The sequence below is a fragment of the Kitasatospora sp. NPDC090091 genome, from assembly GCF_044747365.1.
In the GTDB taxonomy this organism is placed as follows: Bacteria; Actinomycetota; Actinomycetes; order Streptomycetales; family Streptomycetaceae; genus Kitasatospora.
Genome location: NZ_JBIVDY010000006.1, coordinates 278,830 through 336,500 on the forward strand (window position 1 = coordinate 278,830; position 57,671 = coordinate 336,500).

42 protein-coding genes (2 of these 42 only partly in view) are annotated in these 57,671 nt (G+C 72.8%); 26 read left to right on the top strand and 16 right to left on the bottom strand.

Features of this window, described 5'->3' with window-relative positions; all coding sequences use genetic code 11:
• Both ACIPSC_RS13040 and ACIPSC_RS13045 read left to right on the top strand, forming a co-directional pair.
• A protein-coding gene (locus ACIPSC_RS13040; RefSeq protein ID WP_400825329.1) for a discoidin domain-containing protein crosses the window boundary here: on the top strand, positions 1 to 1,949 show its 3' portion. 502 nt of this gene lie to the left of the window's left edge; only the last 1,949 of its 2,451 coding nucleotides appear in the window; its start codon lies beyond the left edge, outside the window; its stop codon occupies positions 1,947 to 1,949.
• Positions 1,950 to 1,974: 25 nt separating this feature from the next.
• Entirely contained in the window at positions 1,975 to 6,186 is a 4,212-nt protein-coding gene (locus ACIPSC_RS13045; RefSeq protein ID WP_400825331.1) for an NEW3 domain-containing protein, read from the top strand.
• A gap of 144 nt (positions 6,187 to 6,330) precedes the next feature.
• Here ACIPSC_RS13045 and ACIPSC_RS13050 read toward each other — a convergent pair whose 3' ends face one another.
• A complete protein-coding gene (locus ACIPSC_RS13050) occupies positions 6,331 to 10,389 on the bottom strand; it encodes an FG-GAP-like repeat-containing protein (protein ID WP_400825333.1) in 4,059 nt (1,352 codons plus the stop codon).
• 673 nt (positions 10,390 to 11,062) lie between these two features.
• Between ACIPSC_RS13050 and ACIPSC_RS13055 the strand changes: the two genes are divergently transcribed.
• Both ACIPSC_RS13055 and ACIPSC_RS13060 read left to right on the top strand, forming a co-directional pair.
• Positions 11,063 to 16,876 (top strand): RHS repeat domain-containing protein, encoded by a 5,814-nt coding sequence (locus tag ACIPSC_RS13055; protein WP_400825334.1) that lies wholly within the window; start codon positions 11,063 to 11,065, stop codon positions 16,874 to 16,876.
• A 108-nt stretch (positions 16,877 to 16,984) separates the two neighbouring features.
• Positions 16,985 to 17,437, top strand: coding sequence for a hypothetical protein (locus ACIPSC_RS13060; protein WP_400825336.1), 453 nt, complete (start codon positions 16,985 to 16,987; stop codon positions 17,435 to 17,437).
• A 17-nt stretch (positions 17,438 to 17,454) separates the two neighbouring features.
• Here ACIPSC_RS13060 and ACIPSC_RS13065 read toward each other — a convergent pair whose 3' ends face one another.
• The 4 genes from ACIPSC_RS13065 to ACIPSC_RS13080 form a co-directional block, all read right to left on the bottom strand.
• Positions 17,455 to 18,804 carry a GH1 family beta-glucosidase gene (locus tag ACIPSC_RS13065; RefSeq protein ID WP_400825337.1) on the bottom strand — a complete coding sequence of 450 codons (1,350 nt, stop codon included), beginning with the start codon at positions 18,802 to 18,804 and terminating at the stop codon, positions 17,455 to 17,457.
• Between the two features lie 98 nt (positions 18,805 to 18,902).
• Complete coding sequence (locus tag ACIPSC_RS13070) at positions 18,903 to 19,745, bottom strand: carbohydrate ABC transporter permease (protein ID WP_400825338.1); 843 nt, start codon at positions 19,743 to 19,745, stop codon at positions 18,903 to 18,905.
• On the bottom strand, positions 19,742 to 20,686 hold the full coding sequence (locus ACIPSC_RS13075) for a carbohydrate ABC transporter permease (protein WP_400825339.1): 945 nt from the start codon (positions 20,684 to 20,686) through the stop codon (positions 19,742 to 19,744). The genes ACIPSC_RS13070 and ACIPSC_RS13075 overlap by 4 nt, the downstream gene beginning before the upstream one ends.
• A gap of 1 nt (position 20,687) precedes the next feature.
• Positions 20,688 to 22,001, bottom strand: a complete 1,314-nt coding sequence (locus tag ACIPSC_RS13080; protein WP_400825340.1) for an ABC transporter substrate-binding protein — start codon at positions 21,999 to 22,001, stop codon at positions 20,688 to 20,690.
• Between the two features lie 319 nt (positions 22,002 to 22,320).
• Here ACIPSC_RS13080 and ACIPSC_RS13085 point away from each other — a divergent pair, with 319 nt between their 5' ends.
• On the top strand, positions 22,321 to 23,574 hold the full coding sequence (locus tag ACIPSC_RS13085; protein ID WP_400825342.1) for an ROK family protein: 1,254 nt from the start codon (positions 22,321 to 22,323) through the stop codon (positions 23,572 to 23,574).
• A gap of 404 nt (positions 23,575 to 23,978) precedes the next feature.
• Positions 23,979 to 26,168, top strand: a complete 2,190-nt coding sequence (locus ACIPSC_RS13090; protein ID WP_400825343.1) for a discoidin domain-containing protein — start codon at positions 23,979 to 23,981, stop codon at positions 26,166 to 26,168.
• An 88-nt stretch (positions 26,169 to 26,256) separates the two neighbouring features.
• Here ACIPSC_RS13090 and ACIPSC_RS13095 read toward each other — a convergent pair whose 3' ends face one another.
• Positions 26,257 to 27,588: a cytochrome P450 gene (locus ACIPSC_RS13095; RefSeq protein WP_400825344.1), complete on the bottom strand. Its 1,332-nt coding sequence runs from the start codon at positions 27,586 to 27,588 to the stop codon at positions 26,257 to 26,259.
• A gap of 233 nt (positions 27,589 to 27,821) precedes the next feature.
• Between ACIPSC_RS13095 and ACIPSC_RS13100 the strand changes: the two genes are divergently transcribed.
• The 3 genes from ACIPSC_RS13100 (at position 27,822) to ACIPSC_RS13110 (ending at position 29,391) form a co-directional block, all read left to right on the top strand.
• Entirely contained in the window at positions 27,822 to 28,220 is a 399-nt protein-coding gene (locus ACIPSC_RS13100) for a hypothetical protein (protein WP_400825345.1), read from the top strand.
• A complete protein-coding gene (locus tag ACIPSC_RS13105; protein WP_400825347.1) occupies positions 28,217 to 28,474 on the top strand; it encodes a hypothetical protein in 258 nt (85 codons plus the stop codon). The genes ACIPSC_RS13100 and ACIPSC_RS13105 overlap by 4 nt, the downstream gene beginning before the upstream one ends.
• 272 nt (positions 28,475 to 28,746) lie before the next feature.
• Positions 28,747 to 29,391, top strand: coding sequence for a hypothetical protein (locus ACIPSC_RS13110; RefSeq protein WP_400825348.1), 645 nt, complete (start codon positions 28,747 to 28,749; stop codon positions 29,389 to 29,391).
• A gap of 99 nt (positions 29,392 to 29,490) precedes the next feature.
• Here ACIPSC_RS13110 and ACIPSC_RS13115 read toward each other — a convergent pair whose 3' ends face one another.
• Complete coding sequence (locus ACIPSC_RS13115; RefSeq protein ID WP_400825350.1) at positions 29,491 to 32,676, bottom strand: M28 family peptidase; 3,186 nt, start codon at positions 32,674 to 32,676, stop codon at positions 29,491 to 29,493.
• Between the two features lie 361 nt (positions 32,677 to 33,037).
• Here ACIPSC_RS13115 and ACIPSC_RS13120 point away from each other — a divergent pair, with 361 nt between their 5' ends.
• From ACIPSC_RS13120 to ACIPSC_RS13140, 5 genes are all read left to right on the top strand, one after another.
• Positions 33,038 to 34,516: a helix-turn-helix domain-containing protein gene (locus ACIPSC_RS13120; RefSeq protein WP_400825351.1), complete on the top strand. Its 1,479-nt coding sequence runs from the start codon at positions 33,038 to 33,040 to the stop codon at positions 34,514 to 34,516.
• Between the two features lie 105 nt (positions 34,517 to 34,621).
• A complete protein-coding gene (locus tag ACIPSC_RS13125) occupies positions 34,622 to 35,173 on the top strand; it encodes a rhodanese-like domain-containing protein (protein WP_400825352.1) in 552 nt (183 codons plus the stop codon).
• Between the two features lie 117 nt (positions 35,174 to 35,290).
• On the top strand, positions 35,291 to 36,154 hold the full coding sequence (locus ACIPSC_RS13130; protein ID WP_400825354.1) for a CPBP family intramembrane glutamic endopeptidase: 864 nt from the start codon (positions 35,291 to 35,293) through the stop codon (positions 36,152 to 36,154).
• A 22-nt stretch (positions 36,155 to 36,176) separates the two neighbouring features.
• Complete coding sequence (locus ACIPSC_RS13135; protein ID WP_400825355.1) at positions 36,177 to 37,535, top strand: sensor histidine kinase; 1,359 nt, start codon at positions 36,177 to 36,179, stop codon at positions 37,533 to 37,535.
• Positions 37,487 to 38,131 (top strand): response regulator, encoded by a 645-nt coding sequence (locus tag ACIPSC_RS13140; RefSeq protein ID WP_400825357.1) that lies wholly within the window; start codon positions 37,487 to 37,489, stop codon positions 38,129 to 38,131. The genes ACIPSC_RS13135 and ACIPSC_RS13140 overlap by 49 nt, the downstream gene beginning before the upstream one ends.
• A gap of 39 nt (positions 38,132 to 38,170) precedes the next feature.
• Here ACIPSC_RS13140 and ACIPSC_RS13145 read toward each other — a convergent pair whose 3' ends face one another.
• Both ACIPSC_RS13145 and ACIPSC_RS13150 read right to left on the bottom strand, forming a co-directional pair.
• Entirely contained in the window at positions 38,171 to 38,665 is a 495-nt protein-coding gene (locus ACIPSC_RS13145) for a GNAT family N-acetyltransferase (protein WP_400825359.1), read from the bottom strand.
• Complete coding sequence (locus ACIPSC_RS13150; RefSeq protein ID WP_400825360.1) at positions 38,662 to 39,999, bottom strand: DUF6271 family protein; 1,338 nt, start codon at positions 39,997 to 39,999, stop codon at positions 38,662 to 38,664. The genes ACIPSC_RS13145 and ACIPSC_RS13150 overlap by 4 nt, the downstream gene beginning before the upstream one ends.
• Positions 40,000 to 40,409: 410 nt before the next feature.
• On the opposite strand from ACIPSC_RS13150, the gene ACIPSC_RS13155 reads away from it, so the two are divergent.
• Positions 40,410 to 40,928 (top strand): hypothetical protein, encoded by a 519-nt coding sequence (locus tag ACIPSC_RS13155; protein WP_400825361.1) that lies wholly within the window; start codon positions 40,410 to 40,412, stop codon positions 40,926 to 40,928.
• Between the two features lie 157 nt (positions 40,929 to 41,085).
• On the opposite strand, the gene ACIPSC_RS13160 is transcribed toward ACIPSC_RS13155, so the two are convergent.
• Positions 41,086 to 41,235 carry a hypothetical protein gene (locus ACIPSC_RS13160; RefSeq protein WP_400825362.1) on the bottom strand — a complete coding sequence of 50 codons (150 nt, stop codon included), beginning with the start codon at positions 41,233 to 41,235 and terminating at the stop codon, positions 41,086 to 41,088.
• 434 nt (positions 41,236 to 41,669) lie between these two features.
• Positions 41,670 to 42,320 (bottom strand): NADPH-dependent FMN reductase, encoded by a 651-nt coding sequence (locus ACIPSC_RS13165; RefSeq protein WP_400825364.1) that lies wholly within the window; start codon positions 42,318 to 42,320, stop codon positions 41,670 to 41,672.
• Positions 42,321 to 42,488: 168 nt separating this feature from the next.
• On the opposite strand from ACIPSC_RS13165, the gene ACIPSC_RS13170 reads away from it, so the two are divergent.
• The 3 genes from ACIPSC_RS13170 to ACIPSC_RS13180 all read left to right on the top strand — a co-directional run bounded on the left by ACIPSC_RS13170 (position 42,489) and on the right by ACIPSC_RS13180 (position 45,987).
• Positions 42,489 to 43,337 (top strand): helix-turn-helix transcriptional regulator, encoded by an 849-nt coding sequence (locus ACIPSC_RS13170; RefSeq protein WP_400825365.1) that lies wholly within the window; start codon positions 42,489 to 42,491, stop codon positions 43,335 to 43,337.
• A 345-nt stretch (positions 43,338 to 43,682) separates the two neighbouring features.
• A complete protein-coding gene (locus ACIPSC_RS13175) occupies positions 43,683 to 44,129 on the top strand; it encodes a hypothetical protein (protein WP_400825366.1) in 447 nt (148 codons plus the stop codon).
• Positions 44,130 to 44,292: 163 nt separating this feature from the next.
• Positions 44,293 to 45,987, top strand: coding sequence for a GMC family oxidoreductase (locus ACIPSC_RS13180; RefSeq protein ID WP_400825367.1), 1,695 nt, complete (start codon positions 44,293 to 44,295; stop codon positions 45,985 to 45,987).
• A gap of 62 nt (positions 45,988 to 46,049) precedes the next feature.
• Here ACIPSC_RS13180 and ACIPSC_RS13185 read toward each other — a convergent pair whose 3' ends face one another.
• Together ACIPSC_RS13185 and ACIPSC_RS13190 are read right to left on the bottom strand one after the other, a co-directional pair.
• On the bottom strand, positions 46,050 to 46,721 hold the full coding sequence (locus ACIPSC_RS13185; RefSeq protein ID WP_400825369.1) for a response regulator: 672 nt from the start codon (positions 46,719 to 46,721) through the stop codon (positions 46,050 to 46,052).
• Positions 46,718 to 48,052: a sensor histidine kinase gene (locus tag ACIPSC_RS13190; RefSeq protein WP_400825370.1), complete on the bottom strand. Its 1,335-nt coding sequence runs from the start codon at positions 48,050 to 48,052 to the stop codon at positions 46,718 to 46,720. The genes ACIPSC_RS13185 and ACIPSC_RS13190 overlap by 4 nt, the downstream gene beginning before the upstream one ends.
• Positions 48,053 to 48,184: 132 nt before the next feature.
• Between ACIPSC_RS13190 and ACIPSC_RS13195 the strand changes: the two genes are divergently transcribed.
• Together ACIPSC_RS13195 and ACIPSC_RS13200 are read left to right on the top strand one after the other, a co-directional pair.
• The gene (locus ACIPSC_RS13195) at positions 48,185 to 49,108 is read left to right on the top strand and encodes an ABC transporter ATP-binding protein (RefSeq protein ID WP_400825371.1); all 924 of its coding nucleotides are present in this window, start codon (positions 48,185 to 48,187) and stop codon (positions 49,106 to 49,108) included.
• The gene (locus ACIPSC_RS13200; protein WP_400825372.1) at positions 49,105 to 49,926 is read left to right on the top strand and encodes an ABC transporter permease; all 822 of its coding nucleotides are present in this window, start codon (positions 49,105 to 49,107) and stop codon (positions 49,924 to 49,926) included. The genes ACIPSC_RS13195 and ACIPSC_RS13200 overlap by 4 nt, the downstream gene beginning before the upstream one ends.
• A 69-nt stretch (positions 49,927 to 49,995) precedes the next feature.
• Here ACIPSC_RS13200 and ACIPSC_RS13205 read toward each other — a convergent pair whose 3' ends face one another.
• Complete coding sequence (locus ACIPSC_RS13205) at positions 49,996 to 50,196, bottom strand: DUF397 domain-containing protein (RefSeq protein WP_400825374.1); 201 nt, start codon at positions 50,194 to 50,196, stop codon at positions 49,996 to 49,998.
• Positions 50,193 to 51,023, bottom strand: a complete 831-nt coding sequence (locus ACIPSC_RS13210) for a helix-turn-helix domain-containing protein (RefSeq protein ID WP_400825375.1) — start codon at positions 51,021 to 51,023, stop codon at positions 50,193 to 50,195. The genes ACIPSC_RS13205 and ACIPSC_RS13210 overlap by 4 nt, the downstream gene beginning before the upstream one ends.
• Positions 51,024 to 51,344: 321 nt before the next feature.
• Here ACIPSC_RS13210 and ACIPSC_RS13215 point away from each other — a divergent pair, with 321 nt between their 5' ends.
• The 6 genes from ACIPSC_RS13215 to ACIPSC_RS13240 all read left to right on the top strand — a co-directional run bounded on the left by ACIPSC_RS13215 (position 51,345) and on the right by ACIPSC_RS13240 (position 54,606).
• Entirely contained in the window at positions 51,345 to 51,584 is a 240-nt protein-coding gene (locus ACIPSC_RS13215; protein WP_400825376.1) for a hypothetical protein, read from the top strand.
• A complete protein-coding gene (locus ACIPSC_RS13220) occupies positions 51,581 to 51,739 on the top strand; it encodes a hypothetical protein (RefSeq protein ID WP_400825377.1) in 159 nt (52 codons plus the stop codon). Before ACIPSC_RS13215 ends, ACIPSC_RS13220 begins: the two co-directional genes overlap by 4 nt.
• Positions 51,723 to 52,211 carry an NUDIX domain-containing protein gene (locus ACIPSC_RS13225; protein ID WP_400825378.1) on the top strand — a complete coding sequence of 163 codons (489 nt, stop codon included), beginning with the start codon at positions 51,723 to 51,725 and terminating at the stop codon, positions 52,209 to 52,211. The genes ACIPSC_RS13220 and ACIPSC_RS13225 overlap by 17 nt, the downstream gene beginning before the upstream one ends.
• A 54-nt stretch (positions 52,212 to 52,265) precedes the next feature.
• Complete coding sequence (locus ACIPSC_RS13230; RefSeq protein ID WP_400825380.1) at positions 52,266 to 52,895, top strand: DUF899 domain-containing protein; 630 nt, start codon at positions 52,266 to 52,268, stop codon at positions 52,893 to 52,895.
• 157 nt (positions 52,896 to 53,052) lie between these two features.
• Entirely contained in the window at positions 53,053 to 53,796 is a 744-nt protein-coding gene (locus ACIPSC_RS13235; protein ID WP_400825382.1) for a hypothetical protein, read from the top strand.
• 378 nt (positions 53,797 to 54,174) lie between these two features.
• Positions 54,175 to 54,606 carry a hypothetical protein gene (locus ACIPSC_RS13240; protein ID WP_400825383.1) on the top strand — a complete coding sequence of 144 codons (432 nt, stop codon included), beginning with the start codon at positions 54,175 to 54,177 and terminating at the stop codon, positions 54,604 to 54,606.
• A 94-nt stretch (positions 54,607 to 54,700) separates the two neighbouring features.
• Here the strand turns inward: ACIPSC_RS13240 and ACIPSC_RS13245 are convergent, their stop codons facing one another.
• On the bottom strand, positions 54,701 to 57,671 hold the 3' portion of the coding sequence (locus ACIPSC_RS13245) for an RHS repeat-associated core domain-containing protein (protein ID WP_400825384.1). The gene runs 1,889 nt beyond the window's last position; 2,971 of the gene's 4,860 nt are visible here — the last part of the coding sequence; the start codon falls outside the window, past its right edge — the gene reads right to left on this strand; it ends in the stop codon at positions 54,701 to 54,703.

A 57,671-nucleotide genomic window follows, 5' to 3' on the forward strand; every position in this document is an offset into this window, starting at 1 on the left:
CGCCCGCCGCCTACGGCGGCCAGCTCCAGTGGGTCCGCGACTTCGTCCAGAAGTCCGGCAGCCGTTACCCCGTCGCCGACAAGCTCGTCCAGGCGGCCCAGTACTACGGCTTCGACGGCTGGTTCATCAACCAGGAGACCGGCGGCGGCGATTCGGCCCTCGCCACCGAAGTGCGCAACCTGATGCAGTACACCAAGGCGCAGAGCGGCACCGAGTTCATGTGGTACGACGCCATGACCGAGTCGGGATCGGTGAGTTGGCAGAACGAGCTGACCTCCGCCAACGACTCCTTCCTCCAGGACGGCGCAAAGCGGACCGCCGATTCGATGTTCCTGAACTTCAACTGGAGCTCCGGCGGCCTCGACTCCTCCCGCAGCCTGGCCCGCGGCCTCGGCCGCAACGAGTACGAGCTCTACTCCGGCATCGACACCGAGGCCAACGGCTACAACACCGGCGTGGACTGGAACGCGCTCTTCCCCGCCGGCAAGCCGCACACCACCTCGCTCGGCCTCTACCGCCCCGAGTGGACGTGGAAGTCCGCCACCGACCGCGCCGACTTCTACGCCAAGGACGCCCGCTACTGGGTCGGCGCCAACAACGACCCGTCCAACACCACGACGTCCTCCGCCTGGAAGGGCCTGTCGACCTACATCGCCGAGTCCTCGCCGATCACCGCCAAGCCCTTCGTCACCAACTTCTCCACCGGGCAGGGCGACTTCCACAACGCGGCCGGCACCCGGGTCGCCACCGGGGGCTGGAACAACCTCTCGCTCCAGGACGTCCCGCCCACCTACCGCTGGCTGGTCAGCTCCACCGGCAGCAGGCTCACCCCGTCCGTCGACTTCACCGACGCCTACGAGGGCGGTTCCTCGCTGCGCCTCAGCGGCAGACTCGACGCCGCCAACACGATCCGGCTCTACCAGACCAGGCTGCCGGTGGCCGCCGACTCCAAGCTCTCGGTGGTGCTCAAGACCCCGGCCGCCGGGCCGACCTCGCTCAAGGCCGCGATCTCCTTCACCGACGCGCCGACCGCCTTCACCACCCTCGACCTGGGCGCCAACTCAGGGACGGGCTGGGAGCGGCACACCCTCGACCTCTCCGCCTACGCGGGCCGGACCATCGCCCAGATCGGGCTGCAGGCCGAGGGTTCGAACCCCGCCTACGATCTGCGGGTCGGCCAACTCGCCGTCTACGACGGCGCCGTGGACGCCCCCGCCGTGCCGAGCGGCCTCACCGTGCTCGGCGCGAGCGACGTGGTGGCGGGCAGCAGCCAGTCCCTGCGGCTCGCCTGGACGGCCCCGGCGGGCGGCGCCCCCGTCCACCACTACGAGGTGTACCGGCGCAACGCGGACGGCACCCGGACCTACCTCGGGGCCACGCCCTCCGACGCATACTTCGTGAACAAGCTGGACCGGGCGGGCGGCGAGAGCAGCACGACGGTCGAGGTCGAGGCGGTCTCCACCGAGTACGGCCGCTCCGCCGCGGCCGCCACCACGGTCTCCTGGACCGGCACCCCGCCCACCGCCACCAACCTGGCGCTCGGCCGGCCGGCCACCGCGTCCGGCCAGTGCAACGCCAACGAGACGGCCGCCAAGGCGGTCAACGGCAGCGTCAACGGTGGCAACAGCGACAAGTGGTGCACCCTGACGTCGGGCAAGTGGCTGGAGGTCGACCTGGGTTCGGCCCGGTCGCTGTCCAAGTTCGTGGTCAAGCACGCCTCGGCGGGCGGCGAGAGCTCCTCCTACAACACCCGCGACTTCACCGTCCAGGTCCGTTCGGCGAGCACCGACCCGTGGACCACGGTCGCGACCGTGACCGGCAACACCGCCGGAACCACCACCCACCCGGTGAACACCACCGCCCGCTATGTGCGCCTGGTCGTCACCAGGCCCACCCAGACCACCGATCCCGCCGCCCGCATCTACGAGTTCGAGGCCTGGGGCGCGTAGCCCCGTCGGAGGAAGGACCACCCCCGTGTCGGTCACCATCACCGCCGTCGACAGCACGGACCTCTTCACCGGCCCCGAGGACGCGCCGCGCCAGCTGCTGCGCGTGACCCTCGACGGCCCGTCCACCCGGATCACCGTCACCGGCCCCGGGGTGTACGGCGAGGCGGTCGGCACGGGGCCGGTCGAAGTCCCCCTGGAGATCAGTGCGGCCGCCGCACCCGGGCAGCGGCTCCCGGTCGAGGTGCGGGCGGGCGGCGCCCGCGCCGAGGCCGAGGTCGAGGTCGCCGAGCCCGGCTGGACGATGTACCTCGTCCCGCACTTCCACTACGACCCGGTCTGGTGGAACACCCAGGCCGCCTACACCGCGCCGTGGGAGCTGCTCTCCGGCGACGCCACCACCCGGCCGCTCTGGGAGCACAACGGCTTCGCCCTGGTCGACGCCCACCTGGACCTCGCGCTGCGCGACCCGGTGTACCGCTTCGTCCTCGCCGAAGTCGACTACCTGAAGCCCTACTTCGATCAGCACCCGGAACGCCGCGCGACGCTGCGGCGACTGCTGGAGCGCGGGCAGGTGGAGCTCGTCGGCGGCACCTACAACGAGCCCAGCACCAACCTCACCGGGGCCGAGAGCACCATCCGCAACATCGTCCTCGGCATCGGCTACCAGCGCGACATCCTCGGCGGCGACCCGCGGACCGCCTGGCAGCTCGACGTGTTCGGCCACGACCCGCAGTTCCCCGGCCTGCTGGCCGCCGCCGGGCTCACCGGCAGCGCCTGGGCGCGCGGGCCGTTCCACCAATGGGGTCCGATCCAGAAGAACTTCCGTGCCGCCAAGGACGACGCGCGGGTGATGCAGTTCCCCAGCGAGTTCGAGTGGATCTCGCCCTCCGGCGAGGGCGTGCTCACCCACTACATGCCCCACCACTACTCGGCCGGCTGGTGGATGGACTCCTCTCCCGACCTGGCCACCGCCGAGCAGGCGGTCTACGAGCTGTACCGCAAGCTCAAGCCGGTCGGCGCGACGAAGAACCTGCTGCTGCCGGTGGGTACCGACTACACCCCGCCGAACCGCTGGGTCACCGCGATCCACCGCTCCTGGGCCGCGAAGTACCTCTGGCCGCGGTTCGTCTGCGGCACCCCGCGCGACTTCCTGGACGCCGTCCGCGCCGAGCAGGCGGCGCACGGGCGGCGGCCGAGCCCGCAGACCCGGGACATGAACCCGGTCTACACCGGCAAGGACGTCTCCTACATCGACACCAAGCAGGCGCAGCGGGCCGTCGAGGTGGCGGCCGTCGACGCCGAGAAGCTGGCGACCCTGGCCATGGTGCACGGGCTCGGGCGGTACCCCTCGGCCGCGCTGGACAAGGTCTGGCGGCACCTGGCGAGCGGCGCCCACCACGACGCGATCACCGGCTCGGAGTCCGACCAGGTCTACCTCGACCTGCTCGGCGGCTGGCGGGAGGCGTACGACCTGGCCGTCGACGTCCGGGACCGGGCGCTGGCGGCGCTCACGGCACGGATCGACACGACGGGCGAGGGCGAGGCGGTGGTCGTTGCCAACACGCTGTCGTTCGACCGCACCGACGTGGCCGCCGTCCGGCTGCCGGCGGAGCTCCGGTCGGTGCGGGTTCTCGACGACACCGGCTCCACCGTGCCGAGTTCGGTCGACCGGGGCACCCTGCGGTTCCTGGCCGCCGACGTGCCGGCGCTGGGGTGGCGGACGTGGCGGCTGGTGGCCGGCCCGGCCGGAGGCACCGCCGGCGCGGACGGGGACACCACCGGCGCGGGCCGGGACACCGGCTGGTCGGCGGCCGACGGCCACACCATCGCCAACGCCCGGTACCGGGTCACCGCGGATCCGGCCCGCGGCGGTGGTCTGACGTCCATTCAAGACTGCTTGAACGGGCGAGAGTTGATCCAGCGCGGCCGGGTCGGCAACGAGCTGCGGGTCCACGAGGAGTACCCGCAGCACCCCGACTTCGGTGAAGGTCCGTGGCACCTCGTCCCCAAGGGGCCGGTCCGGGGCTCGGCCGAACACCCGGCGAGCGTCCGGCGGGAGACCGGCCCGCTGGGGGAGCGGCTGGTGGTCGCGGGGACGGTGGACGGCATCCGCTACGAGCAGACGGTGACCCTCTGGCGCGGCCTCGACCGGGTCGACTGCCGGACCAGGGTGGCCGACCACACCGGAGCCGACCGCCTGCTGCGGCTGTGCTTCCCGGTCGACCTGCCCGGTGCGCGCCCGGTCAGCGAGGTGGCCGGGGCGGTGGTCGCTCGCGGCTTCGCACGGCCCGAGGTCGACTCCGCCGAGGAGCCGTGGACGCTGGACAACCCCGCCCACACCTGGTTCGGGCTCGGCGCCACCGCCCGGGCGGTGCTCACCGACCCGGCCGGCGCGGTGATCGGCGAACGGGCGCTGGGCGTGGCCGAGGTGGTCGTCCCCGGGCTGGACGACGCCGCCGACGCCCGCGCGCTGGTGGTGGCACTCGCCCGGGTCGGCGTGACCGCGACCACCTCCGCCGCCGACTGGGCCCGGTACGGGTGGCTGGACGTCGACTCCAACCTGCCGGACTTCCGGATCGTCCTGGGCGGGCCGGACGTCAACGACGCGGCCCGCGAGCTGATCGAGCGCGCGGGCGAGGAGTATGCGGCCGCGCTCAAGGCGCACGGCGCCGTCTGGATTCCGGCCGAGCCCGGCCACGGAACCGGTACGGACCTGCGCGACCTGCGGGCGCTCCCGGCGCTGGTCGTCACCGACCCGGACGCACTGGCCGCGGACCTCGCGGACGCCCGGATCACCGCCGTCTGCCCGGGCCCGATCGCGGAGCAACTCACCGACCACACCGTGGCGTTGCTCACCTTCGGCCTGCCCGGCTTCGCGGTCGACGCCACCGGCGCCCTCCACCTGTCGCTGCTGCGCTCCTGCACCGGCTGGCCCTCCGGCGTCTGGATCGACCCGCCCCGGCGCACCGTGCCAGACGGCTCCTCCTTCCAACTCCAGCACTGGACGCACGAGTTCGAGTACGCGCTGGTGGGCGGCGCGGGCGACTGGCGGGCCGCGGCCCTGCCCGCCCGGGGCCAGGAGTTCAACCATCCGCTGTACGCCCGGCTCGCCCCGGCCCAGGACGGACCGCTGCCGCCCGCCCTCTCCTGGCTGCGGGTCGAACCGGCGCGCGAGGTGCTGCTCGGCGCCCTGAAGCCGGCCGGTAACCCCGTCGCGCACGGCTCGACTGCGGCCGTGGGGGAGCGGCTCACGGTCCGGCTGGTGGAGGCCACCGGCCTGGGCCGAACGGCCTCCCTCGGCGGCGCGCTCGGCCTGTCCGACCTGCACCGGGCCGACCTGCTGGAGCGGGCGACCGGCCCGGAGGACCTGAACCTGGCGGGCTCGCAGATCGTCACCGTGCTGGCCCGGCCGGGCGTCACCGCCGGTCCGGGCGGCCCGGTCCTCGGCGCGGTCGCCGAGGCCGCCCAGCCGGTGCATGCCCGGTACTGGCTGCACAACCGGGGCCCGGCGCCGCTCGGCCACCTGCCGGTGTCGGTCGGCGTCTCGCCGGGACTGCTGCGGACGGCGGGCGAGCCCGTCGAGCTCTCGGTGGTCCTCGCCTCCCAGCTGCGGGACGCCGCCGTCGAGGGCACCGCCAGGGTGCTGCCGCCCGAGGGCTGGACGGCGAGCCAGGAGGCCCGGCTCTACCGGCTGGAGGCCGACGGCCACCTGCGCTTCCCGGTCGAGCTCACCCCGCCTACCGGGGTCGAGCCGGGCCTCTACTTCGCCGCCGTCCGGATCACGCACGACGGGCAGGAGATCGAGGACGTCGCCACCGTGGCGGTCGGCGACCTGCCGGAGCTGCTCCCCGCGCCCGGCGCGGCGCCCGAGGACTGGACCGCCGCCCAGGGCACCACCTCCCCGGTGGGCCGCGACACCGGCCTCACCGCGACCGTCCTGACCGAGTCCGTCCGTCTCGCCCCCGGCGGCCGGGCCGTCCTCGACCTCCGCCTCGTCAACCGCACCCGCGGTGAGATCCGCGGCGAGCTGCAGCTGGTCTCGCCCTGGGGCACCTGGGAGGCGGTCGGCGCCCCCGTCCGCGGTTTCACGGTCCCCGCCGGGGCCGTGCGCACCGCGTCCTTCGACCTCGCCGCCCCCGAGGACGCCGACCCGGGCACGTACTGGGCACTCGCCAAGGTGATGTGGTTCGGCCGCTGCCAGTACACGCCGGCGGTCGACGTGGTGGTGGCGTCGTGACCGCCGGCCGCCGCCACTGACTGCGCCGGGTTCCCGGACGCGGGCCGAGCGGAAACGGCCTTCCCCCGGGCGCTCGGTGCGCCCGGGGGAAGGCCGTTGGGTGTGGGTGTACGGCTATCGCGCCGTGGTCAGACGATCACCTCGTCAGAGGATCACGTCGAAGAACGACGTCCAGCCCGTGCCGACCAGGGTGCGCCCGCCGGGGAGGAAGTCGAACAGTTCGCCGTTGCGGGTCACGCCGACCTGCTCGGGCGTGCCATCGCTGTTGAGGTCGGTGACGAACGGCTCCCACTCGCCGTTCCACCAGCCGTTCCCGTAGAAGTACCGCGAGCCGAAGCTCAGGTTCCCGGGGGTGCTGGTGTTGGGGTAGACGTACTGGTCGCCCTGGTCGGTGCGGCCGATGATGTCCGCCTTGAAGTCACCGTTGACGTCGGCGATCCGGATGGTCGTCCAGGCCGCCGGCCACCAGCCGTTCCCGGCGAAGATCCGGTCGCCCAGCGTCGAGGTGCCGGTGCCGCCGGTGCCCGGGTAGACCCAGAGGTCGCCGCCGCCGTCGCGGGCGATGACGTCGGTGCGGCCGTCCCCGGTGACGTCGCCGAACGCGAGCCGCTCGTACTGCCAGCCGGTGCCGATCAGGACCGGGCTGCCGAACGGGTACTGGCCCTTGCCGCCGGTGCCCGGGTAGAGCACCAGCTCGCCGTTGGTGGTGCGCCCGACGATGTCGCTCTGGCCGTCGTTGTTGAGGTCGGCGGTGTACGGCGTCCAGTACTCGCGCCACCAGCCGTTGCCGGCGAAGTAGCGCTGGCCGAGGGTCGAGGTGCCGGTGCCGCCGGTGCCCTGGTAGACCCACATGTCGCCGTTGGCGTCGCGGGCGAGCACGTCGGTGAAGCCGTCGGCGTTGTAGTCCGGCCGGCTCTGGGTGCCGCTGGTCCAGATGCCCTGGCCGACGGCGTTGTAGATCACCAGGACCCCGTGCTCCAGGACCATGGCGTAGGCGTTCGCCTTGCCCTCGGTGCCGGCGCTCCACAGGGTCCGGGAGCCGTCGGCGCTGTACACCACGAGGTTGCCGTCGGCCTGCATCCGGGCCACCGCGCCGGCGTTGCCCGCGGTGTTGGAGGCCCAGAGCGTCTTGCCCGCGCGGGTCAGGACGAGGTTGCCGTCGGTCTGCATGACCAGCTTCGACGCGCCGGTGCTGAACTCCTGCCCGGAGGCGAGCTCCGTGCCGGAGGGGATCCGGGCGCCCACGACGCCGTCGACGGTCCAGCCGGCGGAGAAGGAGTTGACGCTCCCGTCCCAGGCCTGGCCGGTCCAGGCGAAGAGGGTGTTGTCGGTCTGCCGGGCCCACAGGTCGGTGACGCCGTCGCCGCTGATGTCGCCGACCGAGCCGACGGTCGGGTAGAGCGCCTTGGTGACGCCGACGCCGACACGGGTGCGGTCCTGCGTGCCCCAGGTGGCGAGGTCGATCAGGCCGTTGGCGTCCTTGCTGCCGTAGGCCCGAAGGATGTCGCCGTTCTCCTCGTTCCGCAGCCAGAGGTCGGGCACGCCGTCGCCGTTGAGGTCGCCGGGGGCGATCACGGTGTACTTGTCCCAGTCGTCGCCGCCGACCAGCACGGGCTGGCGGTCGTCGTCCAGGTAGTCGTTGCGGGCACCGAAGTAGGCCCACAGGTACTTGCCGTCGCGGACGAGCAGGTCGGGCCGCCCGTCGCCGTTGAGGTCGCCGGGGGAGAGGACCTGGGCGTTGTCCTGCTGCCAGTGGTCGTTGCCGGTGGGGCAGACGCCCTCGTCGTCGGCGACCCGGCAGAACAGCTTCTGCTCCTGCCGGCCCTTGCCGAAGGTGGCGGAGGCGGTGCCGAGGCCGTTGTTCTGGTAGGTCCAGATCTTGCGGCGCTTGTCGACCGGGTCGTACTCGAGGGAGACGAGGTCGTTGTAGCCGTCCTCGCCCCAGTCGCCCGAGTAGGCGATCCGCGGGTCGCCGAAGTGCAGGCCGCCGTTGGTGGCGGAGGAGAAGCGGCCGTCGCCCTGGCCCGCGTAGGTGAGCAGGGTGCCGTTGGAGTCGACGCTCCAGATGTCCTTGTGACCGTCGCCGTTCAGGTCGTACGCCTGGTCCCGCTCCATCGAGCGGCCGGCGTAGAACAGGTAGGTCGCGGTGTCGGAGCGGTTGCCGGCGGAGTCCTGGCTGAACGCGTGGACGAAGTGCGGCCCGACACCGGACGGCGTGAGCTGGATGCTCGCGGTGCCGCCGGGCGAGACGTCGCTGGTCTTCACGGCCGGGTCCCAGTCGGTGTAGTAGCCGTACCGCACCACGTCGTCGACGCCGTTGGCCGCGATGCTGAAGCCGCCCGGGGTACGGGCCTTGCCGGTGCCGGCCGGCCAGCCGCCGTCACCGTTGGGGAACGCGGAGGAGTCGATCTTCGGCGGCCGGGCCGGGCGGGTCCGGTCGACGGTGAACCGGCAGGTGGTGCTCCAGCCGGAGTACTCGCTCTGGTCGTAAGCCCGGACCTGCCAGGTGTAGTCGCCGGTGGGCAGTTCGGAGTCCGGCACGACCAGCGTGGAGACCCGGCCCTTGAGCGCGGGGATCCACTTGTCGGCGACCAGGTTGCCGTCGCGGAAGACCTGGAACTGCGCGGAGAGGTTCCCGGCGTTCGGGTCGTCCACCAGCGCGTACAGGCTGACCGTGGTGTTGCCGATCAGACCGCCGGTGGCGCAGTCGGTGTGGGGGTTGGTCCCCAGGCCGGTCGGGGTCAGCGGCGGGTCGTTGTACTTGGTCTCCAGCGTCACCGACTTGGGGTCGAACTTCTTCCACCCGTAGGTGTCGTTCTCGTTCTCGGCGTACAGACCGACCGTGATGTTCGGGTCACCGGCCGCCGCGACCCGCTGGATCTTCCAGGTCACGTCCCATTCGAGATTGCCGCCGGGACAGTTGGAGCTCCAGCCCTTGGACTGGTTGACCGTCCCGAGCCAGTCGATCCGGTCCGGCTGGTGCTCCCAGGTGGTGTTCCGGTCGATGCCCTTGGTGTGCCAGAGCTGGACCGGCCGGGCCTGGCAGGACCAGGACCAGGTGTTGTCGATCCGGAAGGTGGAGGAGATCACCTTCGCACCACTGATGTTGCCGGTGTCCATCTGGAAGAACGACCGGGAGAGGCCGTTGGTCTCGGACTCGTAGCCGACCCGGGCCACGTCGTTGGCATTCCAGAAGCTGTCCTTCGGACGCTTCTTGTACACCCGGGTCCAGTTCTGCCGGCCGCCCCACTGCCAGGACGGGTCGATGTAGACCGGGTACTTGGTGTCGGCGGCCTTGAGCAGCGTCTGGTCGGGCGTGATCTGCAGCGTGTTGCCGCTGACCGCCGTCGGCATGACGGCTTCCTTGGAGCCGGCCGGCTGGTCGAAGGTGCTCGCCGGCGCGGTCGGCCCGGCCGGGGCCGCGTCGGCGGTGGCCGCCGCGAGGCTCATGGCCTTGGCCGCCGGGGCGCCGGCCGGCGGGGCGCTGGTCGCGGTCGTGGAGTCCCACATCAGAGGGGTGGGGCTGGTGAACACCGGCTGGCCCGCCGGGTCCAGCGCCTGTACCACGCCGGTGGCCGCGTCGGTGGAGACCGTCACGCCGACCGTGGACATCGTGTACTTGAGCGTGGCCAGCTCCGGGTTGGCGGCCGCGGCCGCCGTCTTGACGACGACGAGCTGCGAGAAGCCCTCGACCTCGGCCTTCAGCTGGACGTCGACCCCGGGCAGGACCTCGGGGTAGGTGGCGACGTTGCCGGCCAGCGCCGGCTTCGGCAGCGGCTTCGGCCAGGAGAGCGAGAGCTTGCGGCCGTCCTTCACACCCGACAGCAGCGGCGCGGTGCCGCCGCCGGAGAACGCGATGGTGACCGAGGCGGCCTTGGGGCGCACCGAGCCGTCCGGGGCGAACTCCAGCGTGGGGTCGGTGGGAACCCAGGCCCCGCCGCGCAGGACGCGGACCGGAGCCCCGTGGCGGCGTATCGAGAACGTGCCGTCCGGGTTGGCCCAGGTGTCCGACAGCTCGGTGCGGGCGTTGACGAGCTCGACCGGGGTGTTGGTGGCCTTGGCCTCCTTGAGGGCCTTGTCCTCGGGGCTGACCGAGCCGTCGTCCCCGGGCTGCGCCACCGCAGGCGCGGCAGGCGGAATCGGGGCGGCGGTGGCGAACGGGCTCACGGCGAGGCCGGCCGTGAGCCCTCCGGCCAGAGCCATGGCTATGGCTCCGGACGTCGGCCGTCGGCGGCGGCCGAGTCGGTGGGAAAGTTTGGTCACACTGCTTCCTTCGGATGAGTTCTGTGTCGAAAGCGGTAGGACTCTATACCGCCTGATGGCGACGGGTGCGCGTCGATTCCGGTGGGAGTGTGGCCGTACACCATTCTCTGGTGTCCAGTCAGAAAGCCGTCGAATCAACTTCTTTGACGAACCATCCGGGCAAGTCAGGTTGATCATGACGAACGATCACGTATTCGGACATATCTGCGCACCGTCCGGAAGTCCGGGAAGACAATTCGACGGCGACCCCTGTTAGCCTTCGCCCGCTCAATCACAATGATTCGAAGGGCACGGAGTGAGGCACTACGCCACCCGGTGGTTGGCGACCGCGGTCGCCACCACGGCATTGATAGGGGCGCTGCCGAGTGCGGCGTCAGCTGCGGATTCCCGCGGCAAGGGACCGGATCTGCCGGCCCTGCAGCAGACCCGGCCGGTACCGGTGAAACCGGTCAAGGCCGGAGGGGAGAAGAGGCGGGACCAGGCGATGGCGCCGTCCGGGGCCGCCGCGGAACCGGCCTGGCCCGGACCGTCCGCGATATCGGCGACCGTGGTCGGCGCGGACACCAAGGGCCGGAAAAGCACGGGCAAAGCGGCCCTGGGGTCGAGCCCCGACGTGCGCGAGGAACGTCCGGTCGTCACGGTCGCGGACCGGCAGCAGACCCGGGCCGCCGGAATCGACGGCGTGCTGTTCTCGGTCGCGACGCAGAGCCGGGACGGCGCCGGCGGCAAGGTGGACGTCGCCGTCGACTACACCGCATTCGCGAAGGCCTACGGTGGTGACTGGGCGTCACGCCTGCACCTGGTCCGGCTCCCCGACTGCGCCCTGACCTCTCCCGGCAACCCCGAGTGCCGGACCCCGCTTCCGCTGGACTCGGTGAACGAGCCGGCGAAGTCGGTCGTCTCGGCCGTCGTGGACGCCCCGGCGGCCGCCTCGGCGCCACGGAAGTCCTCGTTCCTCGCCGCGCCCGCCGCTCTCACGGCGGCCCCGGCGGGCGGGTCTCTGGTGCTCGCCGCCACGGCCGGTACCTCCGGCCCCACCGGCGACTACGCGGCCACGCCGCTCCAGTCCTCCGGGACGTGGTCGGGCGGCGGATCCTCCGGAGCGTTCGCCTGGTCGTACCCGATCGGCGTGCCCGCCGTCCCGGGCGGGCTGCAACCCTCCGTCGCGCTGGGCTACTCCTCGCAGAGCGTCGACGGGCGCACCGGCGCCTCCAACAACCAGGCGAGCTGGATCGGCGACGGCTGGAACTGGGAGCCGGGCTTCATCGAGCGCCGCTACAAGCCCTGTGACGACGACAAGACCGGCGGCACCAACACCGCCAAGGTCGGCGACCTCTGCTGGTTCACCGACAACGCGGTGCTCTCGCTCGGCGGCAAGCAGACCGAACTCGTCTACCAGGCCGGCAAGGGCTGGCACCCGGTGGCCGACGGCGGTGAGAAGGTCGAGCGGCTGACCGGCGCCGGCAACGGCGACAACGACGGCGAGCACTGGAAGATCACCACGGTCGACGGTACCCAGTACTTCTTCGGTCTGAACCGCCTGCCGGGCCACACGGCCGGCGCGGCGGAGACCAAGTCGGCCTGGACGGTGCCGGTCTTCGGCAACCAAGCCGGCGAGCCCTGCTACAACTCCTCCTTCGCCGACGCCTGGTGTCAGCAGGCCTGGCGGTGGCAGCTGGACTACGTGGTCGACCCGCGCGGCAACGCCATGGCGTACTACTGGAACACCGAGTCCAACAACTACGCCCGCAACTGGAGCTCCACGACCGGCAAGGGCACCGCCACCCCGTACGTGCGCGGCGGCTGGCTCGACCGGATCGAGTACGGCCTGCGCGCCGACACCGTGTACACCGCGAAGCCGGCCGGCATCGTGGCCTTCGGTGTCGACGAGCGCTGCCTCACCGGCTGCGGCACCTTCGACGAGGCCAATGCCAAGAACTGGAAGGACGTGCCGTTCGACCTGTACTGCGCCGACGGCGCCGACTGCAAGAACAACGCCTCCCCGTCGTTCTGGTCGCGCAAGCGCCTCGCCTCCATCACCACCAAGGCACTGACCGGCGGCAGCCACAAGGAGGTCGACAGCTGGAGCCTGGTGCAGAGCTTCCCTCCCTCCGGTGACGGCCTGTCCACCCCGATGTGGCTGAGCTCCGTCACCCGTACCGGCAAGAGCAACGGCAGTCTTGCGCTGCCCGCGGTGACCTTCGCCGGCGAGCAGCTGGCCAACCGGGTGGACAAGACCGGTGACGGCCTCGCGCCGTTCATCCGGCTGCGGCTCTCCGAGATCACCACGGAGACCGGCGGCACCATCGGGATCTACTACTCCCAGCCCGGCTGCACCGCGACGTCCCTTCCGGCCGCCGACGGCACCAACACCAGCCGCTGCTACCCGGTGAAGTTCCGCGAGGGCAACCTCGTGAAGACCGACTGGTTCAACTCCTACGTGGTGGAGAAGGTCGTCGAGGGCGACAACCTGGTCGAGAGCCCGGACAAGGTCACCGAGTACTCCTACCTCGACGGCGCCGCCTGGTCCGTGAACGAGGACGAGTTCACCAAGGCCGACGAGCGCACCTACTCGGTGGGCCGCGGCTACGGCCGTGTCCAGACCCGCACCGGCGCCGGCTTCGACGCCCGCACCCTGACCGAGAGCCGCTTCTTCCGCGGCATCGAGGGCGCCGCAGTCGCGGACTCCGCCGGGGCGGTGGTCACCGACCGCCGCGAGTTCGCCGGGCAGCTCCGCGAGAAGGCCGTCTACAACGGCGACGGTGGTCCGCTGCTCTCCGCCACCTCCTACACCCCGTGGCGCTCCGACGAGACCGCCACCCGCACCCGGGACGGGCTGCCCGCCCTGACCGCCCGCCACACCGGCGTGGCCGAGGAGCGGACCCGCACGACCGTCACCGGCGGCGAGCGCCGCACGTCCCTCGCCCGGACCTTCGACGCGTACGGCATGGTCGCCACGGTCGGCGAGCAGGGCGACGAGGCCGTCTCCGGTGACGAGCGGTGCTCCACGACCGAGTACGCCCGCAACACCGCGAACTGGCTGCTCGACAAGGTGTCCCGGGTCGAGGTGACCGGCAAGGCCTGCGGCTCCCCGGTCAGCCGCCCGGCGGACGTGCTCTCCGACGACCAGACGCTCTATGACGGTACTGCGACCGTGGGCGCCGCGCCCACCGCGGGCCTGCCCACCGAGACCCGGGCGATCAACGGGCAGGGCACCGGCTACGACACCGTCGCGCGCACCGGTTACGACGGCTACGGCCGCGTGCTCTCGGCCACCGACACCTACGGCAGGACCACCACCACCGCGTTCACCCCCGCCACCGGCGAGCCGGCGAGCGGCTCGGTGGTCACCAACCCGCTCGGCCACACCGTCACCACCGGCTACGAGCCGCTGCGCGGCCAGGCGGTCACCGTCACCGACGCCAACAACAAGGTCACCACCTCGCAGTTCGACGCGCTCGGCCGGATCACCAAGGTCTGGCTGCCGACCCGCTCGGCCGCCACCTACCCGGACGCGCCGAACTACGGGTTCGACTACCTGGTCCGCAACGACGGCCCGGTCGTCGTCACCACCCGCACCCTGCAGCACGACGCCACCTACGAGACCGCGTACGCCTTCTACGACGGCCTGCTGCGCTCCCGGCAGACCCAGCGCACCTCGCCGGACCGCGCCGGGCGGCTCGTCACCGAGCAGTTCTACGACACCCGGGGCCTGGCCTGGCGCGACTCCGGCCGCTACTACGCGGACGGCGCCGCCGAGGGCGTTCTGGTCACCGGTCAGGAGCTCAAGTACCCGGCGTCGAAGGACACCCTGTACGACGGCGCCGGCCGGGCGGTGGCCGTGGTCGACCGCCGATTCGGCGACGAGACCAAGCGGACCACCACCACGTACCACGGCGACGCGGTCACCGTCGTGCCGCCCGCCGGCGGCACCGCGACGACCAAGTACGCGGACGCCCGCGGCAACGTGGTCGAGCTGAAGGAGTACACGGACGCCGGCCGCACCGCGAGCCAGTCGGTCCGCTACACCTATGACGGGCGCGACAAGGTGGTCCGGATGGACGACCCGGCCGGCAGTGTCTGGCGCTACACCTACGACGCGCGCGGCCGGCAGGTCAAGGTCGAGGACCCGGACAAGGGCACCAGCGAGCTGACCGTCGACGCCGGCGGCCGGGTCACCGACGTGAAGGACGGCCGCGGCGTCGTCCTGCACACCGACTACGACGCCCTCGGCCGGACCACGGCCGTCAAGCAGGGCGCCACCGCGCTCGCCCAGTGGACGTACGACACCGTCGCCAAGGGCCGGTTGGCCACGGCGACCCGGTACGCCGACGGGGCGGCCTACACCACGGCGGTCACCTCGTACAACAGCCTCTACGAGCCGGTCGGCACCCAGGTGACCATCCCGGCGACGGAGGGCGCGCTGGCGGGCACCTACAAGTGGACCACGTCGTACAACGCCAACACCGGCCAGCCGATGTGGACCCAGCACCCTGCCATCGGCGGGCTGCCGCAGGAGCGCGTCACCAGCTCCTACACCCCGACCACGGGCCTGGCCGCCACCACCTACGCGGGCGGCGACGCCATCGTCGCGGCCACCACCTACGACCACTACGGCCGCACCCTCCGGGAGGAGTACGGACCCTTCGGCTCGCACCTGTGGGCCTCCTACGAGTACGACGAGCACACCGGCAGCCTGCTGCGCGCCGTGACCGACCGTGAGACGGCGCCGCAGCGGATCGACGACACCCGGTACACCTACGACGCCGTCGGCAACGTCACCGGCACCTCGACCCGCTCAGGGCAGGACGCCGCCGCCGTCACCGACACCCAGTGCGTGGTCACCGACGCTCTGCGGCGGATCACCGAGGCCTGGACCGCCACCGGCGACTGCACCGCCGCACCCTCGGCGGCCACCGTCGGCGGCCCGGACGCGTACTGGACCAGCTTCCGCTACGACGCCGTCGGCAACCGCCGCGGCGAGACCCGCCACGGCCTGGCCGGCGCGGGCGACACCGTGCGCACCTACACCCCGGCGCCCGGCCGCCCGAACACCCTGGTCGCGGTCGACCAGACCGGCCCGGCCGGCACCCTGAAGGAGACGTACAGCTACGACGCCACCGGTAACACCACCGGCCGCACCATCGGCTCCGCGCCCGCCCAGACCCTGGAGTGGGACCAGCAGGGCCGGCTGGCCAAGCTGACCGGCGCCGGAACGGACAGCTACGTGTACGACGCCGACGGCCAGCGGCTGGTCCGGCGTGACTCCGCCGGCACCACGCTCTACCTGCCGGGCGGCAACGAGCTGAAGCTCTCCGGCGGCGCGGTCACCGGCACCCGCTACTACACCCACGGCGGCCAGACCGTCGCGGTGCGCAGCGCGGGCAAGCTGACCTTCGTCCTCGCCGACCACCACGGCACCGCCACCGTCCACGTCGACGCGGCCACCCAGGCCGTCACCCGGCGCAAGACCACCCTGTTCGGCGCCGAGCGCGGCACCGCACCCGGCAGCGGCTGGGTCGGGGACCACGGCTTCGTCGGCGGGGTCAAGGACGGCGACTCCGGGCTGACCCACCTGGGCGCCCGGGAGTACGACCCGGGCATCGGCCGGTTCATCAGCGTCGACCCCAAGCTGGACAGCACCAGCTCGCAGGAGCTGAACGCCTACGGCTACGCCAACAACAACCCGCTGAGCACCGCCGACCCGTCCGGTGAGGCGCTGCCCGAGTGCTGGTCCGGCCAGTACACCTGCACCAACGGGGGGACCAAGCCCACCGGGTTCGGCAGCAACTACCTCAACATCACCCGCGCCGAGGGCGGCGAGCCGGCGCCCGAGTACTGCGCCACGTACGACTGCTCCCCGCCGCCGCCGCGCAGCAACGTCTTCGGCAAGCTGAGCAAGGACGAGCGCAAGTCGCGGGCCACCTACCTGCGCGAGGAGGAGAAGAGGCGGCCCACCCGGTGGAAGGCGGATTCCGAGGAGCAGCGGGCGCAGCTGGGGGAGCGGTGGCACGGCGCGTTCAACTCGGCGGAGTCGGCGCTCTGCAGTGAGAACCATGACGAGTGCGCCATCTACGCGACCGAGAGCGTCTGGGCGCTGGACGAGGTCGACACGTACCTCGGGGAGAGCTCGGGCGAGAAGGCCAACGCCTACCGCCACGTCATCTGGCAGGCGTGCCTGACCGCCCGGCTCGGGAAGGAGAAGGCGGAGAAGTGGGCCGCCGCGCACGAGGCCTACTACCCGGCGAAGGAGGAGGCCGACCACACCGTGGACCTGCTGAACAACGAGTACGGGCAGGCGCTCGGCGAGCGTGCCGCCCGGGAGGCGAACGGCAACAAGGCCATGACCGTCCTGCTCATCAAGCGCGGCGCGAGGGAGTACCTCACCTCGGACTCCTACGGCCGCATGTCGGAGCTGGAGGGCTAGGAACTCCGAGGAGGGGCGGGTTCCCCTCCCTGTGACACCGGTGCCCGCCGGAACGGCCTCCGCCGATCCGGCGGGCACCGCCATCCGACCGACCTGGAGAATGGACCGATGACCGCTTCGCTTCCCACTGTTCCCCCCGCCGCGCCCCCGGGCCCGTCCGCCCCCGACCGCTGGCGGCTGCTCGTCTGGGCGCGGCTCGTCGGCGCGGGCGGGGTCGTCGGCGGCGTGTTGGCCACGACGGTCACCGTGCTCGGCTACAGCGTCGTGCTGGCCCCGTTCGGCCTCGTGGTGGGGGCGGTGCTCGGCACCGTCCTCGCCCTGGTGACCGCCTCGGTGCTGGCCTGGCTGCCGCCGAGGGCTGCGCTCAGCGGCTGGATCGCGCCGCCGCTGGGCGCAGCCCTGGCCTTCGCCGGGGAGTTCCTGCTGCTCGGCTTCGTATTCGACGAGCCGGGGGTTTTCCTGGAGCCCGAGATCGCCGCCGTCGCCGGGGCGACCGTGCTGCTGGTCGCCGCCGGCTTCCACTGGGCCGTCCGCGGCCTGCGCCCGGCCGCCGGGGTCTGACCGAGCCGCCCCGGCCCTCACCCGCCCCGGTGGGTGGTGATGAGGGCGGCGTAGCGGTGGCCGCTGGTCTTGATGGTGCGGTGCTGGGTGGGGTAGTCGACGTGGACCAGGCCGAAGCGCTTGTCGTAGCCGTAGGCCCACTCGAAGTTGTCGAGCAGGGACCAGGCGAAGTAGCCGGCCAGCGGGGCGCCCTGGGCGGCGGCGCGGGCGCAGGCGGCGAGGTGCCGTTCCAGGAAGGCGGTGCGCTCGGGGTCGTGGACGGTACCGTCGGGGGCGACGGTGTCGCGGTAGGCGGAGCCGTTCTCGGTGACGTAGATGCGCCGGGCGCCGTACTCGCGGGTGAGCCGCAGCAGCAGCTCCTCCAGGCCGGGGGCGTGCACCTCCCAGGGCATCGCGGTGTGCTCGGGGTTGGGGCCGGGGACCTGCCGGAAGTAGGGGGCCGGGCCGGCCGGGTCGGCGGTGACGATCTGGCGGAAGTAGTAGTTGAGGCCGAGCCAGTCGAGCGGCGCGGCGATCAGGTCGAGGTCACCGTCGCGCTCCGGCAGGTCGACGCCGTAGACCTCGCGCATGTCCTGCGGGTAGCCGCGGCCGAGGACGGGGTCCAGCCACCAGCGGTTGATGTGCCCGTCGGCCCGGACGGCGGCGGCGCGGTCGGCCTCGGAGCCGGTGGCCGGCTCGACCGGGCTGAGGTTGTTGACCAGGCCGATCCGGGCGCCGCGGACGGTCTCGCGCAGTACTTGTACGGCGAGGCCGTGGCCGAGGTGGAGGTGGTAGGAGGCGCGGACGGCGGCGGTGAGGTCGGTGAGGCCGGGGGCCATCGCGCCGTCGAGGTGGCCGATCCAGGCGGAGCAGAGCGGCTCGTTGAGGGTGGCCCAGTCGGTGACCCGGTCGCCCAGGCTGGCCGCGACCGCGGCGGTGTACTCGGCGAACCGCTCGGCGGTCGCGCGTTCCGGCCAGCCGCCGCGGTCCTGCTGGGCCTGGGGGAGGTCCCAGTGGTAGAGGGTGGGGAAGGGCCGGATGCCGGCGGCGAGCAGTCCGTCGACCAGGCGGTCGTAGAAGTCCAGGCCGGCGGGGTTGACCCGGCCGTCGGCGTGCGGGACGACCCGGGGCCAGGCGATCGAGAACCGGTAGGCGCCGAGGCCGAGCCGGCGCATCAGCGCGATGTCCTCGGACCAGCGGTGGTAGTGGTCGCAGGCGGTGTCGCCGGTGTCGCCGTTGGCCACCCGGCCGGGGGTGCGGGCGAAGGTGTCCCAGATGGACGGGGCGCGGCCGTCGGCGTCCGCTGCGCCCTCGATCTGGTAGGCGGCGGTGGCCGCGCCCCAGAGGAAGTCGTCGGGCAGGGAGCTCAGCGCGCTGAGGTCGGTCACGGCGGGCCTTTCGGTCACGGCGGGTGGTCCGGTCACGGCAGGTGTTGCGGGCGCGGCGGGGGTTGCGGGCACGGCCGGGTTCGGGGGCGGGAAGTCGGTCACTTGACGGCTCCGGCGGTGAGGCCGGCGACCAGGTAGCGCTGCAGCAGCAGGAAGCCCGCGACGACGGGCACGCTCACCACCAGCGAGGCGGCCATCACCTGGTTCCAGTAGACGTCGCTGAGCGTGGCGTAGCCCTGGAGGCCGACCGCGAGGGTGCGGGTCTCGTCGTTCGTCAGCACCGAGGCGAACAGCACCTCGCCCCAGGCGGTCATGAAGGCGTACACGGCGACCGCGACGATGCCCGGCACGGCGGCCGGGACGACGATCCGCACCAGCGCCTGGAGCGGCCCGCAGCCGTCGACCAGCGCGGCCTCGTCGAGGTCCCGCGGGATCGAGTCGAAGTAGCCGACCAGCATCCAGATCGAGAACGGCAGCGAGAAGGTCAGGTAGGTGAGGATCAGGCCGCCCCGGCTGCCGTACAGCGCGACGCCGGTGGCGTTGCCCACGTTGACGAAGATGAGGAAGAGCGGGAGCAGGAACAGGATGCCGGGGAACATCTGGGTGGAGAGCACCGTCACGGTGAACAGCCGCCGGCCGCGGAAGCGGTAGCGGCTCACCGCGTACGCCGCGAGGACGGCGATCAGCACCGAGCAGACCGTCGCGCCGCCGGCCACGATCAGTGAGTTGACCAGGTACCGGCCGAGCGGAACGGTGTGCCAGATGTCCAGGTAGGGGCGGAGCGTCACGGTGCTGGGGAGCCAGCGGAACGGCCCCTGGACGTCCCGGAGCGGCTTGAGCGAACTGCTGAGCATCACCAGGACGGGGACGGCGCTGAAGACGGCGAGCGCGGTCAGGAAGATCCGGCGGAGCCGGCGGAAGGACGCGGGCGGGTCGATCATTCCGCACCCCTTCGGCGTGAGGTGGCGAACAGGTGGACGGCGGTCACCAGCAGGAGGAAGAGCAGCAGCAGGACGGACATCGCCGAGCCGGCGCCGAAGTTCCAGGTGACGAAGGAGGATTGGTAGATGTGCACGGAGATCAGGTCCGCCGCCTCCGGGGCGGATCTCCCGAACAGCACGTACGGGGTGTTGAAGTCGTTGAACGTCCAGAGGAAGAGGACCAGGACGAGCACCGTGTTCACCGGGCGCAGCGACGGCAGGGTGATCCGGCGGATCTGCTGCCGGACGCCGGCGCCGTCCAGCGCGGCGGCCTCGTAGAGCTCGCGCGGGATGTTCTGCAGGCCTGCGGTGAGGGTGAGGAAGGCGAACGGCCAGCTGCGCCAGACCGAGACGGTGACCAGCGCGGCGAAGCTGTTGTCGCCCAGCAGCCAGAACGGCTTCTCGTCGACGAGGTGCAGCTGGTCGTGGAGCACGTGGTTGATCAGCCCGGTGTCCCGCTGGAACATGAACGACCAGGTGATGACGGCGGCGTAGACCGGCAGGGCGTACGGCAGCAGGAACAGCGCGCGCAGCGCGCCGCGACCGCGGAAGGTGTCCTGCATCATGATCGCGGCCGTGGTGCCGAGCAGCCAGGCGAGGCCGACGGCGAGCACGGTGAAGGCGCAGGTGACCCAGAACGAGTGCAGCAGCGCCCGGCCGACGGGGGCGTGGAAGTCCACCGCCATGCGGTAGTTGGCGAGTCCGGCCCACGGCGCGGCGGACCAGTCCCGGATGAAGAACTGGGTGAGCCGCTTGAGGCTCATCACGATGCCGACCAGCATCGGCACCAGGTGGATCAGCAGTTCGAGGGCGAGGGCGGGGAGCAGCAGCAGGTACGGGAGGGTGCTCGGGCGTAGGCGTAGGCCTAGCCGGGGACGGGAGCGAAGGCGCTTGCGGATCACGTCAGTTGGCCGGCATCTGCTGCTGGGCCTTGGTGAGTTCGGCCTTCACGGAGTCGTCGGTGGCGGGCCGGCCGGCGGCGGCCGCGGCGAGCAGGTTCTTCACCGCGGTGCCGACCAGCGTCTCGAACTGGCTCTCGTCGGGCACTTGGGGGAGCGGCCGGGCACTGGTCGCGAGCACGTCGGTGAGGGCCTTGAGTTCGGGTGTGGCGAAAGCCGGGTCGGTCTGGGCCTCCTTGACCGGGGGGATCGAGCCGTACGCCTTGTTGAGCCGGGTCTGCTCCTCCGTCCCGGTCATGAATTCCACGAACTTCAGTGCGCCGTCGGTGTTGTGGGTAGTGCGGAAGACGGCGAGGTTGATGCCGCCGACCATCGAGGTGGTGGCGCGGTCGCCGGTGGCGCCGGCCGGGGCGGGGACGGGCGCGACGCCGTAGTCCTCGGGCTTCATGCCGTGCGAGGCGAGGTTGGCGCCGGCGGTCTGCCACATCAGCATGGCGGCCTTGCCGGTGGCGAAGTCGGTGACGGACTGGTTGTTGGCGTACTCGGCGTTGCCGGGGGCGGTGATCCGTTCGGTGCCGAGCAGGTCGACGTACTGCTTGACGGCGGCGACGGCGCCGGGGCTGTCGAAGGTCGGCTTCCCGCCGGCGTCGAAGAAGTCGGTGCCGTGCTGCTTGGCGAGGACGAACGCGTGGTGGACGTTCTCGTTGACGTTGCCGCCCTCGACCACGAGGCCGTACCGGCCGCCGGTGGTGAGCTTCTTCCCGTCGGCTACCAGCTCCTCCCAGGTGGCCGGGGGCTTGTCGAGCCCGGCCTCGGCGAAGAGCTTCCGGTTCCAGTACAGGCCGTAGGCCATCGAGTAGAGCGGGACGGCGGCCGGGTCCTTGCCGGGGGCGCCCGCGGAGGCGAGCGCGGCGGGCAGGAAGCGGTCGCGGCCGCCGATCCGCCCGAAGGCCGCCTGGTCGAAGGGCAGCAGCGCGCCGGTGGCCTGCAGCGAGGCGGACCAGGTGTTGCCGATGTTGAGGACGTCCGGGCCCTGTCCCGAGGTGGCGGCGGCGAGGATGCGGTTGAGCAGGTCGGACCAGGGGACGACCTCCAGCTTCACCTTGATGCCGGTCTGCTGTTCGAACCGCTTCAGCTCCGGCTCCAGGACCTGGCGGTCGTTCTCCAGGCTGGTGCCCTGGTTGGAGGCCCAGTAGGTGAGTGTGCGCGGGCTGTTGTCGCCCCCGCCGCCGGCGGTGGAACCGCCACCGCAGGCGGTGGCGGTGAGGACCAGGGTGGCGACCAGGGCGGTGGCCGCGGCGGCTCGGCTCATGGGCATGACCGATGTGCCCCTCTCGGGCTGGTGGGCTGCTTCCGGGGGTGGGGTGCGGTGAGGGTGGGGTGCTGCAAGGGCGGCCCGCGCCGGGGCCTGCCTGCTCCGGCGCCGGGCTGCGTACGGGTGGACTGCGTGTGGGGTGAACTGCGAACGGGGGGTGGACCGCGAACGGGGGCGGACTGCGTGCGGGTGAACTGCTGTGCCTGTCGAGTTCGGTGAAGTGCGTTGCTGGACGGCTTACTTCAGGCCGTGATTTAACGTGTGAGAAAAGCTTCCGTCAAGGGTTCGGGCAGCGATAGATTCGGGTCAGGAGGGAGATCCCATGACCGTGCGGGGCAAGAAGACGGTGCGTGACCTGCGCAGAGGCAGCCGGTCGGCACTGCTGCGGCGGCTCTACTTCGAGGGGCCGCTCAGCCGGCAGGAGCTGGGCGCGGTCACCGGTCTGAGCGCCGGATCGATCAGCAACGTGACGGGCGAACTGCTCGCCGACGGGCTGATCGAGGAGTGCGGCTCGGTGGAGTCCGACGGCGGGCGGCCGCGGATCCTGCTCCAGGTCGCGGCCCGGCGGGCCTTCCTGGTGGGGGTGGACGTCGGCGAGACGCAGGTCCGGGTCGCACTGTTCGACCTGGCCCGGACGGAGCTGGCCGCCAGCGACCGGCCGCTCTCCGACCAGGGCCACGACGTGGACCACGTGGTCGAGCTGATCCTCGCCGGGCTCGCCGAGGTGCTGGAGCGCACCGGCACCGACCCGGCCGCCGTCCTGGGCGTGGGCATCGGCGTCCCGGGCATCGTCGAGCAGGGCGATCCCGACGAGGACGGGCTCGGCGTCGTCGTGCACGGCCAGACGGTCGGCTGGGACGCCGTGCCGCTGGGCCGGCTGCTGCGGGCCGGGACCGACCTGCCGCTCTTCGTCGACAACGGCGCCAAGACCCTCGGCCAGGCCGAGATGTGGTTCGGTGCCGGGCGGGGCGTCCGGCATGCGGTGGTCGCCCTGTTCGGCTCCGGCGTCGGCGCCTGCGTGATCGCCGACGGTGCCCGCTTCCGCGGGGCCACCAGCAGCGCGGGGGAGTGGGGCCACACCAAGGTGCACGTCGGCGGCCGGCGCTGCCGGTGCGGCGCGCGCGGCTGCCTGGAGGCGTACGTCGGGGCGGAGGCCCTGCTGGAGCGGTGGGGCGCGGCGCCGCCCGGGGGCGAGAAGGCCGGGCTGGCGGCGCTGCTGGCCGCCGCCGAGACGGGCGAGCCGGCCGCGGCCGCCCTGCTGGCGGAGGCCGCCGAGTACCTGGGCGCGGCCATCGCCGACCTGGTCAACCTGTTCAACCCCGAGCGGATCGTGATCGGCGGGTGGGCGGGGCTGCTGCTCGGGCCCCGGCTGCTCCCCGGCATCCGGGCGGCGGCGACCGAGTACGCGCTGCGCTTCCCGCGGGAGCAGACCTCGATCGTGCTCGGTCTGCTCGGCCCGGAGGCGGTCACCGTCGGCGCGGCGACCCTCCCGCTCTCGGACTTCCTGGACTCCGGCGGGGAGTTCCCGCGCCGAGCCGCCGAGCGCCGGGCGGCGCTGCGGTCGGGCGGGCGCTGAGCCGCTGACGGTGGGCGGTCGCGCCGCGGACAGCCGGGCCGCCGAGCCCCGGACGGCCGTGCCGCCGCGCCGCGGGTGACCAGGCGGTTCGGCCGAATCCGTTGGCCCACCGCCGAGTTCACGCCGTGAGGAAAGTGTGCGCGCGGGGTTGACACCCCCGATCGGCAGCCCCGAGACTCCCGATCGGGGGCGCTCCCCGGGCCCGGACGGCGGGCCGGTGGCGCTCCGCCGCACACCCCGGTGACCGGCCGCCGCGGCGGTCCGTGCTGCCCGCACGGCCGCCCGGATCCCACCCGGACTCCGGCCGCACCGCCGCTCCCCACCGCCCGGCGCCTGCGCTGCGCCGGGTGCGGTTCCCGGTGTGCCGCCCCCGCACCCGCCCACCCCCACCGCAGGAGTAGCCCATGAGGCTGACCTCAGCACGCCCCCGTCGGGGCCCCACCGCCCTGTTCGGCCTGGCGGCCCTGCTGGCCGGCACCGCCCTGGCCGCGCCCGCCCCACCTGCCCAGGCGGCCCCGCCCGCCCGGGCCGCGGCCGCCGCCGACTGCGGCACCGACGACGCCGCCCGCGGCCGGCCCGCCACCGCCTCCTCCACCGAGAACGCCGCCCTGGCCGCCGGCAACGCCGTCGACGGCGACCCGGGCACCCGCTGGTCCTCGGCCTTCGCCGACCCGCAGTGGCTCCAGGTCGACCTCGGCTCCGTCCGGCAGCTCTGCCGCGTCGTGCTCAACTGGGAGACCGCCTACGGGCGTTCGTACCAGATCCAGGCCTCCGACGACGGCACCACCTGGCGGACGCTGTACGCCACCGACAGCGGGGCCGGCGGCACCGAGACGCTCGCCGTCTCCGGCAGCGGCCGCTTCGTCCGGCTGAACGGCCTTACCCGGGGCACCGGTTGGGGCTACTCGCTCTGGAGCATGCAGGTCAACACCGGTGACGGCGTCCCGCCGGTCCAGGGCGGCGGCGACCTCGGCCCCAACGTGCTGGTCTTCGACCCGGCCACGCCCGGGATCCAGGCCAAGGTCGACGAGGTCTTCCGCAAGCAGGAGGCCAACCAGTTCGGCCCGGAGCGCTACGCCCTGCTCTTCAAGCCGGGAAGCTACAGCAACCTCAACGTCCAACTCGGCTTCTACACCACGATCGCGGGCCTCGGCCTGAAGCCGGACGACACGGCCGTCAACGGGGACGTCACGGTGGACGCCGGCTGGTTCAACGGCAACGCCACCCAGAACTTCTGGCGCTCCGCGGAGAACCTGGCGCTCACCCCGGTCAACGGCACCGACCGCTGGGCCGTCGCCCAGGCCGCGCCGTTCCGCCGGATGCACGTCCGCGGCGGCCTCAACCTGGCGCCGGACGGCTACGGTTGGGCCAGCGGCGGGTACATCGCGGACAGCCGGATCGACGGCAGCATCGGCAACTACTCGCAGCAGCAGTGGTACACGCGGGACAGCACGATCGGCGGCTTCTCCAACGGCGTCTGGAACCAGGTGTTCTCCGGCGTCCAGGGCGCGCCCGCGCAGACCTTCCCCAACCCGCCCTACACCACGCTGGACACCACCCCGGTCTCCCGCGAGAAGCCCTTCCTCTACCTGGACGGCGGCCAGTACAAGGTGTTCGTCCCGGCGAAGCGGACCAATGCCCGCGGCGTCTCCTGGGACGGCACCCCGCAGGGCACCTCGCGCCCGCTCGACCACTTCTACCTGGTCAAGCCGGGTGCCACCGCCGCCACCATCAACGCCGCGCTCGCCCAGGGGCTCGACCTGCTCTTCACCCCGGGCGTCTACCACGTCGACCGGCCGATCGAGGTCACCCGGCCGGACACCGTGGTGCTCGGCCTCGGCCTGGCGACGGTCGTCCCGGACAACGGGGTGACGGCGATCAAGGTCGCGGACGTCGACGGCGTCCGGCTGGCCGGGCTGCTGATCGATGCCGGGGCGGTCAACTCGCCCTCGCTGGTGCAGATCGGCCCGGACGGCGCCGCCGCCGACCACGCGGCCGACCCGACCACGCTGCAGGACGTGTTCATCCGCGTCGGCGGGGCGGGCCCCGGCTCGGCGACCGCCGGGGTCGTGGTCAACAGCGACGACGTGATCATCGACCACACCTGGATCTGGCGCGCCGACCACGGCGCCGGCGTCGGCTGGACCACCAACCCCGCCGACTACGGCCTACTGGTCCGCGGCGACGACGTGCTCGCCACCGGCCTGTTCGTCGAGCACTTCAAGAAGTACGACGTGCAGTGGTCCGGCGAGCGCGGGCGGACGGTCTTCTTCCAGAACGAGAAGGCCTACGACGCCCCGAACCAGGCCGCGGTGCAGAACGGCGCGACCAAGGGCTTCGCCGCGTACAAGGTCGACGACGGCGTCACCACCCACGAGGGGTGGGGCCTCGGCAGCTACTGCTACTACAACGTGGACCCGACCATCCGGATGGACCACGGCTTCGAGGCGCCGGTCCGGCCGGGCGTGCGGTTCCACGACCTGCTGGTGGTCTCGCTGGGCGGCAACGGCCAGTACGAGCACGTGATCAACGGCACCGGCGCCGCGACCTCGGGGACGTCCACCACCCCGTCGACGGTGGTGTCCTACCCGTGAGCCCGTGAGCCCGTGAGCCCGTGAGCCCGTGAGCTCAGAGCTCACGCGGTGTGCCCCGGTCCCTCCGAGGACCGGGGCACGCCCCCGTTCACGCCCCGGCCAGCACCGCCGGCGTCGGCCCGTCGGGGCGGACGGTGATGCTGTACGCGGCGCCGGCCGGGGTGCTCAGGAACCGGGGCCGGTGCGCGGGGAGCAGGAGTTCGAGCAGCGCGGTGGTCTCCCGGACGGCGAACTGGGTGCCGAGGCAGGCCCGGGCACCCAGACCGAACGGGTAGTACGCGCCCAGGTGCGCCGGGCGGGCGCCGGAGGTGGTGAAGCGGGCCGGGTCGAAGCGCTCCGGGTCGGGCCAGAGGGCCGGGTCGCGGTGGGTCAGGTAGGGGCTGACGATGACGTCCGTGCCCGCCTCGATCCGGTGGCCCACCAGGGTGTCGTCCTCGGCCGCGTGCCGGGGCAGGATCCACGCGGACGGGTAGAGCCGCAGTGTCTCGTTGACCAGTGCCTGCACCGCCTCCCGCCGCTCCGCGGAGTCCGCGGGGCCCGCCGCCAGGACCCACGCGCGTGCCTCGGGGTGGCGGTCGAGCAGCAGGAAGAGCCAGGTCAGCGTGGTGGCGGTGGTCTCGTGACCGGCCACCAGCAGGGTGACCAGCTCGTCGCGGATCAGCCGGTCGGTGTACTCGGGGTGCTCCTCCCCGGCCTCGACCAGGACCCGCAGCAGGCCGTCCCCCTCCGGGGCGCGCCTGGCGGCGTCGATCGCAGCGTGCGCGACGGCGTCGATCCGCGCGAGGTCGGCCCCGACCGCCTCGGGGATGCCGGCGCCGTCCGCGGGCAGCGTCGGCATCGCGGCCACCACGCGGGCCACCGCGGCCAGTTCGCGGTCGGTCCGGTCGTCCAGCGGGTGCCCGGTCAGGGCCCGCCAGATGGTGTCGAGCGCGAAGTACCGCATCTCCTCGGCGACGTCGAACTCCTCGCCGGTGCGGGCGTACTGCGCCCAGCGGTCGGCGGTGCGCCGCGCAGCCTCGGCGATCCGCTGCTCGTAGCGGCGCATCCCGGTGCCGGTGAACTGGGACTGCAGCAGCCGCCGTTGGCGCTTCCACGCCTCGCCGGTCGCGGAGAGCACGCCCTCACCGGCCAGCATCCGGGCCCGGTGCGAGCGCTTCACGTACCGCTCGGGGTGGCGCCCGAGCACGTGCTGGACGGCCTCCGGGCCGGTCACCAGGACGGTCGGCCGCGGCCCGATCCGGATCGCGGCCACCCTGCCGAGCTCGCGCTGCGCCTGCGCGAACAGCTCGACCAGGTCGGCCTTCTCGGCCTGCCACCGCGCGACGGCCTCGGCCGACAGCTCGGGCACGGCCACCGGCGCGGGCTGCCCCGCCCCGGCGGCGGGCGGCGGAACGGGGGCGGGGTGGGCTTCCGTGGCCACGGGGGAACTCCTAGGCGGGCCGGCAGGGGCAGGACACTGTCGCGCCTGACTGTACGTCACCGGGACTTCACCGTCATCGGTCGCCCGAACAGGGGACGGGCGGAGCTTTCCCGGCCCCGTACGCGGCGCTGTTCCACTCGGCCGGCGGACAGGCAAATCGTGTGCGAACGGGTAACCTTCGGCGTGGCCTGCCCGGCCGTCTTCTCGGTTCGCCCCTTCGGATGGGAGATCGCATGCCCGGGACCGCGCTCACCACGCCCCGCAGGACCGCCGGCAGACCAGTCCGGTGGGCGGCCGCGGCGCTGCTGCTGCCGGTGCTGGCAGCCTGTGGCGGTGGAGGCGGATCCGACTCCGGTTCCGGGACGAAGAGCTCGGCGCCCGGCGCCGCCGAGCTGGGGGACACACCCCCGGCCGAGGGCTCGGGGCAGCAGCCCGAGGACAAGCGGACCCAGGCGGGTGGGAACCAGGGTGGGTTCGCCGGCGCGGGCAACGTCTCGGCGAGCGCCACCGGGGTGTGGCCCGACAACATCAACATCACCCTCAAGAGCACGGTGACGAGCACCTTCACGGCCACGTCAAGGGGGTGCACGACTGCGCAGGTGGTTCGAGCTCCCCCGACTCCAAGGACGTGACGTTCATCGGGGGCTCCGCGTACGTCAAATACGAGCTGGGGGAGCCGAAGCCCACGTCCGACTTCCAGATCTGCTTCACCCTGGTCGCCGGAGGGAAGAACCAGTCGGTGAGGGCCGACGGCACGGTGCAGGTCCCGGATGACACCAACGCCAACGGAGGTGGCGGGAACGGCGGCCAGAACGGGGGCACCACGTCCGGAACCACCTCGGGCACCACGTCCGGAAGCAGCGCCGGCAGCGGGAGCACCCCCTGAGCCCTGCCGCGGAGGAGCCGCCCGCCCCCGAACCGCCCCCTGAGCCTGCGCCGGCCTCCGAGCCCTCCACCGGCCGTTCGTGGAGCAGCTGGCTGGGACTGATCGCCTCCTGGATCGGGCCGACCACCCTCGTCACCGCGCTGCTGTTCTTCTTCGGCTTCGCGTACACCGACTCGCTCTACAACTACTTCGGCCTGGACGCCGCGACGCTCGGATTCGGCACCCAGGACCTCCTGCTCCGCAGCTCGCCCGCGCTCTACCTCCCGGCCGGCGTGCTGCTCTGCGGCGCCCTGCTGGCCGCGCTCGCCTACCACCTCGCGACCCGGGCCGTGCGGACCGGGACGGACGGCCGCCGGGTCGTCGGCCGGGCCTGCTGGGCCGTCGCACTGGTGGTCGTCCCGCTGGTGGTGCTCGGCTTCCTGGCCGGGTTCGAGGCGATCGACGCGGGGCCGATGGGCACCCCGCTCCTGTTGGGTGGCGCGCTCCTGCTGGTCGTACTGGCCAGGCTGCTGGCCGTCCGGACCACCGGCGTCCCCTACCCGCTCACCGGGGAGCGGGCGGCGCTGGGCATCAGCGTGGCGCTCATCGTGCTCTGCTCGTTCTGGGCCGCCGGCGGCTTCGCCCACCAGAAGGGGGAGAACGACGCCGAGCGGCTCGCCGACAACCTGGCGCTGCGTCCGGCCGTCGTCCTCGACACCACCGAGCGGCTCTATCTCCAGTGGTCCGGGGTGGACGAGCGAGCCCTGCCGGACGGGGGAGCGGGGCAGCGGTTCCGCTACCGGTACCGCGGCCTCCGGCTGCTGGCACAGGTCAACGGCCGGATGTTCCTGATCCCCCGCAATTGGACGTGGGACGCGGGCAACGTCCTGATCCTCCCGGTCGACGCCAATGTCCGGATCGTATTCCACCCGGGCTGACGCGCCGCGCCCCGTGCGGACACGGCTGTGCCGCGGGTCGTCCCCCTCGACGACTCCGCGGCACAGCCTGTCCCGCCGTCCGGCAGTGGATCCGTCCGCTCAGATCTGCTGCCAGAGCGCCGGGACGATCGGGGGCTCCCAGCCGACCTGGGCCGTGTGGCCCTGGATGCAGCGGTAGCTCACACCGTTGAAGGTGACGACGTCACCCGCCCGGTAGGTGGTGCCCGGCGTCCAGGTGCCGCCCGGGTTGGGGTCGGTGCCGACCACCAGCGAGTAGGTGGTGGTGTGGGTGGCCGCGCCGGTGCCGGTCACGGTGAGGGTGTAGGTGCCGGCCGCGGTGCCGGAGCCGACCGCGACGTTCAGCGTCGCGGACCCGCCGGACTGCACCGAGGAGGGGCTGACCGAGGCCGTGACCCCGCTCGGCGCGCCCGAGACTGCCAGGTTCACCGTCTGCGCCGAACCGGAGGTGGTGGCCGTGGAGACCGTGGCGCTGACCGAGCCGCCCGGGGGGGTGGTGCCGGTGGCCGGGTTCACCGCGATCGAGAAGTCGCTGCTCGGCTGACCGCCGCCCACCGAGGTCTTCCACAGGGTGTACGCGACGCCGTCGGCGCTGCGGTCCAGCGCGGTGGCGTTGATGTTGCCCGTGGTGTCGCACGCCGAGTGGTAGCAGGAGTCGTACGCGCGGCCCGCGGTGCCGCCCCACTTGGCCGCCTGCGCCGAGGACTTGGTGGCGCTGGCGCCGGCCGCGTAGCCGGAGGTGGGGATGCCGGCCTGCTGGAACGAGTAGTCGTCCGAGCGGCCCTGGCCCTCGACGTTCTCCTCGGGCTGCACGCCCAGGGAGTCCCAGTAGGCCTTCATCGGCGCCGAGGCGGCGGAGTTGAGGTTGTTGATGAAGTAGCCGGCGTTGGGCGAGCCGACCATGTCGAAGTTGTAGTAGCCCTTGATCGCGCTGCGCTGGGCGGAGCTCAGCTGGCCGACGTAGTACTGGGAGCCCTGCAGCCCCTGCTCCTCGCCGGTCCACCAGGCGAACCGGACGTGCCGGGTCAGGCCCGGGTTCTGCTGGGCGAGCACCAGCGCGGTCTCCAGCAGGACGGCCGAGCCGGAGCCGTTGTCGTTGATGCCGGGGCCCGCGCCGACGCTGTCCAGGTGGGCGCCGAACATGGTGACCTGGTCGGACGGCCCGCCCGGCCAGTCGGCGACCAGGTTGTTGGACTGGTAGGTGCAGGAGGTGCAGGTCTGCTCGCTGACGGTGTAGCCGGCGGCCTGCAGCTTGCCCTTGACGTAGGCGAGCGACTGGCTGTGTCCGGCCGTGCCGGCCCGGCGGTTGCCGCCGTTCTGCGAGGCGACGGTGTTGAGCTGGGCCAGGTGCGCCTGGACGTTGGCCACGCTGACGTCGGGCGCGTCGCCGCCGGGGTTGCCGCCGCCGACCGTCAGCGTGTACTGCGCGGTGTGGGTGGTGGTGCCGGTGCCGGTCACGGTGATGACGTAGCTGCCCGCGGGGGTGGCGGCCGAGGTCGCGACGGTCATCGTCGCCGAGGAGCCGGCCTGGACCGAGGACGGGCTGAACGAGACGGTGGCGCCCGCGGGCGCGCCGGAGGCGGTCAGGGCGACCGTCTGCGCGGAACCGGAGACGACCGAGGTGTTGACCGTCGCGGTGGCCGAGGAGCCGGGCTGGACCGAGCCGGTGGCCGGGTTCAGCGTCATCGAGAACTCGGGGCCGGTGCTGGTGCAGGTCGGGTCGCCGGTCTGGGCCGGCACGCTGACCGCGTCCCAGGCCGCCTTGGTGCGGGTGAAGAGGTTGCAGCTCGGGTCGAGGCTCTTCGCCGCGGTCAGGGTGGCGGTGCGGTACCGCTTGTAGGTCATGCCGCTGGTCTTGAGCAGCATGCCGCCGTAGAAGATCCGCCCGGCGTCCTTGATGCCGATGCCGGTCACCGAGGAGTTGTTGCAGGTCGGGCTGGTGGGCTTGCCGCCGCCCGGGTTCGAGCCCTCGGCCAGCAGGTAGAACCAGTGGTTCAGCGGGCCGGCCGCGGCGTGCACCTCGGTGCTGGGGATCGAGCTGGAGTAGCAGTTGGGGTCGTTGTTGACCTGGGAGGGGTTGGCCATGTTCCGGATCGGCCCGCGGCCGACCAGGTTGATCATCTCGCCGACGGTGTAGTCCGGACTGTCGTACGGCGACGGCTCGTTGGCGTAGGCCTCGGTGAGTGCGCCGAAGATGTCGCCGGTGCCCTCGCCGAGCCCGTTCTCGTTGTTGGCGCCGCCGGGGGTGTACTGGTCGATGCCGTGGCCGAACTCGTGGCCGACCACGTCGATCGCGGCGATCCACTCGTTGGCGTTGTTGTGGCCGATGGAGACGGACGAGCCGTCCCAGTAGGCGTTGACGTCGTTCAGGCCGACCTTGACCGGCCAGCTGCCGCCGTTGCCGTTGTGCCCGTTGCGGCCCAGCCAGTCGCGGAGCATGTCCCACTCCTTCTGCGCCGCGAACATCACGTCGGCGCAGCCGGTCTCCTTGCTGGTCGGGCTGCCGTTGCCCCAGGAGTCGCTCGACTTGCTGAACACCTGGCCGCTGCTGTAGTCCGCGCAGCTCAGGCCGGGCCGGTTCGGGTCGCGCAGCGAGTACGAGCCGCCGGAGGCGGTGGTGCTGATGGTGACCGGGCTCGGGCCGTTCCACTTGCTGTTCGCGGTACCGGCCTTGACGTCGTCGTAGCTGTCGATCAGCTCGCCGCTGCGGGCGTCGACGAAGACGTGCAGCCGGCTCGGGGCGCCGGCGGAGCGGCCGCCCAGTACGGTCTCCCAGGCGAGCCGGCCGGTGCCGTCCTTGACCCGGACCACCAGGCGGCGCACCTCGACTCCGTCGACCGCGGCCAGCTTGGTACGGGCGGTCTTCTCCGCCCTGGCGGCGCTCACCAGTGGCGTGGTGGAGCCGCCGACCGGCCCGGTCGCGGCGGCCTGCAGGCCCCGGACCCTGCCCTGGCCGTCGGCTATCACGACGGCGTCGCCGCCGACCACCGGCAGACCCCGGTAGCTGCGCTCGTACGCGACCGAGTAGAGGCCGCCCAGCCACGGGGTGACGGACTGGCGCTCGTAGGTCTCGCCCGGCCCCTTGGCCAGGGCGTCCAGGCCCGCCGCGGCCGCCTGGTCGGCGGCGTTGACGGCGGCGGCCAGCGCGCTCGGCGGCGCGGCGGCGGCCGGTCCCGGATCGGCGGCGGCCTGCCCGACCGCGGTGGCGGTGAGCATGCCGGCCAGGACGGTCAGGGTGGTTCCCGCCGTCAGCAGTCTGCGTTTCATTTCCGAGGCTCCTCGAACGTGGGGGTGCTCGACCGCGGACCGCGCCTGACTGGCACTCACCGGAGGCCGCAGGGGGACGGCCGTACGGTGGTCCGCGCTCGGGTGCCGGAACCCTCACACGCCGTCATGCCACCGTCAACGGCTGGAGCACGGCACTCGTGCGGTTGGCAAGTTCTGTCAAGCTGCGGGTTTTGTAGAGAGGTTGAGACCAAGAGGTTGAGACCAGTTGGCGGTATCGGATGTACGCGGCGGCTCCGGTCGAGTACCGTCCTCGGCAGGGCCCTTGGCAACGGATGGACTGGATCGGACCGGAAGAGCGCGCGAAGGATCGACCTGGGAGCGGACTCGGGAGGGCAGCCCCGTGCACCGGAACCACGCCAATGCGCCGGACGCGGCCGACGCACCGCCCGTCGCCGGGCCACCTGTTGCCGGCCCGCCCGTCGACGCACCGCCCGTCACCGGCCCGCCCGTCACCGGCCCGCCGGCCGAACTGCTCCGGCGGGCCTTCGGCGCCCGGCTGCGGCACTGGCGCCGCCGGGCCGGCCTCACCCAGGCGCAGCTCGGCGCCGCGATCGGCTACGACCACACCGCCGTCAGCAAGTTGGAGCACGGCACCCGCCGGGCCGCCCCGCAGCTCGCCGCCCGCCTCGACGACCTGCTCGCCGCCGGCGGCGACCTGCGCGCCGCCTGCCGCCGGGCCGAGGAGTGGGACCGGGAGACGCCCGCCGCACCGGCCGACTGGGCCCGCCCGCCGCTGCCCGGCACGCCCGGCGTCGGCCCCCGGCCGCAGCCCGCGCCGCTGCTCGTACCGCCGCCGCTCGTCGTCGACCCGCCCCGCCGCCTCCCCGACTACGGCCTGCTCTGCCCGCTGCACGGCGCCGACGGCTGCGCCGTCCCCGCGCCCGCCGATGCCGCCGCCCTGCACGCCGCGTTCTGCGCCGCCGACCCCGACACCGCCCCGCCGCTGGACGCCGACACCGCCCACGCCCTGGCCGGCCTGCTCGCCGCCCGGCTCCGCGCCGGCGAGGCACCCGCCGCGCCCGGCACCTCCGCCGTCGAGGAGACCCTGCGGGTCATCCTCCGCCGGCTCGCCCGCACCCGCTCCGCCCGCGACCGCCGCCCGCTCGCCCGGCTCGCCGCCGAGTACGCGCACGCCGCCGGCGGCCTGCGGATGCAGGACGGGCGCAACGCCACCGCGATGGCCTGCTTCGACCGCGCGCTCACCTGGGCCGAACTGGCCGACGACCCGGCCACCCAGGTCGCGGCGCTCAGCGACATGAGCACCCTCGCCCGGCTAGACGGCGACCCGGCCGCCGCCCTCGGCTACGCCGTGGAGATCGGCCGCGCCGCGCCCGGGCGGCACTGGGCCGGTGCGATGTCCCAGGTCGGCCGGGCCCGCGCGTACGCCCTGGCCGGCGACGTCCGGGGGACCGTCCGGCACATCGCCCGCGCCCGGCTCCACCTCGACCACATCGGCGAGCACGACGAGTCCGACGCGCCCTGGCTCTCCATCGCCTCGATGCGCCTGCGGGTCGAGGCCGGCGCCGCGGCCGCGCTGCGCGACGCCGCCGTGGCCGTCGACGACCCCCGGCTGGCGCTGCGCGCCGTCGACGCGGCGCGCACCGCGCTGCGGCTCCTCGGGCCGGACCAACTCCCGTCCGCGCGACTGCTCTTCACCATCCGGATCGCCGACTGCCACCTCTGCGCGCGCGACCCGCGGACGGCCGCGGAGCTGGTCGGACCGCTGCTGGAGGACGCCGCCGCGCTGCCGGCGCTGGTCCGGCACGAGCTGCGCGGACTGCACCGCCGGCTGGCCGCCGCCGGGCTGGCGGGATCTTGACGATCACAGGCGATCACGCCGCTCGCGGGTGGTGCCGGGCGGGCGCGAGGATCGAGGCACCGCCGAACAGGGCGGCCCCCCGGACCCACCGTCGAGGAGCACCCCATGGCTGCCACCACCGCTTCGACCGCCACCGCCACGCCGATGCCCGCTGCCCCGGCCACGGCCGCCGCCCCGGCCACCGGCGTCGCTGCGACCGCGAGCGCCGTGCTGAGCGTCCCCGCCGCCGACCCGGCCGTCGCCGCCGCCCATTACCTCGCCCGCCTCTCCTTCGAGGCCGACGTCTCCGACGTCCACGCCGACCTGGCGGCGGGCGTGCCCGGCGTGGTCGTGGTCGACTCCCGCAACGACGCCGCCTGGTCGCAGGGCCGGATCCCCGGCGCCCTGCACATCCCCACCGCACGGATCGCCGAGCTGGCACCGCAGCTGATCGGCCGTGACACCACCGTGGTCACCTACTGCTGGGGCCCCGGCTGCAACGGCGCCACCCGCGCCGCCCTGGCCTTCGCCCGGCTCGGCTACGCGGTCAAGGAGATGATCGGCGGCTTCGAGTACTGGGCGCGCGAGGGCTTCGCCTACGACACCGACCACGGCACCGACCAGCGCCCGATCGACGACCTGACCGCGCCGCGCTCCGGCATCTCCTGCGCCTGCTGACGCCCGGTTGTCGCAGGCCCGGAGCCCTGTCCAGCCGGCCAGGGGGTGCAGCTACCTGCACCCCTGCCGGGCAGCTGGACGCAATGGCCGCGAGCGGCCGGCGCGGAAGAGTCGACGGTGACAGGTACGGAACCGAGCACCGGAAGGCTGGGCGGCATGCGGGAGTGGAAGGCGGAGGCGGGGGTGTTCCTGTCCGTCGCGTTCGTGGCGGCGGGCGTGTTCGGGGCGGTGCAGCCCGGCACGGGGATACCCACCGAGGTCGTGCAGTTGACGCAGTTCGGGCCCGCCGCCGGGGTGGCGGCGGTGGCGCTGCTCTGGCCCGCGCGGATCCGGCGCAGGCTCGCCGGCGCGCTGCCCGGCCCGCGCGGTTCGGACGGGACCGCCTCGGACGGGAGCGGTTCGGACGGGGGCGGGGCACACGGGACCGGGCGGCGGGAGGCGCTGCTCCTGCTCACCGCGCCACTGATCATCGTGCTGAGCGCGGGCGCGTACGCGCTGGTGGGCGGCGACGCCCGGCTGACCGACCCGCGCACCCTGGAGCACCCGTTCGCCCTGGTCGTGGCGGCCCAACTGGTCGGCGCCTGCGGGGAGGAGATCGGCTGGCGCTGCCTGCTCCAGCCGCTGGCCCGGGCCAGGTTCGGCCCGCTCGCCGCCTCGGCCCTGGTCGGCCTGGTGTGGGGCCTGTGGCACGTGCAGGTCCTCGCGCAGGCCCCGGCCTACGCGGCCGGCTTCCTGGCGGCCACCGTGGCGATGTCCGTGGTGCTCGGCCTCGGCCTGGAAGGCGTGCGGGCCAACCGGCTGCTGCTCGCGGGCGGCTTCCACACCCTGGTCAACCTCGGGATGCTGCTGGCCATGGACGAGGAGTCCGGCGCGGTGCTGCCCATGGTGCTGTTCGGTGCCGCGTGCCTGGTGGCGGCGGTGCCGTGGGTGCTGCGCAGGCCGGCGGTCAGTATTCTGACGGCTGCGCACGGGGCGCGCTGAGGCGAGGGGGCGGCGGGCGGTCATGGCCGAGGGGGACCGGCGGGACGGGCGCCCGGGCGCCGGCGGCTGGGCGGCCGTGTGGCGCTGCCAGCTGATCTCGCTGGCCGGTTTCGCGGTGGTCGCGGTCGGCGGGCTGGTCCTGCTCGTGCTGCTGCTGGTCCCGGTCGGCGCTGGCTTCCCGCTGCTGCCGCCCGCCGCGCGGGCGCTGCGCCGGCTCTCCGACCGCCACCGCTCCTGGACCGCCCGCCGGACGGGCACCCCGGTCAGCCCGCCGGAGCCCTTGGCCGACGCCGGGTCCGGGGCCGACGCCGGTGCCGGGGCCGACGCCGGTGCCGGGGCAGGTGCCGGCTCGGGCGCCGGTGCCGGGAGCCGGCGGCGGGCGGCCGGCATCCTCGGCGACGAGGGCTTCTGGCGCGACCTGCGCTGGGCCTGGCTGGAGCCGTGGGTCGGCGGCCTGCTGGTGGCGGCGCCCCTGGCGCTGGTCGAGTACGGGCTCTTCGGCGCGCTGTTGCAGCCCGTCGTGTGGCGCCTGCTCGGCGACGGCAACTGGTACGCCTTCGTCCCCGTCGACTCCACCGCCACCGCGCTCGCCGCCGCCCTGCTCGGCCTCGGCTTCGTCGCGGCTGGCCTGCGCCTCGCCCCCGTCGCGCTGGATCTGCACGCCGCCTGGAGCCGGCGCCTGCTGTCCGCGCCGCACACCACCGAGCTGGTCCGCCGGATCGAGCACCTGACGGACACCCGGGCCGCGGCCCTGGACACCCAGGCGGCCGAACTCCGGCGCATCGAACGGGACCTGCACGACGGCGCGCAGGCCCGGCTGGTCGCCCTGGGCATGACGCTGGAGGAGGCGACCCTACGGCTCGACACCGATCCGCACGCCGCCCGCGTGCTGCTGCTGGAGGTGCGCGCGACCTCGGAGCGGGCCCTCCAGGACCTCCGCGACCTGGTCCACGGCATCCACCCGCCGATCCTCGCCGACCGCGGCCTCGGCGACGCCGTCCGCTCCCTGGCGCTGGACAGCTTCCTCGACGTCCACGTCGAGGCGCGGCTGCCCGGCCGGCTCCCCGGACCTGTCGAGTCGGCCGCCTACTTCGCCGTCGGCGAGCTCCTCGCCAACGCGGGCAAGCACGCCGGCGCGCGCGAGGTCCGCGTCCGCCTGGAGCACACGGGCCCCGCCCTGCGCGTCACCGTCGCCGACGACGGCCGCGGTGGCGCGGACCCGGCCCGGGGGAGCGGCCTGCACGGCATCCGCCGCCGGCTGAGCGCCTTCGACGGAACCCTCGCCCTGGACAGCCCGCCGGGCGGCCCGACCACTGCCACCCTGGAGATACCGTGCGCGTCGTCCTCGCCGAAGACCTCTTCCTGCTCCGCGACGGGCTGACCCGCACCCTCCGGGAGCACGGCTTCGAGGTGGTCGCGGCCGTGGACAACAGCCCCGCCCTGCTCCGCGCCCTGGAGGAGGAGGCCCCGGACGTCGCCGTGGTCGACATCCGGCTGCCCCCGACCTTCACCGACGAGGGCCTGCAGGCCGCCCTCCACGCCCGCCGCACCCGCCCGGGCCTTCCCGTCCTGATCCTCTCCCAGTACGTCGACCAGCTCTACGCGCACGAGCTGCTGGCCGGCGGCGAGGGCGCGATCGGCTACCTGCTGAAGGACCGCGTCACCCACACCGCCCAGTTCGTCGACGCCGTGCGCACCGTCGCCGCCGGCGGCACGGTGATGGACCCGCAGGTCATCGCCAAGCTCCTGGCCCGCAGCGACGCCCGCGGCACCACCGCCGACCTCACCCCGCGCGAGCACGACGTCCTCAAGCTGATGGCCGAGGGCCGCTCGAACGCCGCCATCATGAGCACCCTGCACATCGGCGAGAGCGCCGTCGCCAAGCACACGGCGAGCATCTTCGCCAAGCTCCGGATCGAGGCCTCCGCCGACGACAACCGCCGCGTCCTGGCCGTCCTCGCCTACCTCAAGCGGTAGGTCCGGCGCGGGCCGACGGGCCGGGTGAATCGCGGTGGCTCAGATCGCCATCGACATGTAGACCGCGCGCGGGCCGTAGCACGCGGGGACGGCGACCTCGCGGTGGGTGCGGTAGCCCAGCATGGCGAGCAGGACGTCGGTCCGGCGGACGGCCACCACGGAGATCCGCTCGAAGCCCTGCCGCTGCGCCTCCGCCCGGACGTGCCGGACGAAGCGCAGGGCCACGTCCCGGCCGCGCAGTTCCTCGGCGATCACCAGGTCGTGCAGGTGCAGGTTGCGCGAGTCGTGGCCCCCCTCCTCGGCCCGGGTGAGGTCCGGACACCGGAAGAGGGGGTAGGGCAGGCTGAGTACGTAACCGCGGACGCGTCCCCGGTGCTCCAGCACGTAGCAGGTGCCGGGGGAGGGGCGGGCCCGGGACTGCAGGGCCTCCCGGCCCTCGGAGAGGCCGTCGGCCGCGTAGGCGTCGTGCTCCAGCTCCACGACCGCGTCCCAGTCGCCCTCGGCGAGCAGGCGGAAGGCGATGTCCTCGCTCATCCGGTCGCCGCCTCGGGGACGGGCGCCGCCGCTTCCGGGAGCTCTTCGGTCCGGGCGGCCGCGACCAGCGGGCCCCAGGCCTCGATCAGACGGGCGAAGTCCTCGGCGTCCGCCTGCGCCTCGTCCAGCAGCCGCTCCCGGATCGGGACCAGGTGCTCGGCGAACTCGGCGTACTTACCGCCCAGTTGCCGGTAGCTGCGGTCGATGACGGTCAGCCGCCGGACGTTCTCCGCCCGGTCGGTGCCCGTGCTGCGCCGGACCATGTCCAGGACGGCGTCGACGCGCACCCGGTGCTGCTCGTCGAGCAGCGCCCCGGCGGTCACCGTCATCCCGCCGTAGACCGGGTACAGGTAGAGCATCGACAGCAGGAACTTGACGAACCGCACCTGGTAGGCGGTGAATCCGGCCCCGGTGCGCCGCTCCGGGGTGTAGTGGTTCACGATGTGGCGGTTGTGCACCACGCCCGGCAGCGTCGCGTCGAGCACGACGTGCAGGAGGAAGTAGTCGCTGCCGATGGTGTCGGTGGCCGGCGGCAGCGGGATGCGCTCGTAGACCTCGTGGTGGAGGCCGAGGTTGCACATGTCGATCCGCCGGATGTCGGGCGCGCCGAGCACGGATTCGTCCCGGGTGAACGGCTCGGTGCCGCCCCCGGTGAAGGAGTCCGCCACCAGCTCGCGCTTCTGCTCCTCCGTCCAGACGGGCGGCGCCCACAGGCTCACCACGTCGTAGTAGACGTCCGGGTCCAGCTCGCGGATCTCGCCGACGTCGACCGAGAGTTCGCCGATGAAGGAGCCGCCGACCAGCGACACCGGCTTGGCCGCGTCGGCCGGCTCCAGCAGGGACTTCGTGACGCCCGGCACCGCGTCTGCCGCCCGCAGACCGAGCGAGCGCAGTTCCTGGCGGATCGGGAACACCGGCTTCCCGTCGAGGAGTTGGTAGGTGCTGTCGGAGTCGCGGCGGTGCACGGAGGTGCAGCCGAGGGCGGCGGCGACCAGGAACGCCCGGTTGGTGCAGGCGCCGTAGGAGACGGCGTCCGGGAGCAGCAGATCGAGCACCCGCTCGGGCTCGGCGACCCCGGCCCGTCGGACGGTCCGCCGCAAGAAGTCCCCCTGCCGTTTCTCGTCCAGGTGGTGCACGACCACGCCCGGGGCGGGAGGCAGCGCACGGACGGTGCGGGTGTGCTCGGCGAGCGCGGCCGGGCCGGAGGAGTCCAGGACCAGCAGGTGCACCTCGACGCCGAACTCCGCGGCCGCGTGGGCGGCTTCCCCGGCGACGTCCGCGATCGCGCCGGCACAGGCCCGGTTGGTGGGGAGGGCCAGGCAGATTCTTCTCATGGCGATGAGCTCCGATGGATCGTCAAGTCGGCATCAGGACAGGGATCATGAGGGGTTTCGGGCATGCCGACGGCGCGTCCGGCGACCGCCGGACGGGTCGAGCACGAGGGGAGGGGGGAGGGAGGTACGAGGAGGCGCCGCCGGCCCTGACCCGGGCGGCGCTCAGGTCGGGTTCCGCACGGCCGCGACCTTGCCTCCGGAACACCGTGGACCAGACCGACTCGCGGTGTCAACGAACGCGCGGAGTGAGGGAGTCGGCGCCCCTCAGCGCTGCCCGATGGGGCACCCCCGGATGCCCCCGGGAGAAGGCAGCGGCCCGGGCACGGGGCGCGCCCGTGGTCCGCAACGGCCATGCCGAATGAGTACGGCTACTCAGGCGTACCGTGCCCGGCCGGGCGAGAATGCCGGACATGATCCCATGGCCGGTGGACGTCCTGCTCGGAGTGCTGCTGCTGGTCCTGGAGGCCGGGGCGGCCCTGCGGTACGTGGTCAAGGTCGCCCTCGCCCAGTGGCACTGGTCGACGGGTGGGCTGCCCCGCTCGAAGGACCCGACGCCGGCGCCCGTCGTTGCCGTCGTGCCCGTCGCACTCCCGGCCGCCCTCGGTGCCGGTCTGCTGTGGGCCGGGCTGCCTGTCTCGGCCGGCATCCAGTTCGCCGTGCCGGGCGTGCTCGTCCTGCTGCTGGCGATCCTCATGTGGAAGGGCGCCGCCAAGAAGCGTCGCGATGAGCGGGATCGGGCGGCAGCGGCCGCACGTGACTCCGCGATGGACGGCCCGCCACCCGGCAGCATCGTCGTCCCCCTGCGCTGGGACCCGGACGAGCGGCGCTACTCAGCCACCCTGGAAGGCTTCCCGTTCCGGCCCGGAAGCCCCGGCGGCTCGGCCGGAGACGCCCCCGACGAGGGGAGCGCCCTCCCAACTGATCAGTAGCGCCGCGCTCCCGGACCGCTTCGTGTGCCGGCCCTCGACCCTGTGGCGCTTCGCTGTCGACCCCGAGCCCGTCATCCGCGTCCTCGGCCGGCGGATGGCGGCGTCAGCCCGGAAGCAGCAGAGAAGCCGCGCCGGTCGAGGCCGGCGCGGCCACTGCTCATCCGTTCGCGTTGCGCCTCAGTTCATCACGCAGAGCGCGCACCGATCGGACCGCCTTCACGAGCTTCTGCGACAGGGGCGGAACCTGATCGAAGAGATAGCCGAGGACCGTGATGCCTCCGGCGATCCCCGCCACGATGGTGGTCACCCATCCGGCAGTTTCCATCTCTGGCCTTCCGAGGAAGAGGGACTGGGTCGCGGTGTCAGCCCGTGACGGGGGATGCACCAGGTGACCACGCCGCTCCCCTGCGGATACCTCCGCAGCCGTTCTTCCTCGGCGCGCCGGTCGGAAGGTCCGCCCTCGCGCGCTCCGACTCCGGCGGGCCTCTTGGGTCCAGCCCGACAAAGGCCATGCCCTGCCCTCCAGCACGTGGCATCCGCGTCCACGTGTCGTCCCCGCACCTACCCCGGTCCACTGACTGTCAACCAGTGGCCGTTCCCCCGGTCCATCCATACGCCCGGCCTTCACCGGCCGCGCCGGTCGAGGCCCGCAGAACGGGGTCGTTCTCCAGGATCACGACCGGATCCTGGAGAACGACGCCGATCAGGTGTGCTCGGCGGTGACGTGCGCCGGCCGGTGCGTCACCGGGCGGGGGTGAAGGGGCGGTCGCGGCGGGCGTCGTGGAGGACGGCGCCCCACCAGAGCAACTGGTCGAGCATCACCTTTGCCGCGCTCTCCGGCTCGGCCGGCTCGCGGAGCGTGCCGTCGGCGTCGAACAGCAGGTAGTAGCGCGGGAAGGACACGTAGTCCCGCACGGTGTGCGCCTGCAGCTCGTTGAAGACCTGCCGCAGCTGCTCGATCGCCAGCAGGCCGCCGCTGGCGCCGCTGTAGCCGACGAAGCCGATCGGCTTGGCCTGCCACTCGGCGTAGTGCCAGTCGACGGCGGCCTTCAGGGAGGCCGGGAAGCTGCGGTTGTAGTCGGGCGTCACGACGACGACCGCGTCGGCGGCCGCCAACTTCCGGGTCAGCTCGGCCATTCCGGCCGGCCGGACCAGGTCAGGGTTCATCGCCGGCGGCATGGCGGGCAGTTCGAGCGGGACGTCGAAGTCTGCGAGGTCGAGCACGTCGACGTCGAACTGGCCGTGCCGCTCCGCCTGTTCGGTGAACCAGCGGGTCACGACCGGGGCGAAGCGGCCCTCCCGGACGCTGCCGACGAGCACGGCGAGCTTCAACGGCCGGGACGGGGAATGCGGCTGGGACTCGGACGGGGAAGGGGCCTGGGACTGGGACATGGTGGTGCTCCTCAACTTGCGGGTCGACAGGGGATGCCATCGGTGTGGCCGCCCCGATCGGGGCCGGCTCCACCAAGCTGCCCGTCCCGCGGAACCGGAGGAAGGCCGGGCCGAGAGTGGTAGTCGCAGGGCCACGATCCGCCCGGGCACGGGTGTTAGGTTCGTCGGGTGAGCGACAACGAACTGGGCCTGTTCCTGCGCCTGCGCCGGGAGGCCGTCACCCCCGCCGAGGTCGGCCTGCCCACCGGCGCCCGCCGCCGCACCCCCGGGCTGCGCCGCGCGGAGCTGGCGACGCTCGCCGGGGTCAGCGTGGAGTACCTCACCAGGCTGGAGCAGGGCCGGGACCGCCGGCCGTCACCGCCGGTGCTCTCCGCGCTGGCGGACGCGTTGCGCCTCACCGCCGCCGAGCGCGTGCACCTGTACCGGCTCACCAAGGGCGCCGACCCCGGCTTCAGCTGCACGGGCGCCTCCGGCCCCAACCGGGTGGTGCGGCCCACCGTGCAGGCGCTGCTCGACCGTCTCGAACCCTCCCCGGCCGTGCTGTTGAACCGGCTGAGCGAGGTGCTGGCCTGCACGGACGGCTACCGCCGGCTCGTCGGGCCGATCGGCCTGCTCGACGGCGCCCGGCCGAACCTCGCCCGCTTCGTCTTCACCGACCTCCGGGCCCGCACCGCCTACCCGGACTGGGTCCGCGTCGCCGACGAGCAGGTCGCCGCGCTCAAGCAGGGCCCGGGCCGCTCCAACCCCCACATGGGCGGCCTGATGGACGAGTTGACCGTCTCCTGCGGCGCGGAGTTCGCCGACCGGCTGGAGTCGCTGCCCGGCCTGCCGAAGGCCAGCGGGATCACCCTACTGGTCCACCCGGAGGCGGGCGAGCTGCGCCTCGCGTACGAGACGCTGGACCTGCCCACCGACGACGACCAGCGCCTCCTCGTCCACCTCCCGGCCGACGAGGCCACCGCGGCCGCGCTCGACCGCCTGACCGGCCTCCGCCCCGGCGCCCTCCGCGCGGTCTGAGCGGCCCCCGCGCGGGCCGGGCGGCCGGGCACCGCGGCCGAGGGGCGGCCCGGAACGCGTGAACGCGCGGTTGCACGCCCGTGAGTCGTGTACGAATATTCACGACAGCGCGCACCGCGCGTGACGGCCCGGCCACCCGGGTGTCCCCGTCGGCATCGCGGCCGGCGGACAGGTGCGTGAGCATGTGGTCATCGCCCGCCACCCGGGGCCCGGCTCGACCGGGACCTCGCCCGGGCCGTCCGATGTCCGGCATCCGTGATCCGCGCGGGCGCCGACCGGGCCGTCACCCGAACGCGGCGGCGTTCGCGCCCAGGCGGCCCTTCCACCGAGCCGGAGCGACCCGCGATGACCGATGCCCCAGTCGTCACCGATGCGACCGACGCCACCGATGCCACCGACTTCCTCGACCTCACCCGCCTCCTGACCGCAGAACCCGCCCCCGACCCGGGGGTCGGCGAGGCCTACCGACAGCGCCTCGCCCTGGCGTTCCCGCACGATCTTCCCCGGCTGCTCGACGCCCACCGGAAGGCCGCCACCCAGCCCGATCCGGCCGCCGCGCTGCATTCCGCGCTGGACGACGACACCGGGCTCGCCCGGGTGGCCCGGGAGACGATCGCGATCTGGTTCACCGCGGAGTTCACCCGCCCCGACGGTGCCATCGATCCGCCCGGCAGCGCCGAGCAGTACCAGTCCGGCCTGATCTGGCAGGTGATCCGGGCCCACCCCATCTCCCACGCGCCCGAGCTGCCGCCCCCGCTCGGCGGCTACGGCTACTGGGCCAACCACCCGTGAGTGCCCGGCCCGCGCCGGGTGCCCGGCCGGCGTCCAGTCCCCGGCGCCGGTCGGGTGCCCGGCCCGCGCCGAGTGCCCGGCCCCGGCCGCACCGGGACCACCGGCCCGAGCCCCGCGGTTCGAGCCCCTCCGACTCGAACACCTCCGACCCGAGGACACGCCCATGGACAGCCCGTACGACGTCGTGATCATCGGCGCGGGGGTGGCCGGCGCACTCTGCGCCTGCGAGCTCAAGAAGGCCAGACCCGACGCCCGCATCCTCCTCCTGGAGGCCGGCGCCAACGGCGTCGACCTCACCGAGCGGGCCGAGTACGTCGAGGCCTACCAGGTCTCCGCCACTCAGCCGACCACCTCCCCCTTCGCCGGCCTGCCCAACAACAGGGACCGCTGGGCGCCCTCCTCCGACGGCACCGGCGATCCGTTCACCATGAACAGCTACTACGTCGAGACCGGGCCCGACCTCTTCAAGAGCGGCTACCAGCGGATGGTCGGCGGCAGCACCTGGGCCTGGCGCGGCAACTGCCCCCGCTTCCTGGCACCGGACTTCGCGCTCAAGTCGACGTACAAGGTCGGCGCGGACTGGCCGCTGGACTACAACGAGCTGGAGCCCTTCTACGCCCGGGCCGAGACGGAGCTGGGCGTCTCAGGCAACCGCGCCGAGTGGGAGGGCCTCACCCCCCGCTCCACCGACTACCCGATGCCCGGCATCGTGCCCAGCTACGGTGACGAGGTGGTGCGGCGTGCCCTGGCAGCGATCCCGGCCATCGACGGCACGCCGGTGACCCTGATCACCAACCCGCAGGCCCGCAACTCCCGGGTGTACCAGGCACGGCCCGCCTGCCGGGGCAACTCCAGCTGCGTCCCGATCTGCCCCTCGGGCGCCAAGTACGACGCCGGGGTGCACACCAGGCAGGCCCGGAAGCTCGGTGTGGAGTTCCGCACCGGCAGCGTGGCCGTCAAGCTGCTCGCCGCCCAGGACGGCGGACCCGCCACCGTGGTCTTCCGTGACTGGACCACGGCCGACCGGGCGGAGCAGCGGGTGGACGGCCGTCAGGTGGTGCTGGCGCTCGGCGCGGTCGAGACGGCCAAGCTCTGGCTGCTCTCCGAGCTGAAGGACGACAGCGACCAGGTCGGCCGCAACCTGATGGACCATCCCACCGAGGAGGTCGTCGGGCTGCTGGGCGAGCCGGTCTTTCCGTTCCGCGGCCCGCAGACCACGCTGAGCATCGAGACCTTCCGCGACGGCGCGTTCCGCAAGGCCACCGGCGGCTTCCGGATGACCGTCGGCAACGACGGCTGGGGGCGCACCGAGTCCCCGGCGGCGGCCCTGGACAGGCTGATGTGGAACGCGGACGCACAGAAGATCAGGACCTTCGGGCAGCCGCTGCGCGACGCGGTGGAGCACAAGGTCACCCGGATGCTGCGCTTCAGCTACTCCACCGAGCAGCTGCCCGACCGGGACAACCGGGTCACCCTCTCGGCCGAGAAGGACGCCCTCGGCGTGCCCCGGCCAAAGATCGCCTACCGGATCGACGACTACTCGAAGCGCTCCCTCGCCTACGCCCACAGCGTGGCGCGCCGGATCTGGCAGCACCTGGAGGACACCGCCGGCGCCGAGCAGGTCGACCCCAAACAGCCGTCCCTCGGCTTCAAGGGCTCCGGCCACACGATGGGCACCATGCGGATGGGCAAGGACCCGAACCGGTCCGTGGTCGACGCGAACGGCCGTGCGCACGGGTACGCCAACGTGTGGGTGATCGGCGCCTCCGTCTTCCCCACCGGCGGAACGGCCAACCCGACCATCACCGTCGCCGCCCTCACGATCCGGACCGCCGAGAAGCTCGCGGCGGCGCTGTAGGACTCCGGGGCCGGCCCGCCGGGAACGGTGGCCGGCCCCACCCCCCTCCGCCGCCCGCGTGCTCAGCGGGGCGGGGCGACCAGCCCCAGCTCGTACGCGGTGATCACGAGCTGCACCCGGTCCCGCGCGCCCAGCTTGGTGAACAGCCGGGACACGTGCGACTTGGCGGTGGCCACCGAGATGACCAGGTCCGCCGCGATCTCGGCGTTCGAGCGCCCGCGCCCGACCAGCGTCAGCACCTCCCGCTCCCGCTCGGTGATGCCCTCGACCGGCTGCGACGAGGCCGCGGGGCCGCGCGAGGCCGCCGGCTGCCGGACGAAGTCCGCGATCAGCCGACGCGTCACGGCCGGCGCGATCAGTGCGTCGCCCGCGGCGACCACCCGGACGGCCGCGAGGATGTCGTCCAGCGCCATGTCCTTGACCACGAAGCCGCTCGCGCCCGCCCGCAGCGCGCCGTGGACGTGGTCGTCCTCGTCGAAGGTGGTCAGGACGAGGACGCGGGCCGTCCCGCCGTCCGCCGTGATCCGGCGGGTGGCCTCGATCCCGTCCATGCCGGGCATCCGGATGTCCATCACCACGACGTCCGGAGCGAGTTCGGCGGCCAGCCGGACCGCCTCGGCGCCGGTCGCGGCCTCCCCGACGACCTCCAGGTCGGGGTGGTCGGCCATCAGCACGCGCAGGCCGGAGCGGACCAGCGGCTGGTCGTCGGCCAGCACGACGCGGACGGGCGTCACCGGGCCGCCTCCGACGTCGTCGCTGTGGCCCGGGCCTGGGCCTTGATCGGAGCGGGGTGGGGCTCGGGCAGCGGAAGCCGCGCCGCCACCCGGAAGCCGCCCTCCGGCCGCGGCCCGACGCTCAGCCGTCCGTTCAGCAGGGCGACCCGCTCCCGCATGCCGACCAGGCCGAATCCGTGCTCCGGACTCCTCCCCGGCACACGCGGCGCGCCGCGCCCGTCGTCGACGACCTCCACGGACAGCTCCTCGTCCCCGTACTCGACGACCACCCGGCAGTGGCCGACGGCCGCGTGGCGGACCACGTTGGTCAGCGCCTCCTGCACGATACGGTAGGCGGACAGGTCGAGTTCGGGCGGCAGCGGCCGCTGCTCCCCGCTGCGGTGGACGTCCACGCGCACGCCCGCGTCGGCGGTCGCCGCCACCAGCCGGTCGAGGTCGGCGAGGCCCGGCGCGGGTGCGGGCGGCTGCTGTCGTGCGGTCGAGGCGCGTGAGCTCTGATCCGCTGGGCTGCGGCCGGTCGAGCTCCGGCCGGTCGCGTCCGGGTCGGTCTGACGGAGTGCCACCAGCGTGCGGCGCAGGCCCGCCAGCGTCTCCCGGCTGGTGGCCTCGATCGCCTCCAACGCCTCTCGGGCCGCCGCCGGCTGGGTGTCGATGACCCGTCTCCCCACGCCGGCCTGGATGGCGACGATGCCGATGCTGTGTGCCACCATGTCGTGCAACTCCCGGGCGATCCGCAGTCGTTCGGCCGTCACCGCCTCGGCCACCTCCTGCGACCGCAGCGCGACCGCGTGGTCACGGCGCTCGCGGCTCAGCAGGCCGGCCGCACCGGCGGCGGCGAGCGCGAGCAGCGCGATCACCACGTTGACGGTCAGGTTGTCCCCGTGCGCGAACGCGGCGACGACGAGGAGCTGCACGGTGAACGACACCGAGCCGGCGACGACGGCCGCCCGCCGCGCGCAGGTGGCGACGATGAAGCCGAGGACGGCGTCCACCGCCAGGTAGGAGAGGAACTGGCCCTGGAACGACACCGGCAGGCGGGCGTGCGCGGGGCCCGGTGTGCTCACCACCACGGCGGTGGCCCCGATGAGGGTGAGGGCCAGCGCCAGTACCGGTCGCCGGCGCAGTACCCCGACGAGCAGGGTCGCGGCCAGCAGTGAGCCGATGGCCGGTACCGTCGCGGGCGCTCGCGTCGAGCCCCCGACCAGCAGGAGGAGCACGAGGAAGTAGAGCATGCCGCCCGCCCAGGCAACGGCCGCACGGCCGGTCAGCGGGGGTGCGCTCCTCCAGCCGGAGGGTCGCGCGGGCTCGGTGGTCGGTGCGGCGTCGTCCATGCGGCGAGACTAGCCAGCCGTCGTGCGTGCGGCATCGGCCCGGGGATGTACGCCCGTGGGCGAATGCCGGCGGGGCAGGTGCCGTCCCCGGTCCGATGCCCGGGCGGGGGCACCGGCGGCAGAGTCGTCGGCGTGATCGAAGTCAACGAACTCACCAAGCGATACGGCGACAGGGCGGCCGTGGACCGGCTCTCCTTCACCGTGCGGCCGGGCCGGGTCACCGGATTCCTCGGCCCCAACGGCGCGGGCAAGACCACCACCCTGCGGATGGTCCTCGGCCTGGACGCCCCCACCGGCGGGGCGGCCACGGTCGGCGGGGTGCCGTTCCGCAGCCACCCGCGCGGGCTCCGGCACGCCGGGGCCCTTCTCGACGCCAACCAGGTGCACGGCGGGCGCAGCGCGACAGCCCACCTGTCGGCGCTGGCGCGCAGCAACGGCATCCCGCTGCGACGGGTGGAGGCAGTGCTGGGGGAGGTGGGCCTGGCGGAGGCGGCGGGTCGCCGGATCGGCGGGTTCTCGCTCGGGATGAAGCAGCGGCTCGGCATCGCCACCGCACTGCTCGGGGACCCTCCGGTGCTGATGTTCGACGAGCCGATCAACGGCATGGACCCGGAAGGTGTGTTGTGGGTGCGCCGGCTGTTCCGGCGGCTGGCCGAGGAGGGGCGGACGGTCTTCCTCTCCAGTCACCTGATGTCGGAGATGGAGAACACCGCCGATGATCTCGTGGTCATCGGCCGGGGGCGGCTGATCGCCGCCGAGCCGGTCCGGGACTTCGCGGCCCGCAGTGCGCGGCGGAGTGTTCTGGTGGGCACGCCGCGGGCCGCCGAGCTGTCGGCGGTGCTGGCCGGCGCGGGCGCGTCGGTCGAGCCGGAGGGCGGCGTGGTGGGCGTGGAGCGGATCGCCGTGACCGGCCTTCCTGCGGACCGGATCGGTGCGCTCGCATTCGAGCACGGCATTCCGCTGACCGAACTGACCACCCGGAAGGCGTCGTTGGAGGAGGCCTTCATGGAACTCACCGCGGACAGCGTCGAATACCTGGCAGGAGATCGTCGATGACTGCGCTTACTGTTGCGCGGCCCGCCCGTTTCGGCGACCTGTTCGCCGCCGAGTGGATCAAGTTGCGGTCCCTGCGCTCGACGGCGTGGACGCTGGTGTTGACCACGGTGTTCGTCGTCGGGTCGGCGGCGGTGGCGGCGCTGGCCGACGTCCGGAATCTGGCGGGCGGGGCGTCGGGTCGGATGCGGCCCGACGGCTTCCTGCCCTTTGACGCCTACCCGCCGGCCGGCTACCTGACGTTGATGCTGGTCGCCGGGAGTGCGGGGGCGTTGACCGTGGTGAGCGAGTACGGCACCGGGTCGATCCGAACGACGACCGTGGCGGTGCCCGCGCGGGGATCGGTGGTGCTGGCGAAGGCGGTTGTGACGGCCGTGGTGTGGACGGCGGCGGGGGCGGTGATCTCGACCGGGTCGTTCCTGGTGTCGCAGGCCATCCTCGACGGGGAGGGGCTGGGTGTCTCGTTCACCCACCCGGGGGTGGCCCGGGCGCTGGTCGCGTCGGCGCTGCTGGCTCCGGTGTGCGGGGTGTTCGGCGTGGGGCTGGGGGTGCTGATCCGGCACAGCGCGATGACGATGGTGAGCAGTGCGTTCCTGTTGCTGATGCTGCCGATGCTCTTCTCGACGAGCCGACGGTGGTCGGCCGATGTGAACCACGCGACGCTCTTTGCGGCGTGGAAGCGCCTGGTCCAGAACTGGGGCGACTCGCCGGACAACCTTGAGTACACGGCCACAGTGCCGGGCTCGTTGGCCGTGTTCGTTCTCTGGCCGTTGGTGGCCGTGGTGAGTGCGGTCGTCACCGTACGCCGCCGGGACGTGTGAGCGGGGGAGAGGGAGAGGGCGAGGGACGGAAGGAGTGGGAAGTCGGCGATTCCGACTTCCCACTCCGGGTCAGACAGCCCCGAACTCGCCACCACAGACGGCATCGACGAAGGACTGCCAGGAGGCAGAGGGGAATACGAGGACAGGGCCGTTTGGGTCCTTTGAATCACGGACTGGCAAGGCACCGTCGAAGCAGTCGGCGACCTCGATGCACTGGCCTGCGTCGCCGCTGTAGCTACTCTTGCGCCAAGTGGCACCGCCAAGGCTCATGTTGATAGATCCTTCCGTGCAGCACGGATCATGTCCAAGGACACGGCCCGCATTGGGGCTTCAACCTGGAGTCGATCGTATCGCCTGCGCCAAATGGCAACTGTGGATCGGTCCCGCTCCAGGAAGCCACGATTCGGAATCTCGCAATAGCCGAGCTGACTCTCATCAGGCATGGTCAGCAGAGTGACGGCTGTTTGAAAGGGGCGGGTGGCCAGCGAGAACGGAACCACCTGCACCAGGACGTTTGGGCGAGTAGCCAAGTCTTCTAGGTGCTGAAGCTGATCTCTCATCACAGATGGTCCACCAAGTGACCAGCGAATGACGCTTTCGGCCAAGGCTGCATACAGCAGCGGAGGTTGAGGGCGATGCAGTAGTTGCTGACGGGCGAGGCGGAAGTTCAATCGTTCGTCGGCTTGATCAGGTGTGATCTCGCCGCGCAGAACAGCTTCGGACAGCTCAGCTTCTGCGTATGCGCGCGTCTGAAGCAGCCCGGGGATGAGCGTGATCTCGAAGAGCCTCAGCTCCTTGGCCTTGGCTTCCAGGCCGGCGAACTCAGTGAACCCCTCGGCAAGGCCGGCCGAGTTCGAGGCCTGCTGCCACATGAGGGCGAGGGTTCCGTGGGTGGCCAGCGCCTGGTCTGCCGAGCGTGCGAACCTCAGCGAGACCTGCTTCGATCCAAGTTCCGCGAAGGACACGGTCGAGTAGTGGAAGCCTATGAGCTTGGCCAGCTGAGACTGTGTGAGACCAGCGGCCTCGCGTGACCTGCGGAGTTGCACGCCGAAGGGCGCCCATCGACCGGACGTGGGATCAAGTTCCTTGCGGTTCACCACTGGTGCTCCAACTTGGGCCTCGGGGAAGTCAAGACCAATTCCATGTCCGAGGGTAACTCTCAGCGGGGCAGGATGGGCACAGGACGTGAAATCCCAACTCCGGAGGGTGTCCATGACGCCGCCTGCTCGCACTCAACCCTCGTCCAGACTCCACGGATACGGGGTGCGCTGGGATCCTGCTGCCCGGGTGTACCGGGTGCGGAACGAGGTCACGGGGGAGTGGCTGTGCAGCCCCTCGGGGGAACTCCTCGGCTTCTCCGTCCTCTCGGCTGCTGCTTCGGCCTGGCGGGCCTTCGAATCCCCCCGCAGGAGTGCCTGATGGGCTCCGTCCTCACCCGCGTGACCGAGGAGCAGCGGCGTGCAGCCGCGTACGCGCTCGAAGACCTCCTCGCCGTCCTCGTGCTGGCCGGTGCCGACCTTCCGAACGCCGAAATCGACTGGCACTACGGCCGGATGACCGGCTCCTACCTGATCGACCTCGGCTGCGCCTCGCCCGACCGCATCGCCCGCATCACGGACCTCCTCCGCAAGGGCCTCCGCTTCGAGCAGCAGGCATGACCCCCACCCTCACCCCCGCCCTCGAACTCGCCGGGCGCCTGCTCTGGTGGTTGCTGTTCGCCGCCTCGCTCCTCGCCGGCCTTCGTCGTCTCACGACCAGAGCCACCCCCACCCCCACCACCGAAAGAGACCGCGACCGTGCGCACCGTCCGTGACCCCCGACTCCTCGCCAAGCCGCCCGTCTGCCGGCTCGGCTGCCTCGCGCTCCTGCGCGACCAGGCCGGTCACGTCCTCCTCGTCGACCCCGACTTCCTCGACGGCCTGATTCTCCCCGGCGGCGCCGCCACCACCAACGAGCCCCCGCACCTCGCCGCCTCCCGCCACCTCCAGGCCCAGACCGGCATCGTCCGCCGGATGACGCACCTGCTCGCCGTCGACTTCTCGCCCGCCGACCGGTACCTCGAACGCCTCAACCTCGTCTTCGACGCGGGCGTCATCACCGGTCCGGCCGCGCAACGCCTCGCCGTGCCGCCGCAGCACCACAGCAATCTCCTCGGTGCGCGCTTCGCCGACCCCGCCCACCTCGGCACCCTCATGAGCCCGGCCCAGAACGCCCGCGTCCAACAGGCCCTCGCCAACCTCGGCCGTTCCCTCCCGCTCCTCACCCACGGCCAGCGCTCTGCCTGACGACACATCAATCATCCGACGCGAAGTGTCAGTCCCTCGCGCCACAATCCCCGCATGGAGAAACCTGCGATCGTCTCGGCCGAGGAATGGCAGCTCGCGCGCGGCGAGCTGCTCAAGGCCGAGAAGGAACTGACCCGCGCGCAGGACGCGCTCGCGGCCCGGCGCCGCCGCCTTCCGATGGTGAAGTTCGCCACCGACTACGCCTTCGACACCCCCACCGGCACCAAGAGCCTGCTCGACCTCTTCGAGGGCCGGAACCAGCTCGTCGTCTACCAGTTCATGAACCGGGGGCCGGGCCATCTCTGCCCGGGCTGCAAGGGATTCACCGACAACATCCCGGTGCCCGCGCTCGGTCTGCTGGCCGAGCGCGGGGTCACCTGGGTGAACGTCTCGAACATGCCGCTCGCGCAGATCGAGGCGCACAAGGAGCACACCGGCTGGACGCTGCCGTTCGTCTCGTCCCACGGCACCACGTTCGCCGAGGACACCGGCGCGGGCGGCGGCTTCCTGCTCAGCGTGTTCCTGCGCGACGGGGACGACGTCTACCGCACCTACAGCACCTACTCGCGCGGGGTGGACCGGCTGGTGTTCCGCAACAACATCCTCGACCTCACCCCGTACGGCCGGCAGGAGGAGTGGGAGGACTCCCCGAACGGCTGGCCGCAGCGGCCCACCTACGGGTAGTCCGGCGGACAGCCGGGGGGGCGCTTCCCGCTGAGCAGCGGAGGACGTTCAGGTGAAATTCCCGCGCGGCGACCGGCGGCATCGGACACCCCGGGAAGCCTCCTGCGTGACGGCCGCTCGCTCGGAGCGGCCGCACCGGATCACGGAGACCTCCCCCATGCGCATTCTCCCCCGCTCCGCTGCGCTCGTCGGCGCCGCCGCGTCCGTCGCCGCCCTGGTCGGCCCGGTCCCGGCCGCCGGCGCGGCCACGGCCCCCCGGCCCCTGGCGGGCCGATACCTGAACCTGCACCAGTGCGTCTTCGACGCCTTCCGGCCGGGGAGCTTCGACCTCATGACCACCGTGGTCCCGAGCGGAGACGGGCGGTTCAGCGCCGGGACGAACGTCTCCGACATCGTGGATCCCAGCCCCGTCTGCGGCGGCGGGGACGGAACCTACGTGCCCAACGTCTACCGGGCATCCCAGGCCTACGACCTGACGGCCGGGCGTTTTCTGAACCTGCACCAGTGCGTGTACTTCAGCCCCTACAACCGGACCCACCTCACCACGGTGGTGGCGACCACCGACCGCAAGTTCACCGCCGGCACCAACGTCGCCGACACCCGTGACACCGCCCCGAGATGCAGCGACGGAGGCCTCGTCGATCCCCCGGTCCCGCTGCTGTCGAGCGCCACGCCCCTGGACCTGACCGTCGGGCGGTACCTGAACCTGCACCAGTGCATGTACTACTTCGACGGCCGCCAGGACCACTTCACGACCGTCGCGCCGAGCGGCGACGGGCGGTTCAGGGCCGGGACGAACATCTCCGACACTCCCGATACCAGACCCTCCTGCGGCGCCGGGGACGGGCAGTACCAGCCCGTCCCGCTGCTGTCGGGCGTCAGGGCCCTGCCCATCGGCTAGGAGCGTGGGTCAGTAACCGGCAACCCGCCTTCGATTCGTGATCATTCGCGACCAGGCACTCTCGCACGCTGAGCGGCATCCTGTTGGTGGACGGCCCGGTTCACGGAAGGTCGGCCGAGGCGAGGAACCCGCAGTCGTGAGCCGGCCCTACACGGCGGTCCGGATGGCCGCCCGGTGGGGCGGCGGCGGTCCGGTCGGTACGCGAGGCGGCGCAGCGCGGGCGTTCGAGCCTCGGCCGGATGTGCTGATGCGGGATCTCGATGGAGTGAGGCTCCGGCGGTTCGTCCACCCACGGATGGGCCGGCGACGGTTGACTGCGGGTCGCCCCGTAGTGCGCGGCGCCTTGTCGGTGCCGCCTTCCAGAGTGGAGTCGAAACCGTGGCACCCGTACCGAACGGCGTCTACGCCATCGCCAAGCCCGGCAGTCAGCTGGTCACGCTCATGGAGCCGAAGGACCTCGCGGTGGTGCTGCCGCCCACCGGACAGCCCGGTGACCAGGAGTGGCAGGTGGAGAGCCGCCCCGACGACACCGTGACCATCAAGAATCTCCGGCACGGAACGTACCTGACGTACGACAGCGACCCGAACATCAACGAGATGATCATGGGGAGCGCCGAGCCCCGTCCTTGGGTGCTCTACCAGGCGGCGGAGCCCTTCACCTTCCACATCGTCGTCCCGGGCGGCCCCATCGACGGGCATGAGCTGGCGCTGGACCTCAGCCTGCTGCGGATCTTCCCGCCGCGGCTCGCCCTGCGGCCGCTGGAGGTCACCGACCAGCGGCTGGCCTGGAAGTTCGAGTTCCACGAGTAGGCGGCCGGGGTCGAGAGCCCTGAACTCGTAAGCCGGCGGCGGCAGGCCCGGGCATGCCCGTACTGGCATGCCCGGGCCGTCCCAGGCGGCCGCGTCAGTGCCCCATGAAGCGGTATTGGCGTACCTGCGTCGTGTACGAGTAGGTGGCTTCCAGTCCCAGGAATTCCCGGACCGCGACGTCGTTGCGGCTGTGGCAGAACGCCGCGATGACCTCGTGGCCGGCGTCGCTCCGCAGGATCTCCCCGATCTGGTCGAACGAGAGATCGGGCGTGTTGTGGATGGCCACCTGGCGCTCCCCGGAGAACCCCGAGGCCTCCCGCGCGGTCGTCGCCCTCATCAGGTCTTCCACGAAGAACCTGGGTGTGGCGGAACGGGCGGTCCGCTCCCCGATCGCACTGCCGTGCGTTCCGCTGAGGATGTGGAGCCTCTTCCCGCTCCGCATCAGGTATTCGGTGTACCGCTTGACCAGGCTGGCGTCGACCTCGTCCTCGGTGAGCCATACCCGCCCGCCCGCGGCGTTGCGGACGGATTCGAAGCGCGGGTACGCCCTGGGCGGGCGGACCACCGGCCGGCCCAGCATCTCGGGACTGTCCTCGGCCACCACACCCGCGCCCTCGGCGGCCTGCTTCGAGAATCCGCAGCCGCGGGCGGCCTCCTCGGCCAGCGCCGGGGAACGGCCGGCCGCCGTCCGGGCGAGGCGCAGGCCGCCCGCCGCGCCCAGTCCGGCTATCCCGGTGCCGAGCGAGACCCACCCGAGGACGGAGGACGCCTTGGGCGAGGCCGTTTCGAGGGCGCCGCCGGCGATGGCGGTGACGTCGGAGGCGACGCCGAGGGCGCCGACGACGAGCGTGGCGGTGGAGGCGGCGCTGATCGCGGCCACCACGCCTCCGGCGGCGGCGACGGCCAGGCCGCCGGTGGCCACGGTCAGGGCGAGGCCTGCGATGCCCAGGCCGATGCCGAGCCAGGCCTGCCAGCTCAGGTGGCCCGAGGGGTCGATCCGGTTGACCGGGTCGCCCTGGCAGTACGCGTAGGGGTTGATGCCGCCCGCGCCGAACGGGCTGAGGGTGTCGGGGGTGTTGAACCGCAGGATGGCCGGGTTGTAGGTGCGGGTGCCGTTGCCGAGATGGTGCGCGCCGGTGACGGGGTCGCTCGGCCGGCCGGTGAAGCCCGGCAGGCTGCGGGTGGCCGCGACGGGACGCTGGCCGTACGGGGTGAAGGCGTAGTGCTCCTGGCCGTCGGCGGTCGCCGCCATGTGCACGGTCTGCGTGCCGTCGGTCGCGAGGAGCGTGGTCTGTCCCCGGCGGTACTGCGCCGCACAGGCGCCGTTGCCGAGTTGGACGAGCCGGGCCGGCCGGTCGTCCTCGACCACGGCGGCGAGGGATTCGCCGCGGTAGTACAGGACGTCGGTCTGCCCGCCCGCCTGCTGGGTGAACAGCCGGTTGAGCGGGTCGTATCCGTACGCGTTCGCCGGGCCCGCCGACTGCAGGCGGCCGAGGGCGTCGTAGCCGAGGGTGCGGCCTGCGTCGTCGGTGGTCAGCCGTCCGGCCGCGTCGTAGCTCAGGTCGATCCGCGACGGGCCCTTCCCGCCCGTGTGGTGGATGCCGGTCAGCTGGCACGGGTCCGACGGGTTCTCGAACAGGTACGTCGCGGTGTCGGAGCCGCTGGTGAACTGCGACCTGCACTGGGTGACGTTGCCGTAGGCGTCGTAGCCGAACGTCTGCCCGGTGATCTCGTTGCCGTGCACGTCCGTCGGAGGGGCCGGTCCGTCGCAGGTGTAGCCGGCGAGCCGGTTGCGGCTGTCGTAGCTGAAGACCTCGTCGCGCAGCAGGTCCGCACCGGCGGTGGACGTCCGGCGGCCGAGGAGGCCGTTGTCCTGCCAGTGCTGGACGAGCGACCAGGTGTTCCCCCGGCTGTCACCGGTCGAGCGGATCACCTCGCGGCCGAAGTCGTCCAGTGTCAGCGTGGTGGTCAGCGTGTACCCGGACTCCTGGTCCTCGGCGGTCCACCCGGTCGGGCGGCCCGCGGTGTCGTAGCTCAGCAGCACCCGCACGGCCGGGTCCGTCACAGCGGTGATCCGGCCGTGGGCGTCGCGCGTGGTCTGCCGGGTGGCGCCGTCCACCCCCGTGTAGCTGTGCTCCAGGCCGCCCAGCGTGAAGCTCCAGCGCGCGACGGCGTCGGACCCGGGCCGGGTCGTGGTCTCGGTGCGCGGCAGGCCCGCGGGGGTGTAGTCGCGCGTGATGGTGACCTCGCCCTCCTGCGCGGTGGTGAGGAAGCCGGAGATCGGGTCGTGGCCCAGGGTCTGGGTGACGGCGCCGGCCTGGACCCCGGAGAGGACGTTGCCGAGCTGTGGCAGGAACGCGTACGTGATCTGCTGCTGGTCGGGCATGGTGACCCGGGTGGGGAGCGGGTCGCTGTCCTGGCCGTACCCGTAGGACCAGGTACGGCCGCCGGAGGTGCCGGCGGTCGGCCGGCCCATGCCGTCGAAGGTCTGTGTGCCGTGCAGCACCCCGTCCACCGTGAGCGCCGTGGCCAGGCCGTCGGCGGAGAACGGCACGTAGTCCCGGGTGGTGACCGTGCCGTCCGGCAGGGTGGTGGAGGTGAGCCGGCCGTGCGCGTCGTAGGCGTAGGACGTGGTGTTCCCCGCCTCGTCGGTCACGCGACGCAGCCTTCCCCAGCCGTCGCGCTCCAGCACGCGCCGGCCCGCGGACGCCCCCTTGAGGTCGAACCGCTCGGCCTCCACCGGTTCGCCGCGCAGGTTGTACGTCGTCACCCACGTGCCGGTGACCGGGATGCCGCCACCAAGCTGCCGGACCGTGGTCGTCAGCGCGACGGGATCGGTCGCGGTGAGCCGGCCCGTGCCGTCGCTGCACGCGGTGGCCTGCACCTGGCCCCAGTCGTCGTAGGAGAGGGTCTGCGTCAGATCGACCACCTTGCCGCCACCACCGGGAAGGTGGTCCGACACCGTGGTGGAGGCCGTGCGGCCCTGCTCGTCGTAGGCCACCTGCTGAACGGTGTACCAGGCGCCGTCGCCGTCGGTGTCCCGGTGCTCGCCCAGGATCGTTCGC

Coding starts and splice junctions, on each gene's coding strand:
- ACIPSC_RS13050 (WP_400825333.1), bottom strand. CDS start 10,389: ATGGCTCTGGCCGGAGGGCTCACGGCCGGCCTCGCCGTGAGCCCGTTC.
- ACIPSC_RS13060 (WP_400825336.1), top strand. CDS start 16,985: ATGACCGCTTCGCTTCCCACTGTTCCCCCCGCCGCGCCCCCGGGCCCG.
- ACIPSC_RS13070 (WP_400825338.1), bottom strand. CDS start 19,745: ATGATCGACCCGCCCGCGTCCTTCCGCCGGCTCCGCCGGATCTTCCTG.
- ACIPSC_RS13080 (WP_400825340.1), bottom strand. CDS start 22,001: ATGCCCATGAGCCGAGCCGCCGCGGCCACCGCCCTGGTCGCCACCCTG.
- ACIPSC_RS13085 (WP_400825342.1), top strand. CDS start 22,321: ATGACCGTGCGGGGCAAGAAGACGGTGCGTGACCTGCGCAGAGGCAGC.
- ACIPSC_RS13090 (WP_400825343.1), top strand. CDS start 23,979: ATGAGGCTGACCTCAGCACGCCCCCGTCGGGGCCCCACCGCCCTGTTC.
- ACIPSC_RS13100 (WP_400825345.1), top strand. CDS start 27,822: ATGCCCGGGACCGCGCTCACCACGCCCCGCAGGACCGCCGGCAGACCA.
- ACIPSC_RS13115 (WP_400825350.1), bottom strand. CDS start 32,676: ATGAAACGCAGACTGCTGACGGCGGGAACCACCCTGACCGTCCTGGCC.
- ACIPSC_RS13125 (WP_400825352.1), top strand. CDS start 34,622: ATGGCTGCCACCACCGCTTCGACCGCCACCGCCACGCCGATGCCCGCT.
- ACIPSC_RS13135 (WP_400825355.1), top strand. CDS start 36,177: ATGGCCGAGGGGGACCGGCGGGACGGGCGCCCGGGCGCCGGCGGCTGG.
- ACIPSC_RS13145 (WP_400825359.1), bottom strand. CDS start 38,665: ATGAGCGAGGACATCGCCTTCCGCCTGCTCGCCGAGGGCGACTGGGAC.
- ACIPSC_RS13150 (WP_400825360.1), bottom strand. CDS start 39,999: ATGAGAAGAATCTGCCTGGCCCTCCCCACCAACCGGGCCTGTGCCGGC.
- ACIPSC_RS13155 (WP_400825361.1), top strand. CDS start 40,410: ATGATCCCATGGCCGGTGGACGTCCTGCTCGGAGTGCTGCTGCTGGTC.
- ACIPSC_RS13165 (WP_400825364.1), bottom strand. CDS start 42,320: ATGTCCCAGTCCCAGGCCCCTTCCCCGTCCGAGTCCCAGCCGCATTCC.
- ACIPSC_RS13175 (WP_400825366.1), top strand. CDS start 43,683: ATGACCGATGCCCCAGTCGTCACCGATGCGACCGACGCCACCGATGCC.
- ACIPSC_RS13180 (WP_400825367.1), top strand. CDS start 44,293: ATGGACAGCCCGTACGACGTCGTGATCATCGGCGCGGGGGTGGCCGGC.
- ACIPSC_RS13190 (WP_400825370.1), bottom strand. CDS start 48,052: ATGGACGACGCCGCACCGACCACCGAGCCCGCGCGACCCTCCGGCTGG.
- ACIPSC_RS13200 (WP_400825372.1), top strand. CDS start 49,105: ATGACTGCGCTTACTGTTGCGCGGCCCGCCCGTTTCGGCGACCTGTTC.
- ACIPSC_RS13205 (WP_400825374.1), bottom strand. CDS start 50,196: ATGAGCCTTGGCGGTGCCACTTGGCGCAAGAGTAGCTACAGCGGCGAC.
- ACIPSC_RS13215 (WP_400825376.1), top strand. CDS start 51,345: ATGGGCTCCGTCCTCACCCGCGTGACCGAGGAGCAGCGGCGTGCAGCC.
- ACIPSC_RS13220 (WP_400825377.1), top strand. CDS start 51,581: ATGACCCCCACCCTCACCCCCGCCCTCGAACTCGCCGGGCGCCTGCTC.
- ACIPSC_RS13230 (WP_400825380.1), top strand. CDS start 52,266: ATGGAGAAACCTGCGATCGTCTCGGCCGAGGAATGGCAGCTCGCGCGC.
- ACIPSC_RS13235 (WP_400825382.1), top strand. CDS start 53,053: ATGCGCATTCTCCCCCGCTCCGCTGCGCTCGTCGGCGCCGCCGCGTCC.